At 62.2% G+C, this 57,671-nt stretch carries 50 protein-coding genes and 1 pseudogene (2 of these 51 only partly in view); 27 read left to right on the plus strand and 24 right to left on the minus strand.

Features of this window, described 5'->3' with window-relative positions:
- Positions 1 to 246: the 3' portion of a porin gene (locus NCS03_RS25155; protein WP_008347714.1), read on the plus strand. Its footprint begins 891 nt before the window's first position; the window shows 246 of its 1,137 coding nt (coding positions 892-1,137); its start codon lies beyond the left edge, outside the window; the stop codon is at positions 244 to 246.
- 7 nt (positions 247 to 253) lie between these two features.
- On the opposite strand, the gene NCS03_RS25160 is transcribed toward NCS03_RS25155, so the two are convergent.
- Positions 254 to 1,282: an aldose epimerase family protein gene (locus NCS03_RS25160; protein WP_250503581.1), complete on the minus strand. Its 1,029-nt coding sequence runs from the start codon at positions 1,280 to 1,282 to the stop codon at positions 254 to 256.
- Between the two features lie 13 nt (positions 1,283 to 1,295).
- Positions 1,296 to 1,970: an HAD family hydrolase gene (locus tag NCS03_RS25165; protein WP_008347718.1), complete on the minus strand. Its 675-nt coding sequence runs from the start codon at positions 1,968 to 1,970 to the stop codon at positions 1,296 to 1,298.
- A 176-nt stretch (positions 1,971 to 2,146) separates the two neighbouring features.
- Between NCS03_RS25165 and NCS03_RS25170 the strand changes: the two genes are divergently transcribed.
- Entirely contained in the window at positions 2,147 to 3,265 is a 1,119-nt protein-coding gene (locus tag NCS03_RS25170) for a 3-deoxy-7-phosphoheptulonate synthase (protein ID WP_008347720.1), read from the plus strand.
- A 105-nt stretch (positions 3,266 to 3,370) separates the two neighbouring features.
- Here the strand turns inward: NCS03_RS25170 and NCS03_RS25175 are convergent, their stop codons facing one another.
- The gene (locus NCS03_RS25175; RefSeq protein ID WP_250530031.1) at positions 3,371 to 8,242 is read right to left on the minus strand and encodes a response regulator; all 4,872 of its coding nucleotides are present in this window, start codon (positions 8,240 to 8,242) and stop codon (positions 3,371 to 3,373) included.
- Positions 8,243 to 8,536: 294 nt separating this feature from the next.
- On the opposite strand from NCS03_RS25175, the gene NCS03_RS25180 reads away from it, so the two are divergent.
- Both NCS03_RS25180 and NCS03_RS25185 read left to right on the plus strand, forming a co-directional pair.
- Positions 8,537 to 8,791: a DUF6723 family protein gene (locus NCS03_RS25180; protein WP_008347724.1), complete on the plus strand. Its 255-nt coding sequence runs from the start codon at positions 8,537 to 8,539 to the stop codon at positions 8,789 to 8,791.
- Positions 8,792 to 9,069: 278 nt separating this feature from the next.
- Complete coding sequence (locus NCS03_RS25185; RefSeq protein ID WP_008347726.1) at positions 9,070 to 10,491, plus strand: MFS transporter; 1,422 nt, start codon at positions 9,070 to 9,072, stop codon at positions 10,489 to 10,491.
- A gap of 112 nt (positions 10,492 to 10,603) precedes the next feature.
- On the opposite strand, the gene NCS03_RS25190 is transcribed toward NCS03_RS25185, so the two are convergent.
- From NCS03_RS25190 to NCS03_RS25210, 5 genes are all read right to left on the minus strand, one after another.
- Positions 10,604 to 11,557, minus strand: coding sequence for an ABC transporter permease (locus NCS03_RS25190; protein ID WP_250530032.1), 954 nt, complete (start codon positions 11,555 to 11,557; stop codon positions 10,604 to 10,606).
- An 8-nt stretch (positions 11,558 to 11,565) separates the two neighbouring features.
- On the minus strand, positions 11,566 to 12,546 hold the full coding sequence (locus NCS03_RS25195) for an ABC transporter permease (protein WP_008347730.1): 981 nt from the start codon (positions 12,544 to 12,546) through the stop codon (positions 11,566 to 11,568).
- Positions 12,536 to 14,098, minus strand: coding sequence for a sugar ABC transporter ATP-binding protein (locus tag NCS03_RS25200; protein WP_250530033.1), 1,563 nt, complete (start codon positions 14,096 to 14,098; stop codon positions 12,536 to 12,538). Before NCS03_RS25200 ends, NCS03_RS25195 begins: the two co-directional genes overlap by 11 nt.
- A 71-nt stretch (positions 14,099 to 14,169) precedes the next feature.
- On the minus strand, positions 14,170 to 15,186 hold the full coding sequence (locus NCS03_RS25205; RefSeq protein WP_008347733.1) for an ABC transporter substrate-binding protein: 1,017 nt from the start codon (positions 15,184 to 15,186) through the stop codon (positions 14,170 to 14,172).
- A gap of 138 nt (positions 15,187 to 15,324) precedes the next feature.
- Complete coding sequence (locus NCS03_RS25210; protein WP_008347735.1) at positions 15,325 to 16,413, minus strand: LacI family DNA-binding transcriptional regulator; 1,089 nt, start codon at positions 16,411 to 16,413, stop codon at positions 15,325 to 15,327.
- 211 nt (positions 16,414 to 16,624) lie between these two features.
- Here NCS03_RS25210 and NCS03_RS25215 point away from each other — a divergent pair, with 211 nt between their 5' ends.
- Positions 16,625 to 17,425: a phytanoyl-CoA dioxygenase family protein gene (locus tag NCS03_RS25215; RefSeq protein WP_008347737.1), complete on the plus strand. Its 801-nt coding sequence runs from the start codon at positions 16,625 to 16,627 to the stop codon at positions 17,423 to 17,425.
- Entirely contained in the window at positions 17,422 to 18,354 is a 933-nt protein-coding gene (locus tag NCS03_RS25220; protein WP_250530034.1) for an aldose 1-epimerase, read from the plus strand. The genes NCS03_RS25215 and NCS03_RS25220 overlap by 4 nt, the downstream gene beginning before the upstream one ends.
- A gap of 10 nt (positions 18,355 to 18,364) precedes the next feature.
- Here the strand turns inward: NCS03_RS25220 and NCS03_RS25225 are convergent, their stop codons facing one another.
- The 3 genes from NCS03_RS25225 to NCS03_RS25235 all read right to left on the minus strand — a co-directional run bounded on the left by NCS03_RS25225 (position 18,365) and on the right by NCS03_RS25235 (position 19,622).
- Positions 18,365 to 18,664, minus strand: coding sequence for a hypothetical protein (locus NCS03_RS25225; protein WP_008347741.1), 300 nt, complete (start codon positions 18,662 to 18,664; stop codon positions 18,365 to 18,367).
- 308 nt (positions 18,665 to 18,972) lie between these two features.
- On the minus strand, positions 18,973 to 19,293 hold the full coding sequence (locus NCS03_RS25230; RefSeq protein WP_250436385.1) for a hypothetical protein: 321 nt from the start codon (positions 19,291 to 19,293) through the stop codon (positions 18,973 to 18,975).
- Between the two features lie 107 nt (positions 19,294 to 19,400).
- A complete protein-coding gene (locus tag NCS03_RS25235) occupies positions 19,401 to 19,622 on the minus strand; it encodes a hypothetical protein (RefSeq protein WP_008347744.1) in 222 nt (73 codons plus the stop codon).
- Between the two features lie 113 nt (positions 19,623 to 19,735).
- Here NCS03_RS25235 and NCS03_RS25240 point away from each other — a divergent pair, with 113 nt between their 5' ends.
- Entirely contained in the window at positions 19,736 to 20,947 is a 1,212-nt protein-coding gene (locus NCS03_RS25240; protein ID WP_008347746.1) for a putative DNA modification/repair radical SAM protein, read from the plus strand.
- The gene (locus NCS03_RS25245) at positions 20,947 to 22,368 is read left to right on the plus strand and encodes a UdgX family uracil-DNA binding protein (RefSeq protein ID WP_250530035.1); all 1,422 of its coding nucleotides are present in this window, start codon (positions 20,947 to 20,949) and stop codon (positions 22,366 to 22,368) included. The genes NCS03_RS25240 and NCS03_RS25245 overlap by 1 nt, the downstream gene beginning before the upstream one ends.
- A 5-nt stretch (positions 22,369 to 22,373) precedes the next feature.
- On the opposite strand, the gene NCS03_RS25250 is transcribed toward NCS03_RS25245, so the two are convergent.
- Positions 22,374 to 23,162 (minus strand): SDR family NAD(P)-dependent oxidoreductase, encoded by a 789-nt coding sequence (locus NCS03_RS25250; RefSeq protein ID WP_250530036.1) that lies wholly within the window; start codon positions 23,160 to 23,162, stop codon positions 22,374 to 22,376.
- Between the two features lie 258 nt (positions 23,163 to 23,420).
- On the opposite strand from NCS03_RS25250, the gene NCS03_RS25255 reads away from it, so the two are divergent.
- The 3 genes from NCS03_RS25255 (at position 23,421) to NCS03_RS25265 (ending at position 27,726) form a co-directional block, all read left to right on the plus strand.
- Positions 23,421 to 24,200, plus strand: coding sequence for a DUF4410 domain-containing protein (locus NCS03_RS25255; protein ID WP_250530037.1), 780 nt, complete (start codon positions 23,421 to 23,423; stop codon positions 24,198 to 24,200).
- Between the two features lie 78 nt (positions 24,201 to 24,278).
- The gene (cls, locus tag NCS03_RS25260; protein WP_250503588.1) at positions 24,279 to 25,550 is read left to right on the plus strand and encodes a cardiolipin synthase; all 1,272 of its coding nucleotides are present in this window, start codon (positions 24,279 to 24,281) and stop codon (positions 25,548 to 25,550) included.
- A gap of 106 nt (positions 25,551 to 25,656) precedes the next feature.
- Positions 25,657 to 27,726 carry a putative bifunctional diguanylate cyclase/phosphodiesterase gene (locus NCS03_RS25265; RefSeq protein ID WP_008347756.1) on the plus strand — a complete coding sequence of 690 codons (2,070 nt, stop codon included), beginning with the start codon at positions 25,657 to 25,659 and terminating at the stop codon, positions 27,724 to 27,726.
- A gap of 83 nt (positions 27,727 to 27,809) precedes the next feature.
- On the opposite strand, the gene NCS03_RS25270 is transcribed toward NCS03_RS25265, so the two are convergent.
- A complete protein-coding gene (locus NCS03_RS25270) occupies positions 27,810 to 29,351 on the minus strand; it encodes a DHA2 family efflux MFS transporter permease subunit (RefSeq protein WP_250530038.1) in 1,542 nt (513 codons plus the stop codon).
- 145 nt (positions 29,352 to 29,496) lie between these two features.
- On the opposite strand from NCS03_RS25270, the gene NCS03_RS25275 reads away from it, so the two are divergent.
- Both NCS03_RS25275 and NCS03_RS25280 read left to right on the plus strand, forming a co-directional pair.
- Positions 29,497 to 29,940: a MarR family winged helix-turn-helix transcriptional regulator gene (locus NCS03_RS25275; RefSeq protein ID WP_175980620.1), complete on the plus strand. Its 444-nt coding sequence runs from the start codon at positions 29,497 to 29,499 to the stop codon at positions 29,938 to 29,940.
- 87 nt (positions 29,941 to 30,027) lie between these two features.
- The gene (locus NCS03_RS25280; protein ID WP_008347763.1) at positions 30,028 to 30,315 is read left to right on the plus strand and encodes a DUF4148 domain-containing protein; all 288 of its coding nucleotides are present in this window, start codon (positions 30,028 to 30,030) and stop codon (positions 30,313 to 30,315) included.
- A gap of 45 nt (positions 30,316 to 30,360) precedes the next feature.
- Here NCS03_RS25280 and NCS03_RS25285 read toward each other — a convergent pair whose 3' ends face one another.
- Positions 30,361 to 30,543, minus strand: a complete 183-nt coding sequence (locus NCS03_RS25285; protein ID WP_175980622.1) for a hypothetical protein — start codon at positions 30,541 to 30,543, stop codon at positions 30,361 to 30,363.
- Here NCS03_RS25285 and NCS03_RS25290 point away from each other — a divergent pair.
- Entirely contained in the window at positions 30,542 to 32,449 is a 1,908-nt protein-coding gene (locus NCS03_RS25290) for a M60 family metallopeptidase (RefSeq protein ID WP_250530039.1), read from the plus strand. The two genes, NCS03_RS25285 and NCS03_RS25290, sit on opposite strands and share 2 nt — an antisense overlap.
- 77 nt (positions 32,450 to 32,526) lie before the next feature.
- Here the strand turns inward: NCS03_RS25290 and NCS03_RS25295 are convergent, their stop codons facing one another.
- Both NCS03_RS25295 and NCS03_RS25300 read right to left on the minus strand, forming a co-directional pair.
- Positions 32,527 to 33,396, minus strand: a complete 870-nt coding sequence (locus NCS03_RS25295) for an EAL domain-containing protein (RefSeq protein ID WP_008347768.1) — start codon at positions 33,394 to 33,396, stop codon at positions 32,527 to 32,529.
- A 455-nt stretch (positions 33,397 to 33,851) separates the two neighbouring features.
- Entirely contained in the window at positions 33,852 to 34,973 is a 1,122-nt protein-coding gene (locus tag NCS03_RS25300) for an ABC transporter ATP-binding protein (RefSeq protein WP_250457200.1), read from the minus strand.
- A 190-nt stretch (positions 34,974 to 35,163) separates the two neighbouring features.
- On the opposite strand from NCS03_RS25300, the gene NCS03_RS25305 reads away from it, so the two are divergent.
- Genes NCS03_RS25305 through NCS03_RS25330 form a run of 6 tightly spaced genes read left to right on the plus strand, consistent with a single transcriptional unit; the run spans position 35,164 to position 41,239 of the window.
- Positions 35,164 to 36,534: an ABC transporter substrate-binding protein gene (locus NCS03_RS25305; RefSeq protein ID WP_008347772.1), complete on the plus strand. Its 1,371-nt coding sequence runs from the start codon at positions 35,164 to 35,166 to the stop codon at positions 36,532 to 36,534.
- A 28-nt stretch (positions 36,535 to 36,562) separates the two neighbouring features.
- Entirely contained in the window at positions 36,563 to 37,492 is a 930-nt protein-coding gene (locus NCS03_RS25310) for a carbohydrate ABC transporter permease (protein ID WP_235366216.1), read from the plus strand.
- Positions 37,493 to 37,503: 11 nt separating this feature from the next.
- Entirely contained in the window at positions 37,504 to 38,355 is an 852-nt protein-coding gene (locus tag NCS03_RS25315; protein ID WP_008347776.1) for a carbohydrate ABC transporter permease, read from the plus strand.
- A 34-nt stretch (positions 38,356 to 38,389) separates the two neighbouring features.
- Positions 38,390 to 39,370 (plus strand): sugar-binding transcriptional regulator, encoded by a 981-nt coding sequence (locus tag NCS03_RS25320; RefSeq protein WP_250530040.1) that lies wholly within the window; start codon positions 38,390 to 38,392, stop codon positions 39,368 to 39,370.
- 10 nt (positions 39,371 to 39,380) lie between these two features.
- Positions 39,381 to 40,127, plus strand: coding sequence for an SDR family oxidoreductase (locus NCS03_RS25325; protein WP_008347780.1), 747 nt, complete (start codon positions 39,381 to 39,383; stop codon positions 40,125 to 40,127).
- A 41-nt stretch (positions 40,128 to 40,168) separates the two neighbouring features.
- A complete protein-coding gene (locus NCS03_RS25330) occupies positions 40,169 to 41,239 on the plus strand; it encodes an alcohol dehydrogenase catalytic domain-containing protein (protein ID WP_175980628.1) in 1,071 nt (356 codons plus the stop codon).
- 120 nt (positions 41,240 to 41,359) lie between these two features.
- On the opposite strand, the gene NCS03_RS25335 is transcribed toward NCS03_RS25330, so the two are convergent.
- Positions 41,360 to 42,484 (minus strand): VIT1/CCC1 transporter family protein, encoded by a 1,125-nt coding sequence (locus tag NCS03_RS25335; RefSeq protein ID WP_008347784.1) that lies wholly within the window; start codon positions 42,482 to 42,484, stop codon positions 41,360 to 41,362.
- A gap of 768 nt (positions 42,485 to 43,252) precedes the next feature.
- Between NCS03_RS25335 and NCS03_RS25340 the strand changes: the two genes are divergently transcribed.
- Genes NCS03_RS25340 through NCS03_RS25350 form a run of 3 tightly spaced genes read left to right on the plus strand, consistent with a single transcriptional unit; the run spans position 43,253 to position 47,214 of the window.
- The gene (locus NCS03_RS25340; protein ID WP_008347788.1) at positions 43,253 to 43,708 is read left to right on the plus strand and encodes a (2Fe-2S)-binding protein; all 456 of its coding nucleotides are present in this window, start codon (positions 43,253 to 43,255) and stop codon (positions 43,706 to 43,708) included.
- A gap of 1 nt (position 43,709) precedes the next feature.
- The gene (locus NCS03_RS25345; protein ID WP_250530041.1) at positions 43,710 to 45,944 is read left to right on the plus strand and encodes a xanthine dehydrogenase family protein molybdopterin-binding subunit; all 2,235 of its coding nucleotides are present in this window, start codon (positions 43,710 to 43,712) and stop codon (positions 45,942 to 45,944) included.
- 10 nt (positions 45,945 to 45,954) lie between these two features.
- The gene (locus tag NCS03_RS25350) at positions 45,955 to 47,214 is read left to right on the plus strand and encodes a c-type cytochrome (RefSeq protein WP_008347792.1); all 1,260 of its coding nucleotides are present in this window, start codon (positions 45,955 to 45,957) and stop codon (positions 47,212 to 47,214) included.
- A gap of 9 nt (positions 47,215 to 47,223) precedes the next feature.
- On the opposite strand, the gene NCS03_RS25355 is transcribed toward NCS03_RS25350, so the two are convergent.
- Positions 47,224 to 47,493, minus strand: coding sequence for a DUF1488 family protein (locus tag NCS03_RS25355; RefSeq protein WP_008347794.1), 270 nt, complete (start codon positions 47,491 to 47,493; stop codon positions 47,224 to 47,226).
- Between the two features lie 459 nt (positions 47,494 to 47,952).
- Here NCS03_RS25355 and NCS03_RS25360 point away from each other — a divergent pair, with 459 nt between their 5' ends.
- Positions 47,953 to 48,393 carry a DUF3331 domain-containing protein gene (locus NCS03_RS25360; RefSeq protein ID WP_008347795.1) on the plus strand — a complete coding sequence of 147 codons (441 nt, stop codon included), beginning with the start codon at positions 47,953 to 47,955 and terminating at the stop codon, positions 48,391 to 48,393.
- Between the two features lie 296 nt (positions 48,394 to 48,689).
- Positions 48,690 to 49,091 (plus strand): H-NS histone family protein, encoded by a 402-nt coding sequence (locus tag NCS03_RS25365; RefSeq protein WP_250530042.1) that lies wholly within the window; start codon positions 48,690 to 48,692, stop codon positions 49,089 to 49,091.
- Positions 49,092 to 49,105: 14 nt separating this feature from the next.
- Here NCS03_RS25365 and NCS03_RS25370 read toward each other — a convergent pair whose 3' ends face one another.
- The 6 genes and pseudogenes from NCS03_RS25370 to NCS03_RS25395 form a co-directional block, all read right to left on the minus strand.
- A complete protein-coding gene (locus tag NCS03_RS25370) occupies positions 49,106 to 50,578 on the minus strand; it encodes an amidase (protein WP_250436403.1) in 1,473 nt (490 codons plus the stop codon).
- A gap of 26 nt (positions 50,579 to 50,604) precedes the next feature.
- Entirely contained in the window at positions 50,605 to 51,540 is a 936-nt protein-coding gene (locus NCS03_RS25375) for an LLM class oxidoreductase (protein ID WP_250530043.1), read from the minus strand.
- A gap of 128 nt (positions 51,541 to 51,668) precedes the next feature.
- On the minus strand, positions 51,669 to 53,150 hold the full coding sequence (gene mctP / locus NCS03_RS25380; protein WP_008347801.1) for a monocarboxylate uptake permease MctP: 1,482 nt from the start codon (positions 53,148 to 53,150) through the stop codon (positions 51,669 to 51,671).
- A complete protein-coding gene (locus tag NCS03_RS25385; RefSeq protein ID WP_309780095.1) occupies positions 53,147 to 53,347 on the minus strand; it encodes a DUF3311 domain-containing protein in 201 nt (66 codons plus the stop codon). The genes mctP and NCS03_RS25385 overlap by 4 nt, the downstream gene beginning before the upstream one ends.
- Before the next feature lie 269 nt (positions 53,348 to 53,616).
- Positions 53,617 to 54,345 (minus strand): annotated as a pseudogene (gene mnmC2, locus NCS03_RS25390) (tRNA (5-methylaminomethyl-2-thiouridine)(34)-methyltransferase MnmC2); the annotation flags it as partial.
- Between the two features lie 3 nt (positions 54,346 to 54,348).
- Entirely contained in the window at positions 54,349 to 55,056 is a 708-nt protein-coding gene (locus tag NCS03_RS25395) for a YceH family protein (RefSeq protein ID WP_250457206.1), read from the minus strand.
- Between the two features lie 433 nt (positions 55,057 to 55,489).
- On the opposite strand from NCS03_RS25395, the gene NCS03_RS25400 reads away from it, so the two are divergent.
- The gene (locus NCS03_RS25400; RefSeq protein ID WP_008347805.1) at positions 55,490 to 56,962 is read left to right on the plus strand and encodes a circularly permuted type 2 ATP-grasp protein; all 1,473 of its coding nucleotides are present in this window, start codon (positions 55,490 to 55,492) and stop codon (positions 56,960 to 56,962) included.
- 60 nt (positions 56,963 to 57,022) lie between these two features.
- Positions 57,023 to 57,671 carry the 5' portion of an alpha-E domain-containing protein gene (locus NCS03_RS25405; protein ID WP_250436408.1) on the plus strand. Its footprint extends 347 nt past the window's final position, so 649 of the gene's 996 nt are visible here — the first part of the coding sequence; the start codon lies at positions 57,023 to 57,025; the stop codon falls past the right edge of the window.

A 57,671-nucleotide genomic window follows, 5' to 3' on the forward strand; every position in this document is an offset into this window, starting at 1 on the left:
ACGCCGGCGCTGTTGCTCACGGGCGCGTTCTACTACGACCACATGAAGAACGCGGCCATCGGCGGCGGCGCGACGGGCAGCGGCAATCGCTATACGGGTGTCGCGCTGGCGGAGTACGCGCTGTCGAAGCGCACGGAAGTCTACGGCACCGTGGACTTCAACAAGGTGACGGGCGCGGCGGATGTCGAACTGCCGGGCCGCTCGAATCAGACCGGCGTGTCGATCGGCTTGCGCAACATCTTCTGATGACGCTTCAGCGCACGCGCAATGTATAGCGCGTGCGCTGACGATACACGTCGCCGGGCCGCAAGACAGCGCGCTCGCTGTCTTGCATGTTGATCTCGTTGGGAAAGCCGCCCGCTTCGAGACACAAGCCCGCCTGCTTGCGATAACGCGAACCGCCGCGCGCGGGCACATCTTCCAGATAATTCCCCGAGTAGAACTGCAAGCCGCGCGCATCGGTCGACACGCTCAGTTCGCGTCCGCTCGATGGATCGAACAGCACAGCGACCGTGCGCGGTTCGTTCGCTTGGTCGCTCAACACGTAGCAATGATCGAAGCCGCCCGCGATCGCGAGTTGCGGATGAACCGCATCGAGACGCGTACCGATCGATGCAGGCGCGCGCAAATCGAACGCGCTGTCCCCGACGCTTTCGCGCGCGATTGGAATCGAGGTCGCATCGATTGCGAAGTACGTATCCGATGCAATCGATATCTCATGGTCGCGAATGCTCGCGCCGTCGTTCAAATTGAAGTACGCGTGATTGGTCAGGTTGATGGGCGTCGGCGCATCGGTGCGAGCTTCGTAATCGATCGATAACGTGCCGTCGTCATCGAGCGCATAGCGCACGGTCACATCCACATTGCCGGGAAAGCCAGAAGCGCCCGCAGGCGATTGCAGCGTCATGACGAGCGCGCCGTTCGCCGCCTGCACACGCCACATCTGCCGATGAAACCCCGCCGAGCCGCCATGCAGAAGATTCGCGCCTTCGTTGCGCTCCGCCTGATGCGCGATGCCATCGAGCACGAAGCGCGCATCGCGGATGCGATTCGCCCAGCGCCCGATGATCGCGCCCATGAACGCGCTGCCGTTGCGGTAATCGTCGGGCATGTCGTGACCGAGCAGGACATTGGCGAGATGTCCATCGCGATCGGGCGCGAGCCATGAAACGAGCGTCGCGCCGAGGTCGCTGATATCGACAGACATGCCCGATGCATTGCGCAACGTGTAGAGATTCGCGTCGCCCCAGGGGCGAACGTCGATGGAAGAAGAGGTCGTCATGCGCGAGATCATCTCATGGCCGCGCCGCGACTTCATCGAGATGCAGCAGTAAGTCCGCTGGATCTTCATACACGCGCAACGCGCCGGAGCGCTCGAGTTCATCGCTGCCATAACCGCCCGATAGCAAGCCGACGCCGAGCGAGCGGCAACGGCGCGCGGCCAGCATGTCCCAGATGCTGTCGCCGACGACGACCGTATGCTCGATCGGCACGTTCAGACGCTCGGCGGCGGCGAGGAACAGATCCGGATCGGGCTTTGCGTACTTCACCATGTCGCGCGTAACGACCACTTGCTTCGACGGATCGACGCCCAATGCTTCGAGATTGACCTGCGCGGTTTCCATGCGCCCGCTCGTCGCGATGGCCCAGCGCGTGCCGGCGTTCGTCAACGCTTGCAGCAATTCGCGCGCGCCGGGCAGCGGACACACCTGCGCGCGCAGCCGCTTGTACGCCTCCGCATGCAACTGACGCAGCCGCTCGACGCGATCCGCGCTGATCTCGCCGTGCGTCTCGCGCAGTAACTGATTGGTGAAGAGTCCGCCGCTCATGCCGATCTTGCGGTGAATGCGCCACACCGACAACTCGATGCCCTCGGCGTCGAGCGCTTCTTTCCACGCGAGCACATGTTGATAGACGCTGTCGACGAGCGTGCCGTCGAGGTCGAATAGAAATGATGTTTCGATGCGCATGGTCTGCTCCCTTTGATCGAGTTCGGGCGTGTCGTATCGCTTCATCATACGCACGATCGGGCGAACAGGCTGTTCCAGGTGCGATAATGCATGTTTGCGCCGCGAGCCGGTTATATCGCGGAATCGCCGCATGAAGCCCTTGGATTTTGCATCAATTACGCATCACGGAGCCTATCTTGACCCGCATCGACAATCCCTCCCGCGATCAGGAGGCAGGCGTGGCCGACTCCACGCAAGACACGACCCGCATCGACGATACGCGCATCGGCGCGGTGCGTCCGCTGATCTCGCCCGCGTTGCTGCTCGATGAACTGCCGGTCACGCCCGGCGTGCAGACCCTCGTCGAGGAAAGCCGCGCGGCCATTGCGAATATTCTGCATGGCCGCGATGACAGGCTCGTCGTCGTCATCGGTCCGTGTTCCATCCACGATCACGATCAGGCGATGGAATACGCAGAGCGTCTGAAGAAAGTGGCGTACGAACTTCGTAACGATCTCTTCATCGTGATGCGCGTGTACTTCGAAAAGCCGCGCACGACGGTAGGCTGGAAGGGCTATATCAACGATCCGCGTCTCGATGGCAGCTTCCGCATCAACGAAGGACTGCGCCGCGCGCGCGAACTGCTTCTCGACATCAGCGGCCTCGGTCTGCCCACCGCGACCGAGTTCCTCGATCTGCTCAGCCCGCAATACATCGCCGATCTCATCGCGTGGGGCGCGATCGGCGCGCGCACGACGGAGAGCCAGAGTCATCGTCAGCTTGCGTCGGGGCTTTCTTGTCCAATCGGCTTCAAGAACGGCACCGATGGCGGCGTGCAGGTTGCCGCCGACGCAATCGTCGCGGCGCGCGCGAGCCACGCGTTCATGGGCATGACGAAGATGGGCATGGCGGCGATCTTCGAGACGCGCGGAAACGACGACTGCCACGTCATTCTGCGCGGCGGCAAGAAGGGGCCGAACTACGACGCCGAAAGCGTCGCGGCGGCGTGCGGCGCGCTCTCCAAGCTCGGCCAGCGCGAACAGGTGATGATCGATTGCTCGCACGCCAACTCGAACAAGTCGCATCTGCGTCAGGTCGATGTCGCGCAGGACATCGCGCGGCAACTGGAGGCGGGCGAACGGCGCATTACCGGCGTGATGATCGAGAGTCATCTGGAAGAGGGCCGTCAGGATCAGAAGCCGGGCGTGCCGCTCAAGCACGGCGTATCGATCACCGATGCATGCCTTGGCTGGACGCAAAGCGAACCTGTGCTCGAACTGCTCGCTCAAGCAGTGAGAAAACGCCGCGCGGGGTGATGACAAAAACCGTGGGCGCGGCAAGGGAAGCGTTTCCGTTCGCCGCATTCACGGCGACGACGGGCGATGCATCGGAGTTCGATGATCGCGTGATGTGACAAGCCCCTACCGCGCCACCGCCGCATTCAGCGCATTGAGCAACGCCAGCGGATCGAATGGCTTCTTCAACTGAATCGACTTCGGCAATGCGCGACGCTCGTCCTCGCTGAGCGCGAGGTCGTAGCCCGTCACGAACACGACGCCCAGTCCCGGCGTTTTGCGGCACGCCGCGATAGCCAGTTCCACGCCGGACTGCCCGGCAAGATCCACATCCGCCAGCAGCAATTCGAAGCGATGCTCGCGCATGAGCGCCAGCGCTTCATCGACGCTGCCCGCTTCCGTCAGATCCAGCCCGAAGGTGCGCAGCAATTCGGCGGTGCTATCGCGCACGAGTTCGTTGTCTTCGACGAACAGCACGCGCATTCGCGAGAGCGCATCGTTTTGCGCGACGCTCGGCACGCTGACATCGGCGCTGGCAGGCGCGCCCGCCGATGCCCTCATGCGTTGTCCCAGCACCTGCCGCACCTTGCGCGCCAAAGCCTCATGCGTATAAGGCTTGCTCAGCAGATCGATGCCTTCGTCGAGCCGCCCCGCATGCACGATCGCGTTGTCCGTATAGCCCGACGTGAACAGCACCGCGATACCCGGCACGCGTTCACGCGCCTTGCGCGCCATTTCGTTGCTGCGCAGCGGGCCGGGCATCACGACATCGGTGAAGAGCAGATCGACGGGCACGCCGCTTTCGACGATCGCCAGCGCGCTCTGCGCGTCCTTTGCCCGCAATACGCGATAGCCCAGATCCGCGAGCATCTCGACGACGGTCGCGCGCACTTCCTCATCGTCCTCGACGACGAGAATGGTCTCGCTGCCGCCCTTGGCCGGACCGGCATCGATGGTCGTTTCGATATCCTCTTCCTCGCGCGCGCGCGGCAGATAGATACGCACCGTCGTACCGTGCCCTTGCTCGCTGTACACCTTCACGTGGCCGCCGGACTGCTTGACGAAGCCGTACACCATCGAAAGGCCGAGGCCCGTGCCTTGTCCTTCGCGCTTGGTCGTGAAGAACGGTTCGAACGCGCGTTCCTGCACTTCGGGCGACATCCCCGAACCGGTGTCGGTCACGGCGACCATCACGTACTGGCCGGGCGCGACGTCGGCGTTGCGCATCGCGTAGGTTTCGTCGAGCGATGCATTGCCGGCTTCGATCGTGAGCTTGCCGTGACCGTTCATCGCGTCGCGTGCGTTGATCGCGAGATTGAGCAGCGCGTTCTCGACCTGGAATGGATCGACGAGCGTATTCCACAATCCGCCCGACACGATGGTTTCGATCTCGATGCCATCGCCGAGCGCACGGCGGAACATGTCGTCGAGGCCGCGCACGAAGCGGCCCAGATTCACGACCTTCGGCGCGAGCGGCTGGCGTCGGCCGAACGCGAGCAATTGCGACGCGAGATTCGCGCCGCGCGCGACGCCCGCGAGCGCGCTTCGCACGCGCTGCTCGGGCTTGTCCTGTCCGGCGACGTCTTTCGCGAGCAATTGCAGATTGCCGCCGATCACCTGCAGCAGATTGTTGAAGTCGTGCGCGACGCCGCCCGTCAGCTTGCCGATGGCTTCCATCTTTTGCGCCATGCGCAGCGCTTCTTCGGCGTGGCGCAGCGCGTCGGCGGTTTCGCGGTCGGATGTGACGTCGCGGCCCACGCCATGAATGCGCCGCGTGGCCGGATCGAGCGATACGGTCCACGCGATCCAGCGCCAGCCGCCGTCCGAACGGTTCATCCGGCATTCGTAGCGCACCGGCAAGCCGTTCGCGCGCAGCTTGCCGAGTTCCTCGGCGGCGGCGGGCGCGTCGTCGGGATGAAGGAGGTCCATCACCGTGTGCGAATGCAGGCGCTGCGAGTCGAAGCCGAGCACCGTCGTCCATGAAGGACTCACGCGCAGCAGCGCGCCCTCGAAGCTCGCGACGAAGAACAGATCTTCGCTCAACTCCCACAAACGATCGCGATCCGCGACGGCATCCGCGACGCGGCGCTCCAGCGTTTCGTTCAGATCGCGCAGCGCGTCCTGCGCCTTCGTGCGCTGGGCGATCTCGTCCTGCGCGGCCTGAAAGAGCCGTGCATTGTCGATGGCGATCGCCGCTTGCGACGCGATGCCCGTCAGAATGCGCTCCGAGCGCTCCGTGAAGACGCCCGGCTCGGGATGCCCGAAGAACAGCCCGCCGAGCACTTCGCCCGTGCGCGAGAGGACCGGCGCGGCGAGATAGCTGCACACGGCGAGATGGCCCTTCGGCATGCCGTGATGCGGCGCGTTGTGTCCATAGCGCGGATCTTTCGTGATGTCGTCCGAGCGCACGATGCCTTCGCCCGCGAACGTCGGACCGAATACGGCCGTGTTGCGCGGCATCGGAAATTTGGCGAACGTATCCTTCGGCACGCCCGACAGGGTGTAGAGCGTGTAGCTGCCGCCCTTGTCGTCGAGCACGTTGTAGAAGAACGAGCCGAAGGCGGCGCCGGTCAGCTCCGTCGCGGCATCGACGACGACCTGCACCGCGCGGCTCAGATCGAGTTCGCCCGCGACCGCCGTGCCGACGCGATTGAGAATCTCCAGCGTGCGCGATTCGTCGCGCAGCTTCTGTTCGGTCGCGCGACGCAGCCGCGCGAGCCGCAGATTGCTCGCCACGCGCGCGAGCAGTTCGCGTGCGGAAAAGGGCTTGGTCAGATAGTCGTCCGCGCCCGCTTCGAGGCCGTCGACGCGCGCTTCCTCGCCCGCGCGCGCCGAGAGCAGCACGACAGGCGTTTCGCGCAGCGCTTCGTCTTCGCGCAGCGCGCGCACGAGCGCGAAGCCGTCGAGGCGCGGCATCATCACGTCGGAGACGATGACTTCCGGTCGCACGTCGCGCGCGATCGCGAGCGCGGCTTCGCCGTCGGCGGCGACGTTCACGTCGTGGCCCGCCGCGATCAGCATGCGGCGCATGTAGTCGCGCAGATCGGCGTTGTCGTCGACGATCAGCACGCGGCCCGGCAACGCATTGGCGAGCGCCGGGTCGTCGGCCGCGTCCGCGCCGAGCGGCGCGTCTTCCTCGCTTTCGACGACCGGCGGCTCTCCGTCCGGCATCCAGCGCATGGCGGCATCGACATACGAGCGCGCGCGGATGCTCGCTTCGGCATGGGGCGCGGCTTGCGCATCGAACGCCGATTCGCGCGACGAGGGCAGCGTGACGGTGAAGCACGCGCCTTCGCCGAGCGTGCTTTGCACGCGGATCATGCCGCCGTGCAGCTTGACGAGCTCGTGCACCATCGCAAGGCCGATGCCGCTGCCTTCCACCGAGCGGCCCGCCGCGCCCGTCACGCGATGGAAGCGCTCGAACACGCGCGTGAGCTCCTCTTCGGGAATGCCGATGCCGGTATCGCGCACGCTCATTTCGATGCTGCGATCGGCGTTCGCGTGCAGCGAGATGCGGATGGCGCCATCGAACGTGAACTTGAACGCGTTCGACAGCAGGTTCATCACGATCTTTTCCCACATGTCGCGGTCGATGTCCGCGATCACCGGCGCCTGCGCGATATCGATCTCGAGGCGCAGGCCGGCCGTTTCGATCGCCGAGCGAAACAGCGACGCGAGCTCGGCGGTGAATACGGCGATATCGGTCGGCTGACGATGCATCTCGATGCGCCCGGCCTCGATGCGCGAGAAATCCAGCAGCGCGTTGACGAGCTTCAGGAGCCGCAGGCCATTGCGATGCATGATCTCGACGAGCCGCAAATCCTCGCGGCCTACGCGTCCGGGACTGGCCAGCAGTTCTTCGAGCGGGCCGAGCATCAGCGTGAGCGGTGTCCTGAACTCGTGGCTGATGTTGGAGAAGAACGTGGTTTTCGCGCGGTCGATTTCGGCGAGCGCTTCGGCGCGGCGGCGCTCTTCCTCGTACGCGTGCGCATAGCCGATCGCCGCGCCGATCTGGCCCGCGACCAGATTCATGAACGCGCGATAGGCGTCGTCGAAAAGCCGATAGGGGTTCAACGCCGCGATCAGCACGCCCGCGCGGCCCGTCTCGCCCGAAGGCGCGATGGGCGCGAGCACCGCGCTCGAAGGCGCGACGTTCCACGCGCCGGTCGGCAACGGCGCATCGACGAGGCGTTCGAGGTTCGTCACCACGCGCGCCTGGCCGTCGCGCAGCACGCTTTGAAACGGCCACAGCTCCGCGTGCGACGCATGCAGCGTTGCGGGCGCGGCCGCATGGCCCGGCGCGATGCCGCACGCTCCGGCGAGCGTCGCCATGTCGCCGCCCGGCTCGGCGATGTAGAGCAGCGCGAAGGGCATGTCGCGCGATGCGCCTTCGAGCGCGTTCATCGACAGTTCGCATGCCTCGCGCCACGAGCGCGCATCCGCCGCCGATGCGGCCAGCTCGCGCAGCACGTTAAGTTGACGTTCGCCGAGGACGCGCTGCGTGTCGTCGCTGTTCGCGCAGATGATGCCGCCCGCGCCGCCGCGGTCATCGGGAATCGGGCTATAGGAGAACGTGTAATACGTTTCCTCGGGAAAGCCGTTGCGCTCCATGATGAGGAGCTTCTGTTCGACGAATGTCCCTTCGATGCCCGCGAGCGCCGTGTCGAGCAGCGGGCCGATATCGTTCCAGATTTCGCGCCACACGACCGAGGTCGGCTGGCCGAGCGCATGCGGATGCTTGCCGCCGATGATCGACTTGTACGCGTCGTTGTAGAAGAAAAGCAGGTCCGACCCCCAGCCGACCCAGATCGGCTGGCGCGACGTCAGCATGATGCGGATGCCCGTCTTGAGACTTTGCGGCCAGTTTTCGGGCGAGCCGAGCGCGGTCTGCGTCCAGTCGAAACCGCGGATAAGCGCGCCCATTTCGCCGCCGCCCAGGAGGAAGCTCGGGTCGAGCCCGTTCATCCTCGTATCCGCGATCAGGTTTTCGGCTTTCATCGACGCTTGATCTCCTCGCCCGGCCTCTCGATGGGGCGATGCAGGTTTGTCAGGGACGCTGCCCGTCGTAGGGTTCGAATCGTTCATGTGCGCTTCCGGACGCGGGTGCGAACGATACCGGATTCTCGCACGGAAAACCCATTTTCTTGCAATGGCCGCACGCGCGTCAGCCCCGTCCTGCAAGGCGTTCGGGACAGTGCGGCACGGGATTTGCTGGACGTGTCGCTCAAATCGATAACGTGCGCGTGACCGTCAGGCGCCAGCATCACATCAAGCGAAACCATGTCCAGACCGATGCCTAAAGCCCCCTCGACATCAGGCGCAGGCGCGCACGAAGACTTCGATATCTACGCGTCGTATGTGGTGAATGCGACGGGCCTGCACATCGGCACGCTGAAGGTCGTGAGAAAGCGCGACAAGCGCGTGCTCTATCCGTTCGATGGCTGCGAGACCATCGGCCCGTTCGAATCGAGCGAGGACGCGCGGCGGGCGGCCGAAGCGCTCGGCCACCGCATCGTCGCCGCGGATCTCGCCAATCCCGAGCCATGATCCGCGCTCGCGCATTGTCCTATGACATGCGCTTTCGACGCAGGCGGAACGTCTCATCCCCGTGAGCGCGTCGAGGCTGCGAGCCGCGCGGTAAGAAGCCCCGGCGATTCCATAGACGATCGGCAAGAATGGCCCGCGCGCTCGGGAAAACCCCAGCGCCGTCATCGTCCTAGGACATGCCAGGCAAGCGGCATGCGTCTGTATCTTGATCTCAAGGCGGTGCATGGCGCGCGAACTCGAGCGCAGCACCGGGTCCATGACGCATCCGGAAGACGACTATGAGTGACGTGCAACCATCCACGAGGCAGGGTCAACACGCGGCGCCCGATGAGACGCCCTCGCGCGCGCCGATTCGACGCGCCATGGCCGCCTCGGCAATAGGCAATGCGACCGAGTGGTTCGACTACGGCATCTACAGCTACGGCCTGACCTACATTTCGGCCGCGCTCTTTCCCGGCAGTACCGCGCAAGCCACGCTCTTCGCCCTCGCCACGTTTGCGATTTCGTTTCTCGTGCGTCCGCTCGGCGGCCTCTTCTGGGGACCGCTCGGCGATCGTCTCGGCCGCAAGCATGTGCTCGCGCTGACCATCATCATCATGTCGATGGCGACGCTGCTCGTCGGCTTGCTGCCTTCATATGGAAGCATCGGCATATGGGCGCCCGTGGCGCTCGTCGCGTTGCGCATGATCCAGGGCTTCTCGACGGGCGGCGAGTATGGCGGCGCGGCCACGTTCATGGCCGAATACGCGCCCGATCACAAGCGCGGCTTTTGCGGCAGCTTTCTCGAATTCGGCACGCTCGCGGGCTTTTCGCTCGGCGCGTTCCTGATGCTCGGCTGCTCGGTGCTGCTCGGCAACGACGCGATGCACGCGTGGGGATGGCGCCTGCCGTTTCTCGTCGCGGCGCCGCTCGGTCTCATCGGACTGTATCTGCGCTCGAAGATGGAGGACACGCCGGTGTTTCGCGAATGCGCCGAAGCGGCGGAGCGAGAGCATCAGACGGGTGTGTCGTTGGGCGAACTGTTCGCGAGCTACTGGAAGCCGCTCTTGCAGCTCGGCGGGCTCGTCGTGGCGCTCAACGTCGTGAACTACGTGCTGCTCGCCTATATGCCGACGTTCATGAAGAAGGAGCTCGGCATGAGCGACAACCTCTCGCTGCTGCTGCCGCTCATCGGCATGCTGTCGATGATGGTGCTGCTGCCGTTCGCGGGCGCGCTGTCGGATCGTATCGGACGCAAGAAGGTGTGGTGGCTTTCGCTCGTCGGCATCTTCGTCGCGGCCGTGCCGATGTTCTCGCTGATGACCCATGGCATTGCCGGCGCGCTGATCGGGCTTGCGGTGCTGGGGCTGCTGTATGTGCCGCAACTCGCGAGCATCTCCGCGATGTTTCCGGCGATGTTCCCGACGCAGGCGCGGTATGCGGGGATGGCGATCGCCTATAACGTGTCGACGTCGATCTTCGGCGGCACCGCGCCGATGGTCACCGATTGGCTGATCGGACGCACAGGCAGCACGCTGGTGCCGGCGTATTACATGATGGGGGCTTGTGCGGTTGGCGCGGTTGCGTTGGTGTTCGTTACCGAGACGGTCGGGTGTTCGCTGCGCGGGCGGGGGATTCCTGGGGCCGGGACTGGTGCTGGTGCCGGGACGCAGCGGGACGATATGGCGCATGACGTGTTGCCCGAGCATCGGCATGCTTGATGTTTTTTTTCGCCGGATCCCGTTTTCGCGTTGGACCATTAGCGCAGGGGCAACGCTAATAAACCGAAAGCAAAACGGGATCCGGCGAAATCCACCGTAGAGAAAGCAAACCTCAGTGCGCCACTTTCACCTTATCGTTCCCACTCAAAACCCGCGCCTGCAGCAAGATCACGAGCAGTAGAAACGCACCGCGAATCACCGACTGCCAGTAGGCGGAAAGCGAAATGAACCCGAGCCCGTTCTCGAAGTTGAGCAGATTGAACACGAGCCCGAGCAACGCGACGCCCGCGACGGTCATCGCGATGGACCCATCGCCGCCGGTCAGTCGCGTGCCACCGAGGACGACCGCGGAAATCGCGAACAGCTCCCATCCGACGCCTTCATTCGGCTGTCCGGCGCCGAACTGCGCGGCCAGAATCGCACCGGCGATGCCCGCAAGCAAGCCGCTCAGCGCATACACCATGACGAGCGTGCGGTCCACGTTCAGGCCCATCAGCCGCGACGCTTCCTCACTTCCGCCGATGGCGAGCGCATGCCGCCCGAAGCGCGAACTGCGCAGCGCGATCCATCCGGCAAACGCGGTCAGCGCCGACACGATGCCCGGTATCGGCAAGCCGAACAGATCGCCCTGACCGAATGCGGCGAAGTTCGAATCCGATGAAATGCCGACCGCGTCGTTATGCCCGAGCAGCAACGCAAGCCCATGCGCGCCGAGACTCGTCGCGAGCGTGACGATGAACGGCAGGATCCGCATATGCGTGATGACGAGCCCGTTGAGCACGCCCACCGCGAGGCCTGCGAGCGAGCCGGCAAGCACCGCGGCCAGCCCGCCATGCGGGCTCGCCAGCGCCGACACCACGCTCGCGAGCGCGGCCACCGCGCCGACGGACAGATCGATGCCGCCCGTGATGATGACGAACGCCATGCCGATCGAGATCAGCAGGAACATCGAGTTGTATCGCCAGAACGACGTGATGTTGTACGCGTCCGCGAAATGTTCGTAACGCATGACGCCGAGCACAAGCAGCGCCGCGAGCGCGATGAGAATCGGCAAGTTCCTTTTCATGTCGACGTTCAACCTCGCTTGCGTTGCACGTACACCGCGACGATGATGATCGCGGCCTTCAGCACCAGCGCGGCGGCATCCGGAATGCCGTGCGCGAGCAGCGTATAACGCAGCAACTGGATGATGAGCGCGCCGATCAGCGTGCCCGTGATATACGCCTTGCCGCCCGTCAACGCGGTGCCGCCGACCGCGACCGCCGCGATCGCATCGAGCTCCACGCCGAGACCGACGACATTCGCATCCGACGACGAATTCACCGAGATCGAAATCAGCCCGGCTAGCCCGGCGAGCGCCGCGCATACGGTGTACGCGATCATCTTCACGCGCGCGGTCGGAATGCCCGAGAGATACGCGGCGTCCTCATTGCCGCCCGTCACGAGCAGGAACTTGCCGAACAGCGTCTTGCGCACGATCCACGTAAAGAGTGCGACGAGCACGAGCATCAGGAGAATCTGGAACGGCACGCCCGCGATCTTGCCGAGCGCGATCCATTGAAACGCGGGATTCGTGAACGCCTGAAGGCTCCCATCGGTGACGACTTGCGCGATGCCGCGGCCCGCGATGAAGAGCACGAGCGTCGCGACGATCGGCTGCACGTTCAGTCGCGTCACGAGAAAGCCGTTGAAGACGCCGCATAACGCGGCGGCGACGATCGGCAGCGTGAACGCAAGCACGATGCCGAGCGGCCCGTCGATGTTCATGAAGAGCATCGGCGCGAGCGCACCGGCTATCGCCATCGACGCGCCCACGGACAGGTCGATGCCGCCCGTCGCGACGACGAGCGTCATGCCGATGCCGACGATCACGATCGTCACCACTTGCGTGAGATTCACGTTGAACGTCTGCAGCGAAACGAAGTGCTGCGTGAAGATCAGATTGAAGACGATCATCGCGAGCAGCACGGCGACTTCGCGCTGAATCGCCACGCCACGCTTCTTCTTTGCCGATGCCTGCACGATCGGCGCGGCCCGTTGCGTATCATCGATCATGTTTCGCTTCCTCTACCGCCTCGGCGAGCGTCGACTCCGCGCCCGCGCCATACGCGATCGCATCCATGATCGACGCCTCGTTCATCTGCGCGCCGTCTAGTTGCGCGACCGTTTCGCCGTCGCGGATCACGACTGCGCGATCCGCCACTGCCGTGAGTTCTTCCAGTTCCGATGCGGACAGCAGCACCGCCATGCCGGCATCGCGCAATTCGCGCACGATCTTCGCGACGTCGGCTTTCGCGCCCACGTCGATGCCGCGCGTGGGCTCGTCGAGCAGCAAGAGGCGAGGGTGCGTCGCGAGCCAGCGCGCGAGCAGCACCTTCTGCTGATTGCCGCCGGAAAGTTCGCGTATCGGCTGATCGGGCGAGCGTAGCTTGATGCCGAGCGATTCGATGAAGCCATCGACGATCTCGCGCTGCTTCGCGACATCGACGACGCCGCGTTTCGTCAGCGCAGGCAGGCAGACGAGCGTGAGGTTGTCGCGCACGGAAAGCTCCGGCACGATGCCTTCGGCCTTGCGATCTTCCGTCAGATACGCGACGCCGCGCGCGATCGCATCTTTCGGCGATTTGAACGATGCTGGCTCGCCGTTTATATCGAGCGTTCCTTTCGCCGGGCGATCCGCGCCGAAGAGCAGGCGCATCGTTTCCGTGCGGCCCGAGCCGAGCAGGCCCGCGAGGCCGACCGCTTCGCCCGCGTGAACATCGAGCGATACGTCCGTGACCTTCGCGCCCGCCGCGAGCCCTTGCGCCGCGAGCGCGACCGGACCGCGCTTCGCGAGATTCGCTTCCTTCACCGCGCTGTCTTCATGCACGACGGCGGCGAGCGTGCGGCCGAGCATCGTCGTGACGAGCTTCAGCTTGTCCATCTGCTGCATCGTGTTTTCAGCGACGGTCTGGCCGTCGCGCATCACCGTGACGCGATCGCACAGCGCATAGAGTTCATCGAGCCGATGCGAGACGAAGATGACCGCGCGCCCGTCGTCGCGCAAGCGGCGCACGACGGTGAAGAGCAGCTCGACTTCGCGCTCGTCGAGCGAGGACGTCGATTCATCCATGATGACCATCTTCGCATCCGACGACACCGCGCGCGCGAGCGCGACCATCTGCTGAATCGCGGTGGAATAGTCGCGCACGGGCTTTCTCACATCGATACGCAATCCGAACCATTCGAGCAATTCGCTCGCACGCCGTTGCACTATCTTCCAGTCGATGAGACCGAAACGGCGCGGCTCGCGCCCGAGAAAGATGTTTTCCGCGACGGAGCGGAAAGGCACGAGATTGATCTCCTGATAGATCGTGCTGATGCCCGCTTCGCGCGCTTCCTTCGGCGTGCGGAAATCGACTTCGCGGCCATCGAAGCGAATCGTGCCCGCGCTCTTGCGATACGCGCCCGTGAGAATCTTGATGAGCGTGGACTTGCCCGCGCCGTTCTGGCCGATGAGCGCGTGCACTTCGCCCGCTGCGACGGTCAGGCGCGCGCGCTTCAACGCAGCGACGCCGCCGAACGCGATATCGATGTCCTGCATGTCGAGAAGGGGAGTCTGAGCCATGCGTGATATCCGTCGAAATGAAAAAGCGAGCGCCTCCGATCAGACGCCCGCAAGTCACACACACACTTCGCTCAGTACCCGTACTGCATGCTTGCGTCGACGTTGCTCTTGTCGTAGAAGCGATCCGAGACCTTCACCCACGGCGGCACCGTTTCGCCCTTCGCGTACTTCTGCGCGACGTCGCATGCGAGCGGTCCGAAGAACGGGCTGGATTGCACGCTCGCGCCGAGCTCGCCCGCCTTGATCGCTTCGAGGCCGCCCTTGGTGCCGTCGATCGTCACGAGAACGATATCCTTGCCCGGCTGCTTGCCCGCCGCCTTGATCGCCGCGATCGCGCCGAGCGCCATTTCGTCGTTGTGCGCGTAGACCGCGGTCACGTCGGGATGCGCCTGCAAGAGCGTCTCCATCACCTGACGGCCCTTGTCGCGCGCGAAGTCGCCGCTTTGCGACGCAACGATCTTCATGCCGGGATTCTTCGCGATGACATCGTCGAAGCCTTTCTTGCGATCGTTCGCGGCGGACGCGCCCGTCGAGCCTTCCAGCTCGATGATGGTCGCCTTGCCGTTGGTCGCCTTCACGAGCCAGTCGGCGGCGCGCTGACCCTGATCGATGAAGTCCGAGCCGATGAACGTGATGTAGTCCTTGCCCGCCTTCGCCATCGACTGATCGATGTTGCGGTCGACCAAAATCACGGGAATGCCCGCTTTCTTCGCCTGCATCACGACCGGCACGAGCGGCTTTTCCTCGCGCGGCGGGAAGACGAGCAGATCGACGTGCTGCGCGATCATGCTCTGGATGTCCGAGACCTGCTTCGCCGCGGAACTGTTGGCGTCGGTCATGACCATCTGCCAGCCGCATTTCGCCGCGATGTCCTTGAAGCTCTTCGTCTCCGCGAGACGCCACGGATTATTGCTCTCGGTCTGCGCAAAGCCGACCTTCAACGGCTTCTTGTTCGGGATCTTCGGCAGGCCGTCGTCGGCGGCGTGGGCGGCGGTGAAGCCGGCCGCGAGCGTGAGTGCGGTCAGGGCGGTCAGTGCGGCAGCGAGCGGGCGCAGGCCCAGGCGCGATTTCTTATCTAACGACAGCATGTCTTCCTCCATTGAATGGTTAGGCTTTTTCTAATGACGCCGATGCTTGGTGTTGCCCGGTCTGCCTGCTGCGAGAGTCAAACTGCGTACTGCGTTCCGTGCGAATGCGGCGATTGCTTCAGCGCATTTCATTAACGATCAATCGCTAATATTATTAATGGCCAACTGTTTCGCCTCGGTGTTTTCCGCGACGGAGCCGCGCTCGATCAGCGGTCCGTCCAGCTTCACGGTGCGACGCCGAACGGGTGCGCCCGCGGCCCGGTTCTCTTCTTCCTGCAGCAGCGTCTCGACTGCCCAGCGCCCTAGCTCATAGTTCGGCAGCACGACGGTCGAAAGCGGCGGATGCGTATGCCGCGCGATTTCCTGATCGTCGTAGCCGAGCACGGATACATCGTCGGGCACGCGCAGTCCGAGCTGCTTCAACGCCTCGATCGCGCCGAGCGCCATCAGGTCGTTCGCGCAAAAGATCGCGGTCGGCGGATTCGGCTCGCGCATTAGCGAGAGCGTCTGTTCGAAGCCGGTGTCGGGACTCCAGTCCCCTTCGCGCACCAGTTCCGGCGCGAACGGCAGATCGGCTGTGGCGAGCGCGGTCCGATAGCCCTTCAGACGATCGCGCGCCGCGTCCTGCCACGGCTCGCCGTTGATATAGCCAATGCGCTTGTGCCCCGCGGCCAGCAGATGATCCGTCGCGGTGTGCCCGCCCGCCACTTCCGCCGGCACCACCGAAGACACGCTCGCATCGCTCGTGTAGCAGTTGAGCAGCACGGTCGGCACCTTGGCGAGCACGGCCGGCAGCGTGACGCGGCGGGTATAGACCGTCGCGTAGATCACGCCGAGCACGTTCGGATTGCCGAGCGTCGCGTCGAGCACGCGCGCCTCGATCTCCGCATTGCCGTGCGTCGAATAGACGGCGAGCATGCGCCCGTTGGCGAAGGCCGCGTCCCGCGCGCCGTCGATGCTCACGACCGGATGCGGGCTCGTCGAAATCTCGTCGGCGAGATAGACGATCAGATTGCGCTCGCGCTGGCTATCGAGCGCGGCGACCGGTTCGCGCTGCGTCATGCGATAGCCGAGATCTTGCGCGGCGCGCAGCACCTTGTCGCGCGTGGTGTCGGAGAACTTCGCGCCGCTTGCGTTGTTCAGCACGAGCGAGACCGTCGATTGCGAGACTCCGGTGAGCTTCGCGATGTCGGTCATCGTCGGGCGGCGTTGCGTAGATTTTTTCATTGTGCGTGCCGCGCCGGGCGGCTGAACTCTGCGCGAAACCTGTCTCGCGGGCCGGAGAAACTTGCCACTAATATTAGTGATGAACGACGCGGAAAGCACGTTTTTATTGGTCATTTCTGCTCAGGGTTTTCACTGGTTATTACTAATAATATTGACGAGCGGATTACACGCATGCGATTCTGTTTTCGCACTCGCAACGAGGAGAAAGTGCATGGGCAAGTACGACGAGAGCGCGCGAGACGCGCTCGCCGAAGCGTTCGAACGAGACGGCTTCGTGCTGCTGCGCGATCATTTCCCGCGCGCGACGATCGACGCATGGCGCGATGCGTTCGCGCCGCTTCTGCAACCGCACGTCGATGCAGCGCGCGAGGCGTCGGCGAGCGGCAATCGCGGACCGGGCCGCTATTACGTCACGCTGCCGTTCGAAGGCGAGTTCGCTGACCCGTCAGTCTTTTGCGATGAAGACATCGTCGGGATCGTCGAACGCGTGGCCGGGCGCGATCCGGTGATGTGCCAGCTCGCCACCGACACCCCGGTGCTCGGCTCCGAGTTCCAGGACTGGCATCGCGATACGCCGCCGCTCTTCGACGATGCGCCGGAAACGCCTTCGTTTCAGCTAGCGGTGAATTTCCCGCTCGTCGATGTCGATGACCGCAACGGTCCGCTCGAAACGACGCGTGGCACGCATCGCATGTCGCGCGATGAGGCGCTGGCCGGTCTCGAAGCAGGGCGCTTCCCCGCCGAGCGCGTGCCGATGAAAGTCGGCGACGTGATGATTCGCGATGTGCGCGGCCTGCATCGCGGTACGCCGAATCTCATCGGCGAGCCGCGTCCGATGGTCGTGATCGGCTACAGCCGCGCGTGGTATTTCCGGCCCGAGGTGCATATCGACGTGCCGCGCGACGTCTTCGCCGCGTTGCCTCCGCGCGCGCGGCGGCTGCTGCGCTTCAATCCTCAGGTGGAAACGACGGCGCGCACCTTCGACGAAAGCTATCGGCAGTTTGCATATTGAGCGCCGCGCCGTCCGATCCGCTCGTCGAACTGCGTCATGGCGCGCGGCGCGTGCTGCTTGCGCCGCACGTGGGCGGATCGATCGCGGCCTTCGACGAAACGCGCGACGGACGTACGATCGACTGGTTGCGTCCTGCGACGCCCGCCGCGCTGGCCGCACGCGATCCGCTCGGCATGGCGAGCTTTCCGCTCCTGCCGTACTGCAATCGCATCCGCGATGCGCGCTTCGTGTTCGACGGTGCGCTCATCGATCTTTCCGGCGACGGCAACGCCTTTGCGCACGCGCTGCACGGCAACGCGTGGCGCTTGCCGTGGCGTGTCGGCGATGTGTCGGACGCCCGCGCGCGTCTGCATTTTTTGCACGAACCCTCGCGCGATGCCGCGCGTCACTGGCCGTTCGCATACGAGGCGACGCAGGACATCGCGCTCGATGACCACACGCTAAGCGTGACGCTCTCCGCGCGCAACCTGTCCGATCGGCCGATGCCGTTCGGCATGGGACATCACCCGTACTATCCGCGCACGCGCAATACGCGCGTTCACGCACGCGTCGCGTCGATGTGGCACAGCACGCCCGATCTGCTGCCCACGCATGCGGGCGCGCATCCGTGCGTCGATGCGATGGCGTCGCAAGAAGGCATGTCCGCCGATGCCTTCGATCTCGACAACAACTTCGCCGGTTGGTCGCGCACGGCGACGATCGCGTGGCCCGACGAACGCCGCGCGGTCACGCTCAGCGCGCAAGCGCCGTTCGATGCCCTGGTGGTGTATGCACCGAAGTCGCATCCCGATTTGCTCTGCGTTGAGCCGGTGAGCAACGTGGCGGACTGGGTCAATCTCGATGTCGACCGCGCCGCGAAGGGCGGCGCGGTGCTGGAACCGGGCGAGTCGGTCAGCGCGACATTCGCCTGGACGACTCACACGGAATAAGGCGTCGCGCCTACTGACCGAAGAAAACGTTGCAGTTCGCCGGGCTGCAGTCGCTATCGCGATGTCCGCTCGCGGAGGCGGGCTTCATGCCGCCATACGCGGAGTCGCCGCCGGAGGCTTGTTGCGGCGTCGCGGCGGTTTGCGTCTGAGATTCATCGGGCATGGCCTGCGACATGTACATCGGGCGCATCGTCTGGACGAGTTGCTGCGCATCGGCGGGCATGCCTTGCGCGTGCGCGACACCGATTCCTGACACGACCGCGCATGCTGCCATCATCGCGAGAAATTTCGGGTTGATCTTTGCCTTCATGTTCCAGCTCCTTGAAACGAATGCACAAGCAGCCGGGAACGCGAGTCTCGGACTCCTTGCCGCTTTGCCGATGGACGGATGAATGGATCGAGCGCGGGCTCGCTTCGTCCGACGCGACAAATGACGACGCACCGGGCGCGACGAATGGCGCTCGGGGATTACCTTACGGCGATGGGAAGGCGCGAGAAATCCCTATCTGGCAGGGATACCTTGGTGGGGATAGGCGTGCGGGTTTAAAGAAGAAGCACGAAAAACGCGCCCGGACTTGCGAAAGTCCGGGCGCGCCGAAACGTGGAAACTCAATACGTTTATTCCGACTTGCCGGAGGTGCCGCCCGACATGTTCGATCCCGAGCTGCCCTTCTTGTGCATCTTGCTGCTGCCCTTGGACGAATCCATCGTGTTCGAGCCCGATGCGCCCGACGTCGAGCCGGTTACACCGTTGCTGTTCGGCGTGCCCATTCCGGTGCCGCCCTGACCGGCCCCGTTGCCGCCCGCCGTGCCGCCACCCGCGCCTGCGCCACCCGCGCCGCCGCCGCCGGCACCGCCGCCCGCGCCTTGCGCGAATGCCGCGCCCGACAAGCCCAGAATCATGGCCGACACAATCAAACTTCTCTTGGCGTTCTTCATGGTTTCCTCCCGTTGATCAATGATCTCGATGCGCGCCGCCTTGCGCAAAGCTGCGGCGTCGCCGATTACATTGCGCAATCACCGTGCCGCGGGAAGAAATCGAATTGTCATGCAGTCGCCTCGTCACACCACTCGATGGCCCACGCCCGCGCGCAATGGACGGCATCCGACTCGCTCGCGAACGCATCCAGCTCGCCGGATTCGAATACTTCCGCATGCGCGGTGCGCTCGTCCGCCGGACGCGTGATGCGTGCGTGCGCGTAGTAGCTGCCGTCTTCGTCGTGATGGGCGGTGCAGTCGATGTGAAACGTCTTGTAGTCGAATCGCATGAAAGGCTCCGAAAGGGATTGCGAGGGCAGGCGCGAAGCGTGCGATGCCGTGATTACCTTTGACTCCGCGCCTCTCGTGAGGTACTGTATAAACATACAGTATCATAATCAAGATGGATCTCTCCGAAAAGCTCGAAATTCTCGCCGACGCCGCCAAATACGACGCGTCGTGTGCGAGCGGCGGCGCGCCCAAACGCGAGTCGCGCGGCATCGATGGCCTCGGCGCGAGCACCGGCTCCGGCATCTGCCACAGCTTCACGCCCGACGGGCGCTGCGTCTCGCTGCTCAAGATTTTGCTGACGAACTTTTGTCTGTACGACTGCCGGTACTGCATCAATCGCCGGTCCAGTAACGTGCCGCGTGCGCGCTTCACGCCGGAAGAAGTTGTTACGCTCACGCTGGATTTCTACCGTCGCAATTACATCGACGGGTTGTTTCTCAGTTCCGGAGTGATTCGTTCGTCGAACTACACGATGGAGCAGCTCGTCCTCGTCGCGAAATTGCTGCGTGAGAAGCACGGATTTCGCGGCTACATCCATCTGAAGACGATTCCCGATGCCGATCCCGAACTCATCGCGCAAGCGGGACGCTATGCCGACCGTCTGAGCGTGAACATCGAATTGCCGACGGAAATCAGCCTCGAGCGGCTCGCGCCGGAAAAGAGCGGCCGCACGATCAAGCTGGCGATGGGCAACATCCGCGTCGCGCGCGAGGAATCGGAAGCGGAGCCGCGCGCGCCGAAGTTCGCGCCGGCGGGGCAGAGCACGCAGATGATCGTCGGCGCCGATGAAACCGACGACCGCACGATCCTCGGCACCGCCGAAACGCTGTACGGCTCTTATCAGCTAAAGCGCGTGTATTACTCGGCGTTCAGCCCGATTCCTGACAGCCCCTCGGGCGTGCCGTCGAAAGCGCCGCCGCTCTTGCGCGAGCATCGGCTGTATCAGGCGGATTTTCTGATGCGCGGCTACGGTTTCGCCGCCGCCGAACTGCTCGGCGATGCCGGCAATCTTCCGCTCGATGTCGATCCGAAACTCGCGTGGGCGCTTGCGCATCGCGAGCGCTTTCCCGTCGATCTGAACGCCGCGCCCGCGCGCATGATCGCGCGCGTGCCGGGCATCGGCATGCGCAACGCGAAGCGCATCGTGGAGTTGCGGCGCGAGCGGCGCGTGCGCTATCACGATCTCGTGCGGCTGCGCTGCGGCATGGACAAGGTGAAGCCGTTCGTCGTCACGGCGGATTACCGGCCGCCGCTCGACGAAGCGCCTTCGGACAGTCTGCGGCGCGCGCTCGCGACCGGCCCGGTGCAGCTCTCGCTGATCTGATGCACGTCATCGCCATCGACGACGAATTCGACGGCTGGCGCGTCGCCGCGCTCGATGCGCTCGCGCAAAAGCTCCCGCCCGAATCGATCGATTGGCGTACGGCTCAGGCGGAGCCGGCGTTGTTCAACGAGTCGGCGCGATCGGCGAAAGCGGCGAAGGCAGCGGATGCGCCGCCTATCCGCGTGTCGCGCGAACTCGCATCGCTGCTGAAAGACGCCGCGCATTTTCGCGACGCGCGCCGCTGGAGCTTTTTATATCGCGTGCTGTGGCGCTGGGCGCAGGGCGACCGCTCGGTGGCATCGCCCGCCGATGAAGACGGCGCGCGCCTCTACAAGATGGCGAAGGCGGTGCGCCGCGCGCAGCACGACATGATCGCGTATGTGCGCTTCCGGCAGCGCGACGCGTCGCTCGGCGCGCCGGAATTCGTCGCGTGGTACGAGCCGGATCACGACGTGCTCGCGTGGGGCGCGGAGCATTTCGCCGCGCGCATGGGACGCTCGACATGGCTCATCGCAACGCCCGACGGCGCCGCGATGTTCGAAGGCGAGCGCCTGCAACTGGAGCGCGGCCGCGCGCTGGCGTCGGATCATGCGGCGGTCTTGCCGGATGCCGCCGAAGCGCTCTGGATGACCTACTACCGCAGCATCTTCAATCCGGCGCGACTGAACGAATCCGCGCTCGAACAGCATATGCCGGTGCGTTTCTGGAAAGGGCTGCCGGAAGGCGCACTGATCCCGAAGCTCGTCAGCGATGCGCGGGGCGGCGCGCGTCGCGTCGCGCAGGCGCAAAACGTCGGCGCGCTCGGCGGCAAGGCGGTTCAGGTCGATGCGCTCGCAGCGCAGCCGGAGCGGGACGCGCCCACATCGCTCGATACTTGCCGCCGCTGCGATCTGTGGCGCAACGCGACGCAGGCAGTGCACGGCGCCGGTCCGTCCGATGCGCGCATCATGCTGCTCGGCGAACAGCCCGGCGATCAGGAGGATCTGAAGGGCGAGCCGTTCGTCGGACCGGCCGGGCAACTGCTTCAGGACGCGATGCAGCGTGCCGGCGTCGTGCGCGAGCACGTCTATCTGACCAATGCGGTGAAGCACTTCAAATGGGAGCCGCGCGGCAAGCGCCGTCTGCACAAGACGCCCGCGCAGCAGGAGGTCGAAGCCTGTTCGTACTGGCTCGAACAGGAACTGCATGACGTCGGCGCGAAGGTGATCGTCACGCTCGGCGCGACCGCGTTGGCCGCGCTTTTCGGACGGCGCGCGACGCTTTCGGCGCATGTCGGGCGCGTCGTGCCGTATCGGGACAAGCTGGTCGTCGCGACGTATCACCCGTCCTACGCGCTGCGCCAGAACGACGAAGCCGCGCGCGAAAAAACCGTCGCGGCTATCGTTGCGGCGCTGGAGCTGGCGTCGTCGTTGAAGGCCTAGCGCGCTCAGAACGCCGCGCGCACGACGCCGCCATCCGCGCGCAACGCCGCGCCGTTCGTCGCCGATGAAAGCTCCGAGCACACGTACGCCACCATGCTGCCGATTTCCTCGGGCGTGATGAAGCGCTTGAGAATCGACGTGGGCCGCGCTTCTTCGAAGAACTGCTTCTCGAATTCGTCGAAGCTCTTGCCGCCCGACAGTTTCTCGACGAACTCGGTGACGCCTTCGGAACTCGTCGGCCCCGGCAGCACCGAATTGACGGTCACGCCGGTGCCCGCGCAGGTTTCCGCGAGGCCGCGCGCGAGCGAAATCTGCGCCGATTTGGTCACGCCGTAATGAATCATCTCGACGGGAATCTGAATGCCGCTCTCGCTGCTGATGAACACGACGCGGCCCCAGTTCTTCTCCTTCATCTTCGGCAGATACGCGCGCGACAGGCGCACGCCCGACATCACGTTGGTGTTGAAAAAGCGCAGCCATTCGTCGTCGGGAATCTCTTCGAACGGCTTCGGATCGAAGATGCCCATGTTGTTCACGAGAATATCGACGTGCGGAAAGCGCTTCACGAGCGCGTCGACCTGCGCTGCGTCGGAGACGTCGCCGGCGAAGCCTTCGCCCTGCGCGTTGGGCACGAGTTCGCGCAGTTTCGCCAGCGCCGCATCGACAGACGCCTGCGAACGGCCGTTGATGATCACGCGCGCGCCTTCACGCGCGAGCGCCACGGCAATGGCATGTCCGATGCCCTTCGTCGATCCGGATACCAGCGCGAGCTTGTTGCCGATCTTGAGATCCATATCTGCTCCTTCGATTGGGTTGGCGGAATGCGCCGGCGATTTCGCCACGACGCGTTCCGGGATGTTAGCCATAAGCGCAGTACGTTGCTGAAGCCGCGTCCGGCAAGCCTTTGCCGCCCGTGAAACCCCGCGACATAAATGCTCGATGGCTTCCGCCGCGGTCATCGTCCATAGTTGCGTCCAGCGTGAAACGAAGCAGATGCAGCAGCGAGAACCGAGCGGTGTCACGCATCCACGAATCCACACAGGAGGTGCAACATGTCCAGCCCGATCAACTTGTTCAAGAAAGTGCGCGGCGCGGCGCTCGCCGGTTTCGTCGTCGGCACGGCGCTGCTTGCGGGATGCGCGAGCAATCCGGCGCAGGCATCGAATCAGTACGGGCAGTACGTGCAGACCGTCGCGGCTGCGCCCGCCGTGCGCCCCGACACGATCTACGTCTACGCATTCGCCAGCGACGCGAACGACGTCAAGCTCGACAATCACGGCCTGATTTCGAAGCTCGGCTCGGCGATGTCCGGCGATTCGCAAGCGCGGAAGCAGACGCAAGACGCCATCGCGGCGCGCGAGGAAGTCGCGAACGAAATCGTCGCCAAACTGCAATCGATGGGTCTGCCCGCGATCCGCGCCGACGTGCCGCCGCCGCAAGATCGGAGCGTGCTCGTCGTCGAAGGAAGCATCAATACGATCGATGCGGGCAATCGCCGCCGCCGCATGGTGATCGGCCTCGGCGCGGGCGAAAGCAAGGTCGGCGCGACGGTGCAGCTCGTCCTCAAGCCCGCGAACGGCGTGCCGCAACTGCTCGAACAATTCGACGCGAAAGCCGACAGCGGCCACGCGCCGGGCGTCGCGGAAATGGCGGGCGTCGGCGCGGCGGCGGGGCACGTCGCGACATCGCTCGCGGTGTCGGGCGGGCTGCACGCGGTGTCGGAGACGAAGCACGCGGATGTGTCGTCCGATGAAAAGCGCCTCGGCGACACCATCGCCAAGCAGATCGCCAAGCTCGGCCAGGAGCAGGGCTGGATGCCGGCGAAGAGCTAAGGGAAGCGGCGGCCGTTGCGCGGTCCGGAACGTGCTTGCACTAGAATCCGGACGAATGTTCGCTTCGCGAGGCCGCGCATGCCGACGATTGCCCTGATTGTCCTGACCGTTGTCGTGACGCTCGTCGTCGTGCTGGTGATCGCGAATCTGACGAGCGGCGAAAAGAAGATCGAGCACAGGATCGAACGGCTGTACGCGAGCGACGACCCGCAGTTTCTCCGTTCGATGGGCTTGCTGCTCGGTCCGCCCGTGGTCGGCGGCAACCGCTTCGAGGTGCTCGTGAACGGCGACGAGATTTTCCCGTCGATGCTCGAAGGCATTCGCGCGGCGCGAGAGACGATCACCTTCGAGACCTTCATCTACTGGTCGGGCGCGATCGGCGAGCAAATCGCGCAGGCGCTCTCCGACAAGGCTCGCGCGGGCGTATCGGTGCATGTGCTGCTCGACTGGGTCGGCACGTCGAAGATGGACAAGCGCTATCTGCGCATGCTGCGCGACGCGGGCGCGGAAGTGATCCAGTATCACAAGCCGCACTGGACCGGGCTCGGCCGCATGAACGACCGCACGCACCGCAAGCTGCTCGTAATCGACGGGCGCATCGGCTTCACGGGCGGCGTCGGCATTGCCGAGGAATGGACCGGACACGCGCAGGACGAGAAGCACTGGCGCGACACGCATTTTCGCGTCGAAGGCCCGGCCGTCGGGCAGATGCAGGCCGTGTTCATGGACAACTGGATCAAGACGACGGGCAACGTGCTGCACGGCCCGCGCTATTTCCCGGACATCGACGATGCGGGCGACGGCTTCGCGCACATGTTCAGCAGCTCGCCGTCCGGCGGCAGCGACGACATGCAGCTGATGTACCTCATGGCGATCACCGCGGCGACGCGTTCCATCCACTTGTCGAGCGCGTACTTCGTGCCGGACAAGCTGACGATCAACGCGATCGTCGAGGCGGCGCGGCGCGGCGTGCGGGTTCGCATCATCACGCCGGGCAAGCGCATCGACACGCATACGGTGCGCGAGGCATCGCGCGCGTGCTGGGGCGACCTGCTCGCGGCGGGCGTCGAAATGTTCGAATATCAGCCGACGATGTTCCACTGCAAGCTGATCGTCGTCGATGAGTATCTGGTGTCGGTCGGCTCGACGAATTTCGACAGCCGCTCCTTCAAGCTGAACGACGAAGCCAATCTGAACATCTACGACCGCGACTTCGCGCGCCAGCAAACGGCGATTTTCGATGACGACGTCGCCCGCGCGAAACGCATCACGCTCGAAGACTGGCGCCGCCGTTCGCTCACCGAGAAGCTGCTGGAGCGCGTGGCCGCGCTGCTCGATCCGCAGCTTTGACTTTCGCGCATTCCGTGTTGCGAATATTTCTCATCTTGGCCTAAAGATCGCCTGACGAAAGCCGATAAGACGCTCACGCAAACGGGTCTCTCGGTCTACGGCAATCATGCACGGCACCTATAACTTTTGGCTGGTCGCGGCATCGCTCGTAGTCGCCACGCTCGCTTCCTTTACTGCGCTCGATATCTCGGGCCGCATCGCATCGCTTGCGCAGTCGCGCACGCGGCACGTCTGGCTCGCGGGCGGTGCGGCGTCGATGGGCATCGGCATCTGGTCGATGCATTTCATCGGCGTACTCGCGTTCGAATTGCCTATCCCGCTCGGCTATGACCTGAAGATCACCGCCGGGTCGCTCGGCATCGCGGTGCTCGTGTCGTTCTTCGCGCTGCTCGTCATTACGAGCAGGCGTTTGACGATGAAGCGCCTCGTCGCGAGCAGTCTCTTGATGGGCGCGGGCATCGCGGCGATGCACTACACGGGCGATGCCGCGATGCGGATGCAGCCCGCGATCACGTACGATCCGCTGCTGTTCGCGGCGTCGATCGTGATTGCGGTGGTCGCATCGGGGGCGGCGTTGTGGATCGCCCATACGCTCTCGGATGCGAACCAGACGAACGTGCTCGCCAAGCGACTCGGGTCGGCGCTGGTGATGGGCCTCGCGATCACCGGCATGCACTACACGGGCAACGCGGCGGCGGAGTTTCTGCCGGGCTCGATCTGCGGCGCGGCCAACGACATCGACTCGCGCTGGCTCGCGACGACTGTCGTGCTATTCACGCTGACCATTCTGATTATCACGCTCGTGCTGTCGCGCTTCGATGCGCGCACGGCGCTGCTTGCAGGTTCGGTGTCGCGGCTGAACGGGCAGATCGTACGCATGGCGACCTTCGATACGCTGACGGACCTGCCGAACCGCCGCACGATGAACGAGCGCATCGATCGCGCGATTCGAAACGCGCGGCACAGCGACAGCCGTTTCGCGATTCTCTTCATGGACCTGGATGGCTTCAAGACGATCAACGACTCGTTGGGCCATACGGTCGGCGACGAAGTGCTGAAGGCATTCGCGCGACGTCTGCAGGAATGCGTGCGCGGCGGCGACACGGTGGCGCGTCTGGGCGGCGACGAGTTCGTCGTGATGCTCGAACACCTGCACGCGCCGACGGATGCCGAGAAGATGGCCGAACGCATCCTCGATACGATGAAAAAGGGACTCGTCGTCGGGAGTCATCCGTTGCAGGTGATGCCGAGCATCGGCATTGCGCTCTTTTCGCAGGATGGCGACAGCGTCGAATCGCTGCTCAAGCACGCGGACGTCGCGATGTACGAAGCGAAGCGCGGCGGGCGCAGCACCTATCGCTTCTTCGAGGCGAGCATGAACGAGGCGGCGGTGCGGACGTTGCAGATTCAGCAGGCGTTGCACGAGGCGCTGAATGGCGGCCATTTCTATCTTCTGTTTCAGCCGAAGTTCCGAGGCAAAAGCGGCGAGCTGGCGGGCGCGGAAGCGTTGATCCGGCTGGATCATCCGGAGATCGGCACGTTGACGCCGCTCGAGTTCATCCCGATCGCGGAGCGTTCCGGACAGATCGTGCAGATCGGATACTGGGTCGTGCGCGAAACGTGCCGGCACATGTCGCGTTGGCGCGCGGAAGGGCGTCCGCCGGTGAAGGTGGCGATCAACCTGTCGCCGCGGCAGATGCACGAGGCGGATCTTGTCGCGAACATCATGACGATCGTGCGCGAGGAAGGCGTCGAGAGCGAGCAGATCATGTTCGAGATCACCGAGTCGGTGGCGATGCAGGACGCGCCGCGCACCATCGAGATGATTCGCGCGTTTCAGGAGAACGGTTTCGAGATCGCAATCGACGATTTCGGCACCGGATATTCGAGCCTCGCGTATTTGCAGCGGTTTCGGGCGAAGCAGTTGAAGATCGATCGGTTCTTTACGAACGGGCTGGATGAGAACGGGCAGGAGGGGCGCGCGATCGTATCGGCGATTATTGCGCTCGCGCATTCGCTCGATATGGATGTCGTGGCGGAAGGCGTCGAGACCGGGTCGCAGCTCGATCGCTTGCAGGACATGATGTGCGATGAGATGCAGGGGTTTTTGCTGGCGATGCCTTTGTCGGCGGATGCGTTTGGGGGGATGCTGGAGAAGGCTGCTGTCGGTGTTTGATTTTTGGTCGTGGAATCCTGTGAAATCAGGATTTCACGAAACGAGCCCAAAGGAAAGCCACACAAAAGACGCAAACACGAACCTCAATCCATCGCCGCATGCGACACCGACTCCTCCGCCGCGGTCTTCTTCGCCGGCCGGATCAGCAGCAGCAACGGCACCACCAACAACGTCGCGACAAACATCAGCTTGAAGTCGTTGAGATAAGCAATCATCGAAGCCTGCTGCGTGATCGTTTGATTGAGCATCGCCATGTCCGTCATCGAGCCGCCGGACAGCATCGGCTGCATCGCCGGATTGAACGGCGTCACTTGCGCGGCGAGGTCCGCGTGGGCGACCTGCGTGTTGCGCGTCATCAGCGTCTGCACGATCGAAATACCGATACTGCTGCCGATATTGCGCATCAGGCTGTAAGTCGCGGTGCCATCCGCGCGCAACTCGGGCGTGAGCGTCGAAAACGTCAGCGCCGACAGCGGCACGAACACGAGTCCCAGCCCGAAGCCCTGAATCACGCCCGGCGAAACGATATCCGATGCCGACAGCACGATCGTGTAATGCATCATCTGCCAGAGCGCGAACGCCGAAATCAGAAATCCCGACAGCAGCAGCACACGCGCATCGATGTGCTTCAGCAGGCGTCCGGCGACGAGCATCGCGATCATCGTGCCCGCGCCGCTCGGCGCCGTGACGAGGCCTGTCGTCGCGACCGGATAGTTCATCAGGTTCTGCAACATCGGCGGCAACAGCGCGCGCGTCGCGTACATCACCGCGCCGATCACGAAGATGAAGCACGTTCCGGTCGCGAAGTTGCGGTCCTTCAGCAACTGATATTTGAAGAACGAGCGCGACCCGGCCGTCGCCGTATGCGCGATGAAGAACACGAAACTCAGCGCCGCGAGAATCGCCTCGATGCGGATTTCCATCGATCCGAACCAGTCGAGTTGTTCGCCGCGATCGAGCATCGCCTGGAACGCGCCGATCGCAAGGCCGAGCGTCGCGAAGCCGAACGCGTCGAACTTCACCGCGCGGCGCGCGATCTGCGCGGGCAGAAACGTCACTACGCCGAAGAGCGCGAACGCACCGATCGGCACGTTGATGAAAAAGACCCAGCGCCAGTTGTAGCTGTCCGTGAGCCAGCCACCGAGCGTCGGACCGAGAATCGGACCGACCATCACCCCCATGCCCCAGACGGCCATCGCCTGGCCCTGTTTCTCGCGCGGATTGATGTCGAGCAGGATCGATTGCGACAGCGGCACGAGCGACGCCCCGAACACGCCCTGCAACAGCCGCGACGCGACGATCTGCGTGAGCGTCTCCGACAGCCCGCAAAACGCCGACGCGACGGTGAAACCCGCAATCGAAATACACAGCAGCTTCTTCACGCTCAACTGGTCCGAGAGCCAGCCAGTGAGCGGCGTAGCGATCGCGGCGGCGACGATATACGAGGTCAGCACCCAGGTGATTTCGTCCTGGGACGCCGACAGCGTGCCCTGCATATGCGGCAGCGCGACGTTCGCGATGGTGCTGTCGAGCGTCTGGATCAGCGTGGCGAGCATGATCGAGACAGTCAGCATGCCGCGGTTCAATGGCGCTGCGGCGCGTTCCGTGGGGACTTCGAGGGACATGGACGTGGCCGCAAGGCGGCGGCTTTTGTAAGTACGATGATGATAAGCAGGCTTATTATAGAGCGGCCGCGATCTCGCGCAATGCGGTCAATTACCGGGTGTACACGAGATGCGCGCATCGAAAGGCGTTACATATAATCGCGCGATGGAAACCCAACTCGACAAACGCTTCGGCTTTCTGGTCGCGGACGTGGACCGCCTGTGCGGCAACCGCTTCGACGTGCTGGCGAAGTCATCGCTCAATCTGACGCGCGCGCAATGCCGCGTGCTCGCGTATCTCTCGCATTACGGCGAGGTCAATCAGGCGCGGCTCGCCGGGCTGCTGGAAGTCGCGCCGATTTCCGCCGGCCGTCTGCTCGATCGCATGGAAGAGGGCGGCTGGATCGAGCGCCGCCCGAATCCCGACGATCGTCGCGAGCGTCAGGTTCGCATGACCGCGAAGGCGGAGAAGGCGCTCGACCGCGCGCGGCGCGTCGGCGACGAGATCGCAGCAGAAGCGCTCGCGGGCTTCAGCCGGCAGGAAAGCGAGCAATTGATCGCGCTTCTGCAACGCGTGCGCGGCAATCTGAGCCGTATCGTCGATCGGTGATTCATCCGCGCTTGGATCGCCAATTGCTTTAACGTTGTCCGCAAGCGTCGTTGTCCAGCGCCGCCATCCATCCGGAGAAGATCGATCATGAACAAACGCACCGCACCGTTGGCCGTCCTCGCGCTGTCCGTCGCCGCTTTCGTCTCGATGCCCATCGCGCAGGCGCAAGACACGGCCGCATCCACGCCGAAGCAGATCAAGAAAGCCCAGCGAAAGGAAGCGCGCGCGAAGAAGAACGCCGAGCTGAAGCAACTCGAACAGAACGGCTACAACCCCGCTGGCGAGCAGACCAACTATCCGCAGAATCTGCAAAACGCGCAGTCGAAGATCAATGCGCAGAAGGCGGGCAAGCCGGCGCCGGCATCGACGCCGTAATCGGACGCTTGTTCCGGGACGACGCGGAAAACGCCATCCGCTTCATTAAGGCAGTCGATACGACGAGATCGCGTTGATCGCAAAGCGCGCGACGCATGATGCGGCAATCGCGTGATGTCCGCGCTCGACGCCGACGGCGGGATACGGCAGTATCTCGGCATCAGGCGCAAGTTCCAGATATGCGACGAAGAGCCGGAATACGGCCGATGTATCGGGGAGGCCACGCATGCGATGGCGGTCATGGCTGTTGATCTTCGCCCTGTGCGACGCACACGCGGCATCGCGCTACTACGCGCCCGTGACGTTTTATCCGCGCGACGCGGTGCGGGTATCGCGTTTCGCATCGAAGACCGGGGCGATGCAGGTGCCTTACGGCGCAGGCGCGAAAATCGAGGAAGGCGACTTCTATATCGTTTCGAATGCAACTTTCAAGGCGCTGACCGCGCAAGTGCAACGCGATGGCACGATCGCGCTCGTGCAGTCCGAGTGGACGCCCGAACGCGCCGCGAGCCAGATCTGGACCATCGACAAGGAAGGCAGCGGCTTTCGTCTTTACTCGAAGCTATATGGACGTTACGTGACGCTCGGCGCGCGTGTCGAACTCGAAGCGCCATCGGGCGATGCGCGGCAGAACTGGAGCATCGAAGCCGATGCGAACGTCGTGACCATCGCGGCCACCGGCACGAAGACGGGACTCGTCGTCGGGCATCATGCGTTGCGCGACGGTGCGTCCGTCGAAGTCAATGCGCAGGCCGGACAGTGGCGTCTGTACAAGACCGGAAGCGATGGCGGCGATCATGCGTATCGCACGCTCGATGCTTCGGCGCGCTCGACTTACGACAACATCGGCAGGCGCTATCACTTGAGCGCGTATGCACCCGATGCGATCGAGGCCGAACGGCTCGGCGGTTTTCGCTGGACTGACTATCATCCGTCGGGGCTGTATGTGTCGAAGGGCGAAACCGTCGTGATCGATGTGAACGGTCTCGCCGACGATGGTCCCGATGGCCTCATCGTCATGGTCGGCAACAAGAACGGCTTCTATCGGCGGCAAGCCGCGGGCGATCCGCAAACGATCCTCGCGACCGAAGGACGCAACGCGTTCGTCGCATCGCGCGATGGCTTGCTCTACTTCGAATACATCGACAGCGGATACAACGAGCGGCCACGTACGTCGATCGATGTCATCGTGCGCGAAGGCGGCAAGCCGGTGCCGTTCTATGTCGAAGGTGCGACGACGCCCGCCGAATGGCGCGCGATGCTGCAGCGTCATGCGGATGCGCCGCTCGTCGAGATGGTCGGCAAGCGCACGATGTTCACCGTCGCGCGCGCCATGTACGACAAGTCGGGCGCAGCGGATCCGGCCGCATTGCTCGATTATGTCGAGCGCATCATGGGCTATCACGACGAACTGTCCGGACTCGATGGCACGGAAGCACTCGATGCGCCGTCGCCGTTGCGCGTGCATTTCGTGCAGGACGCGATTTCGACCCACGCCGAGTTGCAGAACACGTATCTCTACGCGACGTACTACATGATCGGCCTGCCGCTCAATAGCGCGGCCGAGACCTTGCTCAAGCCCGCGAAAGCCGACGAATGGGGCGTATGGCACGAGATGGGACACATGTATCAGCAATGGGACTGGACATGGCCGGGCGTGACGGAGACGACGGTGAACGTCTATTCGCTGCATGCGCTGGAACGCCTCGGCACGCCGATGCCTTCGCCGCTGCTGCAAGTCGTCGACGCGCGCGGCAAGAAGAATCGCATCGATCTCGCGGCGCAGTATTTCGCGCAGCCGTCACGCAATTTTCTCGACGATGCGTCGTTTCCGATGCCATCGGAAGCGCTCTGGATCAGGCTCGTCATGTACGAGCAGTTGCGCCGCGCACTCGGCAACGGCTTCTATGCGCGGCTGCACAAGCTGTATCGGCGGCATCCGCTGACGGAGGATGAAGGCGGCGACCAGAACGAAGTGCAACGCTTCGTGCTGCGTGCGTGCATGGCGGCCAATCTCGATCTGACGGATTTCTTCGAGCGATGGGGACTGCCGGTCGATGCTGGCACGCGTGCGGCGATTGCCGGGCTGAAGCTGAGCGCGCCGAAGACCGATTTGACGCGCACGCGGATTTAAGGCAAAAAAACGCCGACGCATGCACGCGTCGGCGAAGTCCTGGCTTTTACGAGGGCTGCCAGAAACGCTTCAGTTCCTCATGCTGCATCCGCGAGCCGAATGGTCTGCTGTTCTTTGCGCCGCGTCCCCGGCCGGCCGATGAGCGCGCCCGGCACATTACCGATGCCGAACGCGGGTCGCGCGAGAAAGAAACCCTGCGCGAGCACGTGCGGCCACTGCGCAATCCATTGCGCCTGCGCGGCCGTTTCCACACCTTCGACGACGATCGCCACCTTCAGCCGCGTAAGAAGCGTGAGCACCGACGAAAAGACCAGACACGCGTTCGGGCAGCGCGGCGCTTCGGCGAGCAGTTCCTTCGCGATCTTGACGGTGCCGAAGTCGATCGGTCCGAGCGCGGCGAGACATGAATAGCCGGTGCCGAAATCGTCCATCGCGACGCTCACGCCCTTGTTCTTGAGACGCCGCACGACCTTGCGCATCGCCGGCATGCGCGCGAGATCCTCGCTTTCCAGCAGTTCGAGTTCGATGCAATCGGGCGTGATGTCGTGCGCGCGGCAAATCGATTCCATCCGCTCGGCGAAGCCCGGCAACGCCGCGACCGATGGCGGGACGTTCACGGCGACCGAATAGTGTGCGCCGCCACTTTCGCGCCACTCGCCAATTTCGGACGCGACCGCGTCCAGCACGAACCATGTCAGTTCGCGCATGATGTCGGCGTCCTTGAACGCCTCGCTGAATGCGCCTGGCAGCAATACGCCGTATTCCGGATGACGCCAGCGAATGAGCGCTTCCATTTGCGCGAGTTCGCCGCCGTGGACTCGGTAGATTCCCTGATAGGCGATGCAGAATTCTCCGGCCTTGAGGCCTTCGAGTATGCGATGCCTGAATGCATGATCTGACTCCGGCGCGGCTTTCGCGACAGGCGAGCCGTGTGTCGTTCTTTTCATGCTCTAGCCATCCCTCCCAGTTGGTCGTGGAAGCGGTTGCACGAGTCGTGCCAGAAACTATGATCGCGCGTCGTCCAATCCAAGTAAATTCGGTGAGCCCCTTGGAGACAACGTTTGCCTCCTTAAGGGGAGCGTTTGCGCTTGCGTGTGGACGCATCGTTCAGCCATCCCGAGTCACGTAACGCAACCGTAACGCGTGATGGTCTGTGTGGGCTGGCGCACATAACGCAAGCACATATTGCGCTGCATCTGCATGGCGTTTTGCAGTTTTGTATATAGCGATTCCGGAACATTTGTAATCCCGACTAGTGCCGGCGCCGGGAAAATGATCGCTGCGAACGGCGGGCGCGCACCAAAAATGGGACACGCGGCGCTTCCGCACAGGCGACCGCCGGTCGATGAGCATGGGTATGCCGCTGTCTTCGCTTACGACAGTCTTTCGGCGACGTCGACCGTCAGGCGGTCGCGGTTTCGGCGACAGGGCGCATGCGTTCCAGCGCGCTGCCATCCTCGCGGAACAGATGCACATGGCGAATGCTGAAGCCCGCGTTCAGGCGCTGTCCTTCGACGGCCGTCGATTCGCCCGAGCCTTTCACCTGAATCACGAGTTCGTTCGGCAAACGGACATGCAGCAGCGTCTCGCCGCCGAGATGCTCGATCACCATGACTTCGCCTGCAAGGCCGCTGTCGATATCGCCGCCGCCCGATTCGACGAAATGCTCGGGCCGGATGCCAAGCGTAAGCGTCTCGCCCGCGTGCACGGACGAAGCCGCGAACGGCAGCGTCAACGACTCGCCGCCCGGCAATTCGATGGTGACGCCCATAGCATCCACGCGCATCACGCGCACATCCATGAAGTTCATTTTCGGCGAGCCGATGAAACCCGCGACGAAGCGATTGTGCGGCGTGCGATACAGCTCCAGCGGCGAGCCGATCTGTTCGACGCGTCCATGATTCAGCACGACGATGCGATCGGCCATCGTCATCGCTTCGGTCTGATCGTGGGTGACGTAGATCATCGTCGCATTGAGCTGCTTGTGCAGCTTGATGAGTTCGAGGCGCATCTGCACGCGCAATGCGGCGTCGAGATTGGAGAGCGGCTCGTCGAAGAGAAAGACTTTCGGCTCGCGTACGATGGACCGGCCGATCGCCACGCGCTGACGCTGCCCGCCCGACAGCGCGCGCGGACGCCGTTCGAGCAACTGGCCGATCTGCAAGATCTCGGCCGCGCGATGCACGCGTTCCTTGATCTGCGCTTCGGGCAACTTGAGCATGCGCAAACCGAACGCGATGTTCTCGTACACCGACATGTGCGGATAAAGCGCATACGACTGAAACACCATCGCGACGCCGCGTTGCGAAGGCTCGAGTTCGGTGACGTCCTCGCCGCCAATCAGTACTTGCCCTGAGTCGCAGCGTTCGAGTCCGGCGATGGTGCGAAGCAAGGTCGACTTTCCGCATCCCGAAGGACCGACGAAAACCATGAACTCGCGATCGGTCACTTCTATGTCGACGCCCTTCAGCACGTCGACGCCAGCGAATGCCTTGCGGATCTGCTGCAAATGAACTGCGCTCATGCGTTGTCTCCCGTTTGCTGCTGCGGCAGCGCAGCATCCGATGCGTCGTCGAATTTTTTCTTGACAAGCTGTTCGCGCCAAAATATACAATTGTAAAACCGAAATTACAAGTGAAACGACGCGCACCAGGGATCACGAACGAACGCACCAGAGAAGCCGTATCCGCTCGAAAAATACCAAGGAGACAGGCATGAAGAAGCGCTTCATTCCGGCCATGCAAGCCGGTCCGATCAAACACGCGGCGGCAGTCGCGCTCCTCACGGCGAGCGCGGCGTTCGCAACATCGAACGCGCAGGCCTGGACTCTGAAGGAAGCGGCGCAGCCGTATTCGGGCACCACGATCAAGGCCATCTTTCTCGATCGTCCCGGCTACAAGGCCGCGCAGCAACTCATTCCGCAGTTCGAAAAGGAAACGGGCATCAAGGTGCGCTGGGAAGTGATTCCCTATGAGAATACGCGCGAAAAGGAAGTGCTCAACTTCGTCGGCGGCGGCGACCAGGACATCGTGCTCGTGGACGTCGTGTGGATCGGCGAATTCGCGAGCAACAAGTGGCTCGTGCCGATCAAGAAGTTCACCGACGATCCGAAGCTCGCGGATCCGAATCTCAACCTGAAGGGCTTCTTTCCGATCCTGCTCGATTCGTTCGGCTCCTGGGACAAGGTCACCTACGGCCTGCCGTTCGATAACTACTCGGGCCTGATGTTCTACAACAAGTGCATGTTGAAGGACGCGGGCTTCGACGAGCCGCCGAAGACCTGGGACGACTTGCTCAACACCTACGCGCCGAAGCTCACGAAGGGCGACAAGTTCGCGTTCGCGCTGCAATCGCGGCGAGGCGAAACGCAGTCGGCCGATAGCTTCATGCGCGTGCTATGGCCGAACGGCGGGTCGCTTCTCGATGCGAAGTTCAAGTCGAATCTGATGTCGCCGCAATCGCAGGCGGGCCTCGAATATCGGCAGAAGCTGATGAAGTACATGCCGCCGGGCATCGTCGACTTCGATCACGCCGAAGCGGTCAACGCGCTTGCGCAAGGACAGGTCGCGATGATTACCGAATGGTCCGCGTTCTATCCGACGCTCACCGATCCGAGCAAGTCGAAGATCGGCAACTGTCTCGCGATCACGACCGAACCGAAGGGACCGGCCGGACTTAAGCCCGCGCTCGGCGGCTTCTCGCTTGCAGTGAACGCGAAGTCGAATGCGAAGAAGCAGGCCGCGTCGTGGCTCTTCATTCAATGGATCACGTCCGAAGCCATGGCGAAGCCTTATCTCGAAGCGGGCGGCGTGCCGGCGCGCATGGCGATCTATGAGGACAAGGCCGTGCAGGACAAGTATCCGTTCGTGAAGCCGATGGTCGAATCGTGGCAGGGCGGCGTGCCGGATTATCGTCCGCGCTTCCCGGAGTGGCCGGCGATTTCAGAAGTTATCGGCGAATGGGGCAGCAAGATGATGCTCGGCCAGGTGACGGTGAAGGAGGGCGCGCAGACCATCGGTCAGAAGACCGAGGACATCCTGAAGAAAGCGGGCTATTACGACGGCAAGAAGCCTTTGCTGAAGTAATTCTGTTCACGGGACCGGAGGCGATCGAATGGCATCACCTGTAATGCATGCGCGCGGACCGCGCAAGCCCGCGCGCTACTTCGGCGTCCTGCCGCGTTCGCCCGCCTTCTGGTTCCTGATACCCGCGATCGCGGCGCTCGCGATCATCGGCATCTATCCGCTGCTGCTTGCGCTCTATAACTCGTTTCATCAATACAAGCTCGCGGACCTGGCCTCGGGCACGCCGTTCGTCGGCGTCGATAACTACATCGCGACGCTGACCGATCCGACCTTCTGGGAAGCGCTCGGACGCACGGCATTGTTCCTGTGCGTGACCTTGCCGATCGAAGTCGCGCTCGGGCTCTTTGCAGCGCTGCTGTTGCATCGCACGGAGCTGCCGTGGATGCGCGCGGCGGCGCGCGTGAGTCTCGTCATTCCGATGGCGACGACGTATGCGGTGGTCGGGCTCATCGGCCGCCTGATATTCAATCGGCAGTTCGGCGTGGCGAACTATCTGACGGGTCTCATCGGCATTCCGCCGCAGGACTGGCTTGCGGACCCGACGCTCGCGTTCGTCTCCGTGATGATCATGGATATCTGGCAATGGACGCCCTTCTGCGCGCTGATCCTGCTCGCCGGGCTTTCGATGGTGCCGAAGGAAGCCGAAGAAGCAGCGCGCCTCGAAACGCCGAAGTGGAGCATGATTTTGTGGCACCTGCAGCGTCCGTATCTTCTTCCGGGTCTCACTGCGATTCTGATTCTTCGTTCCGCCGATATGCTGAAGATGTTCGACGCCGTCTTCACGATGACGCGCGGCGGGCCCGGCGCCGCGACGGAATTCATCAGCGTCTATATCCAGCGCGTCGGCTTTCGTCTCTTCGATCAGGGCATGGCTTCCGCACAGGCGATCATCCTGCTCATTCTGACGATCGTGCTGTCGCGTCTCTATATTCGCTTCGTGTATCGGGAGGCCGCGTGAGTTCGATAGGCATGCAAGGCACGCAACGCGCAAAGCGCGCACGCGCGGCAAGAAAACGCGCTACTGTATGGCACTTTCTGGGCCTCGTCGTAGTGTTCATGTCGTCGGTGTTTCCGTTCTACTGGATGGTCACGACGAGCCTCAAGAGTCAGGCCGATGCGCTCGCGTACCCGCCGAAATGGCTGTTCTCGCCGACGTTTCATCACTACTCGGCGGCACTGTTCGAACATGACGTCGCGAGTAGTCTGCTGAACTCGCTCATCATCGCGAGCAGCACGACCGTCCTCGCTATCCTGCTTGGCACGCCAGCCGCTTATGCGCTCGCGCGCTACGAATTTCGCGGCAAGGAAGACCTCTGGTTCTGGTTCATCTCGAACCGCATGGTGAGCCCCGTCGTGCTCGCGGTGCCGTTCTTTCTGATCGCGACGAAGCTCGATCTCGTCGATACGCATATCGTGCTGATCCTGCTGTATCTGACGTTCTCGCTGCCCATCGTCGTATGGATCTGCACGGACCAGTTCCGCAACATTCCCGTCGAGCTCGACGAAGCCGCGCGTCTCGATGGCGCATCGCCGTGGCGCGTGTTCTGGCGCATCAATCTGCCGCTCGCGATGCCGGGCATCGTCGTATCGGCGATCTTCGCGTTCATCTTCTCGTGGAACGATCTGCTCTATGCGCTCGTGCTCACGCGCAGCGACGCGATTACCTCGCCGGTTGCGGCGACGAGCTACATGAGCGGTTATGAATTGCCCTGGGGCGAGATCATGGCGACGGGCACGCTGATCGTGCTGCCCATGGTCGTGTTCGCGCTGGCCGTGTCCGGGCGATTGGTGCAAGGGCTCACGATGGGCGCGGTGAAATAAAATCGCGCGGCCTTTCATTGAACAACAGGACAACATGAGCAAGAGCGCACCGCCCATCGCCATCGCGGAAGCGGACGATTCCATCGATTCGGAAGAAGAACTGCAGGCGCGCGTCGCGTGGCATTACTACGTCGGCAATCTGACGCAGCAGGAAATTGCGCAGCGGATCGGAAGCAATCGCGTGCGCGTGAACCGGCTGCTTGCGGCGAGCCGCGAGTCCGGCCTCGTGCAGATCACGATCAATAGCAAGATCGTGCCATGCGTCGCGCTGGAAGAAGCGCTCGCGAAACGCTTCGGCCTCGAATGCGCGGTGGTCGTGCCGAGCGGCGCGAACAACGAGGCGAACAATGCGGCGCTCGGCATCGGCGCGGCGTCGTACTTCGCGAGGCAGATAGTTGCAGGGCAAACTATCGGCCTCGGCTGGGGCCGCACGATCCGCGCCGTGTTGCGCGCGCTGCCGAAGCGCACGTACGGCGCGGTGTCGGCGGTGTCGCTGCAGGGCGGGCTGTCGCATTGCCCGAGTATCAATACGTTCGATATCGTGTCGGACTTCGCGAACATCTGCCGCGCCGACAGTTATCTGTTCGCCGCGCCGATCTACGTGAGCAGCCAGAAAGCGCGCGACGTGATCCTGCAGGAAGAAACCGTGCGCGAGACCTATGAACTCGCGCGCAGTGCCGATCTCGCCTTGCTGACGTGCGGCGATCTGACGGAATCGCTCGTCGTGACATACGGCATCGACAATCCGGAGCAATTGCGCACGTTGCAGAAGGCGGGCGCGGTCGGCGACATGCTCGGCCACTTCATGGATGAAGACGGGGAGCTGATCGATCATCCGTTGAATCGACGCACCGTTGCGATCACGCTGGACGACCTGCGCAAGATCAAACGCGTGATTCTCGTGAGCGGCGGCAAGAAGAAATTTCATGTCACGCGCGCGGCATTGCGCGGGCGTTATCCATCCGTGCTCGTGACCGACGAGGACACCGCAAGACGCCTGTGCGACGAGCCCTGAAGACGACACCATGACGACCATCGACAGAAATCGCGAATTCGCGGGCAAGACCGTGCTCGTCACGGGGGCGGGCAAGGGCATCGGTCATGCAACGGTTCATCTGCTGATCGAGCGTGGCGCGCGTGTCATTGCATTGAGCCGCAGCGCAGCCGATCTCGATCTGCTGAAGAAGGAGACGGGTTGCGAGATCATTGCCGCCGATCTCGCCGATGCCGACGCCGCACGCGAAGCGGCGCGCGCCGTTCAGCCCGTCGATCTGCTCGTGAACAACGCGGGCATCGCGGTGTTGGAGCCGTTTCTCGATACGACCGTCGAAGCCTTCGATCTGACGATGAACGTCAACGTGCGCGCAGCGATGATCGTCGCGCAAGAGTGCGCGAAGAACATGATCGCGCGTGGCGCGGGCGGTTCGATCGTGAACGTATCGAGCCTGTCGGCGAATGTGGGCTTCGCGCTGCACGCGTCGTATTGCGCATCGAAAGGCGGACTCGACGCGATGACGCGCGTCATGGCCAACGAGCTCGGCCCGCACGGCATACGCGTGAACGCGGTGCTCCCGACCGTCACGATGACCCCGATGGGTGAAAGAGCGTGGAGCGATCCCGCCAAATCCGAACCGATGCTTGCGCGCATTCCGATGAACCGCTTCGTGGAGCCGGTGGAAGTCGCGCGCACGATTGCCTATCTGCTTTCCGACGATTCGAGCATGGTCAGCGGCGTGAGCCTGTTGGTCGATGGCGGATTTCAGGCGCGCTGAGATTAGCTTCGCGATTCAATCAACGACACCGGAGACTTGTAATGGCCGATTCACAGATGACCGCGATCGTATGCCGCGCGCCGAAAGACTATCGCGTCGAACGCGTGCAACGCCCGAGCGCGGCGAGAAACGAACTCGTGATCCGCATTGCGGCATGCGGCATTTGCGCGAGCGATTGCAAATGCTGGTCGGGCGCGAAGATGTTCTGGGGCGGCCCGAATCCGTGGGTCAAGGCGCCGGTCATTCCGGGACACGAGTTCTTCGGTTATGTCGAAGAACTGGGCGAGGGCGCGGAAGAACATTTTGGCGTGAAGAAGGGCGATCGCGTGATTGCCGAGCAAATCGTGCCTTGTGCGAAATGCCGCTATTGCAAGTCGGGCGAGTACTGGATGTGCGAAGTGCATAACATCTTCGGCTTCCAGCGCGAAGTCGCCGATGGCGGCATGGCCGAATACATGCGCTTTCCGCCGACGGCGATCGTGCATAAGATTCCGGACGGCATTTCACTGGAAGATGCGGCGATCATCGAGCCGCTTGCGTGCGCGATCCATACGGTAAATCGCGGCGATATCCAGTTGAGCGATGTCGTTGTGATCGCGGGCGCGGGGCCACTCGGTCTGATGATGACGCAAGTCGCGCATCTGAAGACGCCGAAGAAGCTCGTCGTGATCGATCTCGTCGAAGAGCGGCTCGCGTTGGCGCGCGAGTACGGCGCGGACATCACGATCAACCCGAAGACCGACGATGCGCTCGAAACGATTCGCTCGATCACCGATCGCTATGGCTGCGACGTATATATCGAAACGACCGGCGTTCCTGCGGGCGTTACGCAAGGACTGGAGCTGATTCGCAAGCTCGGCCGCTTCGTCGAGTTCTCCGTGTTCGGCGCGGATACAACCGTCGACTGGTCGATCATCGGGGATCGCAAGGAGCTCGACGTGCGCGGCGCGCATCTCGGACCGTATTGCTATCCGATCGCGATCGATCTGCTCGCGCGCGGACTCGTCACGTCGAAGGGCATCGTCACGCATGGCTTCACGCTCGACGAGTGGGACGAAGCCATCAGGATCGCGAATTCGCTCGATTCGATCAAGGTGCTGCTCAAGCCGTAACGACTGCCGGCGTGCGCGTCGCGATTCCGATGCATGCGCTCGCGCCGGAGACGTTCGGGTCGGTCAGGATCTGATGATGTGAAAACCATGCGCCATGCGTTGCATTGCATGGCGCATCGTTCACGAAAGCGACACGCCCAGCAACTTGCCGATTCCATATGTGCAAGCGGCCGCGATCATTCCGATCAACGCTTGTCGCACAGCGGAAAACAGCGCGCCGCGTCCATTGAACAGCGACGTGAACACGCCGATGCCCGCAAGCCCGAGTCCGCTCAAAACGATGCATTGCACGATGCCTTCCGTACCGCTTGCCCAAAGAAAGGCGATGGCCGGAATGATCGCGCCCACGGCGAACAACGTGAACGATGCGAGCGCGGCCGTCCAGGGATTGCCGCCCAATTCGCGCGGATCGAGGCCGAGTTCTTCGCGCGTCAGCGTGTCGAGCGCCTTGTCCTTGTCGCGCATGATTTGCGCGGCGACGCGTTTCGCTTCGGCTGCATCGATGCCCTTTGCCTGATAGATGAGCGCGAGCTCATGCCGCTCCGCGTCGGGCATATGATCGAGCTCGTCCTTCTCCCGCGCGATTTGCGTGCGCGCGAGTTCGCGCGCATTCGTGACAGAGAGCCATTCGCCGAGCGCCATCGATGCCGCGCCCGCGATGAGTCCCGCGAACGCCGTGAGCAGGACCGTTTTGCTATCGCTGCCTGCACCCGCGACGCCCATGATGAGGCAAAAGTTCGACACGAGGCCATCGTTCGCGCCGAGCACTGCGGCACGTAAATCGTTGCCCGATGCGACGCCGCGATGCCACGACTCGGCCGCTGCGATCGCACCGCCTTTACTCAGCCCTTTGCTGCGACTCGCGACTTCCTGCACGATATCCGCGTGATGCCGCTCTTCCGCCGACATCTGCGCGGCATCGGGTTGGCCGGCATATTTATCGCGATCGGCCATTTCGTTTGCGGCGACCGAGCGCAACACGAAGTCCGGCCCGAACGCGCGTGCGAGCGTACGCATGATCCGCGTTTTTGCGCTGATGCGATGCGTTCGAACGGACACGCCATTCGCGCGCAATTTCGCGGCCCATATGTCCGCATGACGGCGCTCCGCTTCGGCCAGCTCGGCATAGACGCGCCGCTTGTCGTCCTGCTTTTCCGCTCGTGCGAGCGTGTCGTAGAGCGCGGCGCTGTCGAGTTCGTCCGCGAGATTGGAGGTAAAGCGCTTGAGTTCTGTCTGGGACGCCATGACGTCACCTTTTTCGTTCGTCTCGTTGATTCAAGAGTAAAGACGAACGACATGTCGCGTTGCTAATAGCCCTACGATGCGCGCTGAGTGAGAATTGAATCGCGTCTCATCGTCGTCATTGTTTAGATGGGGCTTGATTGAATCTCGAATGGAGCGACGTGCGAATCTTTCTCGCGAATGCGCGAAGCGGTACGTTCGGCGCGGCAGCGAGGAGCGTGTTTCGCCTAAAGCGAAGATCGTTTTCGGCAGCAACAATCGCGATGCGCAGCAACGATGTGCGCATCGGGTGCCGGCTATGCGGTATTGGCGTGTCCGTCAGGCGATGCCGATGCGCGCCTCAAGCGCTTCGATGTCGGTGTAGCGCCAGCCGGAAGAGACGTATGGTTGGTTATCACCGCGATCTCAGGCGAGTCGCGCGCTTGCGAGCTTTATTGAACGAAACGATGCCGACGCTAGGCGAAGGTATCAATCGGTATCAATCGATTAGCGATGCAACTAACTGTCCTTTGCACTTATCCACTTCGAATCCGAGCCCAGGCCAGCAAAAGAATCGAATGAGCGAGCAGTCGGAGTTTTAGGCAATCAAAGAACTACTTCAAGGCCGCGCACCAAATCGATGCGTATTAGCGAAGCTATCCGCAAGCGCTACACGATCCAAGCTCGATTTTTAAAGCGGCGCTACAATCCCGATGCCTAAAACCGACTGGCGCCCCACACAGTCGGCTATTTGCGATATCCGCTGAAACCACTCAAAAAGCCGGAGCGCTCATGACCACGCTTTCCATTAACGGCCAGAATCATTCGGTCGATGCGCCACCCGACATGCCGCTTCTCTGGGTATTGCGCGACATCGTAGGACTCACAGGAACCAAATTCGGCTGCGGCATTGCGCAATGCGGTGCGTGTACCGTTCACCTCGATGGCGTCGCGGTTCGTTCATGCGTTTTACCGATTGCCGCCGTTGGCGATCGCAAGGTGACGACGATCGAAGGCATCGGCGAAACACCCGCCGGCAAGAAAGTGCAAGCGGCCTGGCGTTCGCTCGATGTCGTGCAATGCGGGTACTGTCAGTCTGGACAAGTCATGTCCGCCGCGGCATTGCTCGCGACAGTCTCCGATCCCAACGACTCCGATATCGATGCCGCGATGGCGGGCAACATCTGCCGCTGCGGCACTTATCACCGCATTCGCGCCGCCATCAAGCAGGCCGCAAAGGAGGCGTGACATGTCGCAAGGATTGATCGAGGCGGGGCGTCATGCGGCTCGCGCGGGATTGTCGCGTCGCACGTTTCTGAAGTTCGGCGTGACCGCCGGCGTCGCTGCAAGCGGCGGATTGCTGATCGGCTTCAGCTTGCCGGCCGCGAGCCAGGATCAGGGCAAAGGCAAGTCGGTTATCGGAGGCGATGGCGTCGAGTCCGCGCAAGAAGGCGTATTCGCACCGAACGCGTTCGTGCAGATCGACAAGAGCGGCAAGGTCGTGCTCATCATGCCGAAGGTCGAAATGGGACAAGGCGTCTATACCGCGTTGCCCATGTTGATAGCCGAGGAGCTCGAAGTGCCGCTCGATAGCGTCACGATCGATCATGCGCCGCCGAACGAAAAACTTTTCACGGACCCGCTGTTGGGCGGTCAATTGACAGGCGGTTCGACGTCCGTGCGCTATGCGTGGGAGCCGTTACGCAAAGCGGGCGCGGCCGCACGCATGATGCTCGTCGCGGCGGCGGCGCAGGAATGGAAATGCGATCCATCGTCTTGCCAGGCGCAAGGCGGCAAGGTTATGCATGCATCGGGAGAACGTAGCGCGAGTTATGGCGAGCTCGCCGAAGCGGCCGCGAAATTGCCCGTTCCGCAAGACATCAAATTAAAGGATCCGAATAACTTCAAGATCGTCGGCACGCCGGCGAAAAGGCTCGATTCGCCAGAGAAGGTCGATGGCACTGCAATGTTCGGTCTCGATGTGCGCTTACCCGACATGGTGTATGCAGAGATCGTGAATTGCCCCGTGTTCGGCGGAACGCTCGCATCCGTCGACGACAGCAAAGCGAAGAAGATTCCCGGCGTGCGTCAGATCGTAAAGTTCGACAATGGCGTCGCGGTGATCGGCGATCATACGTGGGCCGCCAAACGCGGCGCGGCTGCCTTGCAGATTCAATGGAACGAAGGCGCGAGCGCCAACGTATCGACGAAGCAGATCGTCGACGACATGGCCAATGCATCGCAGCGCACGGGCGCGGTGGCGCGTAAGGAAGGGAATGTCGACAATGCGTTTTCCAATGCGAAGACGCGCGTCGATGCGGTGTACGTTCAGCCGTTTCTCGCGCATGCGACGATGGAGCCGATCAACTGCACGGTGCACGTGCGCCCGGATGGTTGCGATATTTGGCTTGGCACGCAAGTGCCCACGCGTATCCGCGATGCCGGAATGAAAGCGACTGGATTGCCTGCGGAAAAGATTCATGTGCATAACCATTTGCTCGGCGGCGGCTTCGGCAGGCGGCTCGAATTCGACATGGCCACGCAGGCGCTCAAGATCGGCAAGGCGCTCGGCGTTCCGGTCAAAGTAACGTGGTCGCGCGAGGAAGACATTCAGCACGACATGTATCGGCCGTGCTATTACGACAAGTTATCTGCGGGACTCGATGCCAACGGCAAGCCGGTTGCATGGACGCATCGCATCGTCGGGTCGTCTGTGCTTGCGCGTTTTGCGCCGCCGGCAGTAAAGGATGGTGTCGATCCCGATGCCGTCGAAGTGGCATCCGATCTTCCGTACGACTTGCCCAATCAGCTCGTCGACTATGTGCGGCTCGAACCGCATGACGTGCCCACCGCATTCTGGCGCGGCGTGGGACCGACGCGTGGCACGTTCGTCGTGGAAAGCTTTATCGACGAATTGGCCGTGCAGGCGAAAGTCGACCCCGTCAAGTATCGGCGAGATCTGCTTGGCAAGTCGCCGCGCGCACGCAACGTGCTCGATGTCGCGACGCAGGCGGCGGGCTGGGGACAGCAATCCATGCCGCAGGGACAAGGGCGCGGCGTTTCGGTGATGCACGCATTCGGCAGTTTCTTCGCCATCGTCGCGGATGTCGCTGTCGACAAAGACGGCGAGGTGAAGGTGAATCGCATCGTGTGCGCCGTCGATTGCGGCATGGTCGTCAATCCCAATACGGTCGAAGCGCAAGTGCAAGGCGGCATCATATTCGGCATTACCGCCGCGCTCTATAGCGAAATCACGATCAAGGACGGACGCGTCGAACAAAGCAATTTCACCGACTATCGAATGCTGCGCATTCACGAAACGCCGCCGGTGGAGGTGCATATCGTCAAAAGCACGGAAGCTCCTGGCGGCATCGGCGAACCAGGCACAGCGGCGCTTGCGCCGGCTATCACGAATGCGATCCATGCCGCAACGGGCAAGCGATTGAGGCGCTTGCCCGTAGGCGATCAATTGCGTAGCGCCTGAGGAGCCCGTCATGAAGAACGCATTCAAGCCTCTCTTTGCGATGCTGTTTGCATTGGCGTCCTCGGCTCATGCAGCCGACGATGCACTCGTCACGCGTGGCGCCTATCTCGCGCGAGCAGGCGATTGCGTCGCTTGTCACTCGACTCAAAAAGGCAAGCCGCTCGCAGGCGGTTTGCCGATGATGACGCCGTTGGGCGCGATCTATACGACCAATATCACGCCCGATCCGGACACGGGAATCGGCCGCTACACGGAAGAGGACTTTGCGCGCGCCTTGCGCGAAGGCGTTGCGAAGGATGGGCATAACCTTTATCCGGCGATGCCTTACCCTTCTTATGCAAAGATAAACGACGAGGACATGCATGCGCTTTACGCGTATTTCATGCATGGCGTCACACCCGTCAAGCAGGCCAATCGTGAGCCGGACATGAAATGGCCGCTCAATATGCGCTGGCCGCTTAAGCTATGGAACGCGGTCTTTCTGGAAAAGGGCGTTTATCAGAACAAATCCGGAAAGGATGTCGCGTGGAATCGTGGCGCTTATCTCATTCAGGGACTCGGACATTGCGGCTCATGCCACACGCCGCGGGGCATCGCATTTCAGGAAAAAGGACTCGACGAAAGCAATAGCGCCTATTTGACGGGCGGCTTGCTCGATAACTGGTTCGCTTCCAACCTGACGGGCGAGCACAATACCGGCCTCGGGCGCTGGTCGGAGCAGGACATTGCCAGCTTTCTCAAGACGGGCGCGAACGCGCACGCGTCTGCATTCGGCTCGATGACGAGCGTCGTCAACAACAGCACGCAGATGTTGAGTGACGACGATCTTGCCGCGATGGCGCGCTATTTGAAGTCGTTGCCGGCGTCGGGGGGCAATGGTGGACCGCGCTATTCATATGATCCCAAAGCGACGAAAGTGTCCTTGTCGCGTCCGGCCGCATCGGATTCGGGAGCGCGGGTCTATACCGCCTATTGCTTGCATTGTCATGGTGCGGACGGCCGTGGCTTCGCACCCATGCTTGCGCCGCTCGCGGGCAATCCAAACGTTCTGGAAAAGGACGCATCGTCGCTGATCAACGTGACGCTGAACGGCACCGGCGATCTGGTTATCGGCGGCGTGCCCGCGCCTTACCCGATGCCGCGCTATGCACCCGTGCTGAACGATCAGCAGATCGCGGACGTACTCACTTTCATCCGGGGCGCGTGGAACAACGGCACGCCGGCTGTGCAGGCATCGGACGTGACGAAGATGCGCAAGGCGACGCAGTGACTGTATGGGTCAGGAAGAAAAATCGATGACATCCAGGTGAATCGAACTGGATGGATGCGCGAGGAATTTGCGATGCACACGAGCACTGATGCGCTCATAACCATCGCTCAGGGCTTTTAGCAAGCGCTCGTCGCTTGCTCCTGTCGGTGCCCAGAAGCACTGTTCCAACGCCTTGCGCGTGATGTTGCATTGAATGGCCTGCTCGCGAGAGAACGCGACGAAGCTGACGGAGGCGCGGTCCGCCGAAATAGTGGCATGGATCAGGAGCTTGCTCGTCATGGTTCGGCAGGAGAGATACGTTTCGCTGAATTTTATTGTGTCAGAATTTGGTGAACTCGCGAATCCTCGAATGAGCGCGAAACGTGCGCAAACGGCCAGAAGCAGGCGTTTTTCGCTTCAAGGCGGTTCCAACGCGGGGACAAACTTCATATGAATGAATCGAACGTTCGTATTCGGCGGTCACCGACGTTAAAGATTTGCGGAGTAGTCTGAGGTGCAACCTGCGGGATTCGACGCCGCGCGAGATCCCATACCGGCAAGACTGGCGCGGTTGTCCATGAATGTCCATGAAAAATGAAAAGAAAAGCATGCTCAGGTGTACTACTCTAGGAACGATCATCCGAAGCGGCGCGGCACACCGCATCAGCAAGCGGGTCGTGCGGCGCATTCCCGGAACTTCACCGGCAACGTCTACGCGGCTTCTGTTGCGGCGGGCGTTGTCGCCAGCAGGAGCGGAACATGAAGCATCCATCGTTGATGGATCCCTGGAGCCGTACCCTGGCAATGCTCGACAGCCTTCCGAACCGCCCTTCGGAAGCGAACGAGAAGCTCTCACTGATGACACGACCGCTCGTACGGAATGTCCAAGGCAAGACCGCATGCATCGGATCCACCGACGGGCATTGCGTCAATATTCGCGTGCTGGAGCGCTTGAGCGAATCGACGCTCTCGCTATCCTGGCACGATCCCACGTCGTTCAATTACTCGGAGCAGGTCTGGGCCCTTTGCACTGCCCGCAAGCGCGGAACGTGCGCCCTGAGCGGTCAGGCGATCAGGCGCGGACAGCCTGTTTATAGGCCGAGGCGTGTCGGCAGTTCGGTCCCGCTCAATAGCGGCGCAATGATTCTGGCGCTTGCGCTCACTCCGGCTGAACAGGAAGCGAGCCTCGTTTCCGAGTGATCGGCTTTCGTCCGCGAGACGCGTGCGCGAAGCACGCGTCTGTGGCCACGCGCGACCTGCCTTGATGATTCAAAGGGATGCGTTATCGCGTATCGTCTGATGAGCGGACGATGACCAAGCTCGTTCAAGTTCAGGTGTATCTGCGAGCGCGCTAACGACATCTGCGTTTTTCTTGCAAGAGCGCTTGGCTTGGGCGTTATCCATATAAGATCTGCAAAGGATGGCAATCGTGCGTCGCGCGGACGCATTACATTGCTCATTCCATTCGCCGCTTGCAGAAATCCATGGGAGGAGTTATGGCCACATTGGCACAGTTGGAAAGCCAGATTCAGAAATTGCAGCGTCGCGCGGATGTATTGCGGGAAAGAAAGTCGATCGAGGTCATCGCCAAAATTCGGGCAATGATGGACGAGTTCGGCTTGACCATTGCCGATCTCGCCAAGGCCGGTTCAGGCACGCGAAAAACACGCGGCCGTCCTGCGGGTTCTGGCCAATCGGCCGTTTCCAGAAAAGGAGCGACCAAGTCCAAGTTGCCGCCGAAATATCGCGACCCGGAATCGGGCGCCACCTGGGGCGGACATGCTCGTCCGCCCGCCTGGATCAAGGATGCGCCTGACCGCAGCGTGTATCTGATCAATGGTGCTGCCAGCAAGAACGGCGCGCGCAAAAGAAAGAGTGCACGCAACGCCGCTGCCTAAAGGTAAGGGAAGGCTTAGGCGAGCAAGGGACTGCGCACGCGGGAAAAACCGCTTGCCCGATCATAAGCAAGCCCGATCTGCAATACGCCAAGATCGCCTTGCGTCGGTCCAATGATTTGCAATCCGGCCGGCAAGCCGCCGGCACCCAGTCCGGCTGGCGCGCTTAGCGCGGGCAGCGATGCCATCGTCGCTGGAACGACGGTCTCCATCCAGCGATGATAGGTATCCATCTCGCGGCCGTCGATAACATGCGGCCAGTCCAAGTCCGCATCAAACGGAAAGACCTGCGCCGAAGGCAACACGAGATAGTCGAAACGATCGAATAGCGCATTGATTGCCTGATACCAGGCCGTCCGATCGCGAATTGCACGGGACGCATCTTCTCCCGATAACTTCAGACCTCGTTCAATCTCCCATACCGCTTCCGGTTTGAGCAACTTTCTCTTGGCGGCGTCGCGATAAAGCGGCGCATTGGTGCCGGAGAAGGTAAGGCTGCGCAAATCGATCCAGGCTTTCCATAGACAGTCGAGATCAAAGTCGATATCGGCAGCCTCCACGATGCAGCCCGCCGTTTCGAAGTGACGCAGCGCCGATAAATACGTCTCCATCAAACCCGCTTCCATCGGCAGATGTCCGTTCAGGTCGCCGAGCCAGCCAATACGCGTGCCGCGCACATCGCGCTCGAGCGCGTTCGCGAAGTCGGCGGGCTTGTCGTTTCTGCGTGAAAGAGGCGCGCGGACGTCGAAGCCGGCCTGTACCGACAACAATAGTCCCAGATCGGGAATGGTTCGCGCGATCGGCCCGGCGACGCTGAATTGCTGGAAGAAGACGTCGTCGCTTGGCGCATACGGCACGCATCCTGGCGTCGTGCGAAAGCCGAAGACGTTATTGAATGCAGCGGGCGTGCGCAGTGAGCCCATCATGTCGGTGCCGTCCGCGAAGGGCAGCATGTGCAACGCGACGGAAACCGCCGCGCCGCCGCTGCTTCCGCCCCCCGAACGCGATTGGTCGAAGGCGTTGCGCGTGGTCCCGTACACCGGGTTATAGGTATGTCCGCCCAAGCCGAATTCCGGCGAATTAGTGCGGCCAATGAATATTGCGCCCGCGTTGCGCATGCGCTCGAAGATGACGGCGTCCATCTTCGAAAGTTCGCCTGCATAGAGAGGAGAGCCTTTCGTCGTGACCATTCCCGCGACGGGAAGGATATCTTTGGGCGCTAGTGGAAAGCCATGCAGAGGTCCAAGGCTCTCTCCGCGGGATAGCTGTGCATCGCGCTCGGCGGCGAGAGAGCGTAGTGCATCGCGATCCTGCATCGCAACGATCGCATTCACGACAGGATTGAAGCGATCGATTTGCGCTAGATAGGCGTTCATCACTTCGACGCACGAGACGTCGCGCGCATGAATTGCTCGAGTCAGCGCGATAGCTTCGAGCGAAACAATATCCTTATCGGGCGTTGAGACGGACTTTGCGTCGAGTGCGGTCATGGCTATGTCGTGAATGGCAGACGGATTCAGCAATGAAACTCGGGAAGAACATGTGCGGCGACTTCTTCGATGATATCGCGCGCGGCTCGTCGTTCCGATGTGATGTTGAGCGTCACATGATGCGTTCCGTTCTCGCGCATCTCGCGCAAGAGCGTAACGAGCGCGCGACGTCCCGTGCGATAGCCGAGCGATATGTCGACAGCGGGTTCGTTCGCATCTTCGCTGAGATCGAGCCGCATTGCGACGCCGAATGCACGAAAAGCGCCGGACGTCGCGCGATCGACCGCAGCACGCCACATGCTATATCGCCCGCGCTGAGCTTGCGGCTCGCGATGATAAGTCATCCAGCCAAGCGAATGACGCGCAATCCAGTCGACGCTCTGGCCGCCCGAACCGACGGCGAGCATTGGAATGGAAGTGTTATGGCGAGGCAAAAGATAGAAGTCGGGCGCGCCTCCAGGTGCATGATCGGGGATCACGCGCGAGGGCACGGTGACGGCAGCGGCGAGCGTTTCCCAATGTTGCCTGTACAGATCGCGCCGTGTATCCGGATCGCGGCCGAACGCGGCGTATTCCGGTGGACGATCGCCTGAACCGACGCCCAGTATGAAGCGTTGCCGAGACAGGGCGTCGACGGAGATTGCGCCTTTGGCGACATGAAGGGGATGTCTGAGCGTCAACACGATTGCGCCGCTGATGAGCGCAATGCGTTCCGTGTTCGATGCCAGCGCGCCGAGCAGCACCCAAGGGTCGAGATGTCCGACCGGATCGGGATACTCGATACTATTGAGCGGCACGTCGCGGACCCAGAGCGCACGAAAGCCGAGCCGGTCGGCCAGCCGCGCCAGCGATAGCTGTTCGCTGTAGTCGACGACGCTATCGTTATCGCGCGTGATCGGCAGCGTGATGCCGATAGAGAGCTTGTCTTGCGCGAAAACCGAGTTCGCGATCGAAGACGACATTGGAGTGTTTTCGCTAGCGTTCATGACACGCGTTGCGTCGAGGAAAGGGTCCGACGCTGATGGTATCACTGCCTTGATAAACGATGCCCGGCGCGATAAAGCACCAGGCATCGTTGAAACGCGAGTCTTTAAGCAGCGGGCACTAGGCTGCGCCGAGTGACGATCGATACGACATACGTGACGATGACATTCACGACGAGTGCAATCAGGCCGATATAGACCGGCCACGAAGCATCACCGAGATGGACGACATAAACCGGCTTGAGGCCTTGCGAGATCGCGAGGCCGGTGCCCAGCACGATACCGAACAGCCAACCCAGAAATAGGCCGGGCGTGGTCAATCGGCGCGTATAGAGCGTGAACACGATGGCCGGGAATATCTGCAGAATCCATACGCCGCCGAGCAACTGCAGGTCGATCGCATACTGTGTCGGCAGGAACACGATGAATAGCAACGCGCCGAATTTCACGACGAGCGATACGAGCTTCGCCGTCGATGCTTCAGCCGTGGATGACATGTCAGGCGATACGAGTGGACGCCACAAGTTACGGGTGAACAGATTCGCTGCGCCGATCGACATGATCGCCGCCGGCACGAGTGCGCTGATCGCGATAGCCGCAGCCGCGAAGCCCACGAACCACGAGGGAAACAGCGTGCCGAACAACGCCGGCACGACATCCGATGCCGACTTCACATGCACGCCCGCCGCGATCGCCATATAGCCCAGCAGCGCGATCAAGCCCAGAAGCAGCGTATAGGCTGGCAGGAAGATGGCGTTCTTGCGCACCGTCATCGCGGATGAAGACGAGAGCACGGCCGTCATCGTATGCGGATACATGAATGCGGCAAGCGCGGAGCCGAGCGCGAGCGATGCATAAGCCGTGAATTGTCCCGGCTTGAGAATGATGCCCGTCGGGCCACCTTTCGCCTTGAAGTATTGATCGGCCGAATCGAATACATGCGCGTAACCGCCCAGCTTCAAAGGAATCAGCCATACCGCCGCGATCACGACGATATAGATCATGATGTCCTTCACGAAGGCGATCATCGCGGGGGCGCGCAGGCCGCTCGTATAGGTATAAAGCGCAAGAATCACGAATGCGATGATGAGCGGCAGTTCGCCCGTCACGCCGAGGCCCTTGATGACAACTTGCATGCCGACGAGCTGAAGCGCGATATAGGGCATCGTTGCGACGATGCCCGTGATCGCCACCGCAGCAGGAAACCATTTGCCGCCGTATTCGCCCTGCACGTAATCTGCGCCCGTGATGTGATTTTTCGCATGGGCGATCTTCCACAGCTTGGGCATCACCGCAAACACGAACGGATAGACGATGATCGTATAGGGCAGTGCAAAGAAGCCATACGCGCCGACCGAATACACAAGTGCCGGGACGGCAATCACGGTATAGGCCGTATAGAAATCGCCGCCGACGAGAAACCAAGAAATCAATACGCCGAACTGGCGGCCGCCGAGGCCCCATTCGTGAAGCTGTGTGAGATCGCCTCGCTTCCAGCGTGCGGCGAAGAAGCCGACGACGGTCACGAGCACGAAGAATGCGATGAAGATGGTCATCGCGACCGGATCGACTGGCGTGAGATCGTTCATTTCAGGCCCCTGTGCACGATGTAAAGCAGGAGCGAAGTGAGCGGCACCCACAAGAACTGATACCAATAGAAAAACGGAAAGCCCGCGAAGGACGGCCGTGTGTCGTTATAGAACGGCAGCCAAAGCAGTGCGACGTAGGGTATCAAAAGCGCAACCCAAAGCCATGGGCCACGGGGCGCATCGTTATCGGATTCCAAAGCTATTCTCCTCGTGAATCGGCGCTGATAAGAACTTGCCGGCGCGCGGCCTCCGCGAATGTTCTGCCGATGCGAGTGAGCGCCGCGCCGCGAACGGCTGCGCATTATCCAACTAATTCACTTTTATTGCCGGATGCCTAAGAGACGGAAAGGGCTTGTGCCAATCGATGCTTACGCAAGGCTTTCCGCGTCTGCCGAATTCGACGAATCGCCGATAGCTTTGGTCATTTCATGCCTTCAAAAAGCGCGATCCATGCTTACGAAGTTATGACGCGCGGAGAACTCGCTCGCATGCCGGCGAGCATCGCGCGCTTGCCGCCGAAGCCTGCAAGCTTGCGATATTCGAATCCGCTTTCGATGAGTGCGCGTTTGACAATGCCCGCGCTGGTGAACGTGGCGAAGGTTGCGTCGTCTTTTGCCATGCGCGCCAGCGAAGCGAATATGGCGGGCGTCCACATGTCCGGATTCTTGGCTGGCGCAAAGCCGTCGAGATAGATGGCGTCCGCTGCAACGCCATGATCGGCCAGGCGTGGCAAGAAGTCGGCGGCGTCGCCATAGCCAAGCGTCAACCTGACCGCGCCGGCAACGAACGTTCGCCGATGCACGCCGCCTTCGAGCAGAGGCCATGCGCGAATGAGCGCGTCGGCCAGCGGCGCGATAGCGGCATCGTCGATGATCGCCGCGTGCGCCGCGCGTAGATCGTCTGCGCGGAATGGATGCTTTTCTATCGATACGTATTCGAGCGTCGGCGGCCGATGTGCATCGTCGAGCCACGCGGCCCACGTCGCAAGGAAATTGATGCCCATGCCAAAGCCGGTCTCGAGCACCGTGAAGCGATGCTTGCCGCGCCAGCGCGCGGGCAAGTCATTACCATCGAGAAAGACATGGCGCGCCTGAGCCAGCGCGCCCGCCGCGCTGTGATAGATGTCGTCGTGACGCGGCGAATACGGGGTTCCGTCACGGAACACGAGCGATGCCGGAATCAGCGGCGCTTCCATCGTTCAGGCATCGGGCGACGATTGATCGAGCGTGATGCCCAGTTCGCTTGCCATTTGCTGAACCATTGCGCGCAATTGCGTGACTTCATGAGCAAGGCGCTTTTGCTCGGACTTCAACGCTTCGAATTCGGAAAGGGAATAAGATTCGCCGCCTTGAGTTTCGCGCGAAGGCATATCGCTCAAGCTTACTTCGCCGCAAAGCAGATGCATCCAGCGGCTTTCGCGCTCGCCCGGTGTGCGCGGCAGCTTCACAACACGCGGCGGATCATTCGCGGCGAGTTCATCCAGAAAGCTCTCGACCGATGATATATCCGCGAACGAATGCAGCCGCGCACTGTTCGCGCGCAACTCCGCCGCGGTTTGCGGGCCCCGCAGGAATAGCGTGGCAAGTAGCGCGACTGACTGACTCGGCACGCCGAGCACGCGGTTCACGTTATGTTCGAAGCGCGGCACACGGCTGCTGCTGCCTTCGATGACGAGACTCAGGCGTTTAAGGCCATCGATCGTCGTCAGCACTTCGTCCTCGCTTACGCTCATCACCGGGGCGCGTGCGGTCTTCTGATTGCATCCCGCGGTTAGGGAATTCAACGAAAGAGGATAGGTGTCAGGCACGGTATGCTGTTTCTCGACGAGCACGCCGAGCACGCGGGCTTCAAGCGGCGTGAGTTCGCGCAGTGCGGGACGGGGTGTTGCTTCAGAGGGCGTGTTCATAAGCGTGATTGACGTGCAGTAAGACGCCTATCATACCGGCGCCGTAGGAAGCCTCTGTCATTCGCGCACCTCGATGCAGCATGAAGTTCATCCAACGCACGTGCATTGTCCAGCAGCGATGCGCTGTTTTGGTGCAAAAGATCGCGACGACGGCGTATTCGAAGCGTGCTTTATATAAGGAGGCGAACCGCTTTAATCATTGGCATCGAAGTTGCTTTTTCTGCATCGGCACTGGGCTGCCCGCGCAATCGATGCTTCACACAGCAATGGTGTGACGGATAAGTGAGCATCGCGCTTCGAGGTCGCCTATCGACGTAGCATGCGGTCGGGTACGTCGCGTCTTTCGGGCTCTTCAAGCGTTTGCGAGTGCAACCAGGAATACGAGCAAAGGGGAATCTACGCCCCGGCATGCACTTCATTTGGAAGACCGGCTATGACGCAAGCATTCTTCAACGAGATGTTCGAGCGCAGCGATCTCGAGGCGCGCGGGTTGCCGGCGGTGGCATTTCGCGGCGTGGGTGATCCACGCACGCATTACCGCGATTTCATGGCCTGGCTTTCCGCTCAAAGCGAGCAGCAGATCGATCTCAAACGCGCCGAAGCGGATCTCAACTTCAGGCGTGTCGGCATAACCTTCGCGGTCTACGGAACGAGCGATCTGCCCGGCATCATTCCGGAGCGCACGATTCCATTCGATGTCATTCCGCGCATCTTCCCCGCCGATGAATGGCGCGCGTTGGAGCGCGGCCTGCGGCAGCGCGTGAACGCGCTCAACCGCTTCATCCACGATATCTATCATCAGCAGGACATCATTCGCGCGGGCATCATTCCCGAGGCGCAGATACTCGGCAACGCTCAATATCGTCCCGAGATGCGTGGCGTCGATGTTGCGCGCGATATTTACGCGCACATCGCGGGCATCGATATCGTGCGAGCCGGGCAGGGTGAGTTTTATGTGCTCGAAGATAACTTGCGCGTGCCATCGGGCGTTTCGTACATGCTCGAGAACCGCAAGATGATGATGCGGCTATTTCCCGATCTATTCGCGCGCAATCGCGTGGCGCCGGTGGCGCACTATCCGGACTTGCTGCTCGATACCTTGCGCGCGGCCGCGCCCGCGGCAGTCGAAAATCCGACCATCGTCGTGATGACACCGGGGATGTATAACTCGGCTTATTTCGAGCACGCGTTTCTGGCGCAGCAGATGGGTGTCGAACTCGTCGAAGGGCAGGATCTCTTTGTCGAGAACGATTATCTGTATATGCGTACGACACAAGGGCCGCAGCGCGTCGACGTGATCTATCGCCGCATCGACGATGACTTTCTCGACCCGCTCGTGTTCCGGCCGGATTCCGCGCTCGGCGTGCCGGGTCTGATCGGTGCATACCGCGCGGGTAACGTCTCGTTATGCAACGCGGTGGGGACGGGCATCGCGGACGATAAATCGATCTATCCGTATGTGCCGGACATGGTGCGCTTTTATCTCGGCGAAGAGCCGATTCTCAACAATGTGCCGACGTGGATGTGCCGCAAGCCGGATGATCTGAAGTATGTGCTCGACCATCTTCCCGAACTTGTCGTAAAGGAGACGCATGGCGCGGGCGGTTACGGCATGCTGGTCGGCCCGGCTTCGACCGCGGCGCAGATTGCCGAGTTTCGTGCTGTGCTCGAAGCGCATCCGGAGAAGTACATCGCGCAGCCGACGCTCGCACTTTCCACCTGTCCGACATATGTGGAGACAGGAATCGCGCCGCGTCACATCGATCTGCGTCCGTTCGTGCTATCGGGCACTGAAGTGCGAATGGTGCCGGGAGGCCTGACGCGGGTTGCATTGCGGGAAGGTTCGCTCGTCGTGAATTCATCGCAAGGCGGTGGCACAAAAGATACGTGGGTACTCGAGCGCTGAGGTCAGTCATAAATAAAGCGCTGCGTCACCAAAGACAACGACAAACAACCGGGATCACCCATGCTGAGCCGTACCGCGGATCATCTCTTCTGGATGGCGCGCTATACCGAACGCGCCGAAAACACCGCCCGGATGCTCGATGCGAACTATCAGCTCTCGCTTTTGCCGCAGTCCGATGAGTATGCGGAACTGGGATGGCGCGCGATGTTGTCGATATCGGAATTGAGCGGAATTTATTCAGCCGCGCATCACGGCATGAAAAGCCGCGACGTGATCGACTTCATGGCGCGCGATCTGTCGAATCCTTCGTCCATCGTCAGTTGTTTGCGTGCTGCACGCGAAAATGCGCGGGCCGTGCGCAGTTCGACCAACAGCGAGTTATGGGAATCGCTCAACACGACGTGGCTCGACTGTCAGCGCATGCTTGCCGACGGCATTCTCGAGCGCGAACCCTATACGTTCTTCGAATGGGTGAAGTTCCGCTCGCATCTTTCGCGCGGCGTGCAGCTCGGCACGCTCGTAAAGGACGATGCGTTCTATTTCATGCGTCTCGGCACTTTCATCGAACGGGCGGACAATACAGCGCGCATTCTCGACGTCAAGTTTGAAATGATGGAACAGCGCGCGGATACTTCCGCACAGCCGTTCGATTATCACCATTGGGTGGCGGTGCTCGGTTCGGTATCGGGTTTTGAGGTGTATCGCCGCG

The sequence above is a fragment of the Caballeronia sp. ATUFL_F1_KS4A genome, from assembly GCF_023630905.1.
In the GTDB taxonomy this organism is placed as follows: domain Bacteria; phylum Pseudomonadota; class Gammaproteobacteria; order Burkholderiales; family Burkholderiaceae; genus Caballeronia; species Caballeronia zhejiangensis.

Coding starts and splice junctions, on each gene's coding strand:
- NCS03_RS25285 (WP_175980622.1), bottom strand. CDS start 30,543: ATGCGTGGCCTCCCCGATACATCGGCCGTATTCCGGCTCTTCGTCGCA.
- NCS03_RS25165 (WP_008347718.1), bottom strand. CDS start 1,970: ATGCGCATCGAAACATCATTTCTATTCGACCTCGACGGCACGCTCGTC.
- NCS03_RS25210 (WP_008347735.1), bottom strand. CDS start 16,413: ATGAAAAAATCTACGCAACGCCGCCCGACGATGACCGACATCGCGAAG.
- NCS03_RS25225 (WP_008347741.1), bottom strand. CDS start 18,664: ATGAAGGCAAAGATCAACCCGAAATTTCTCGCGATGATGGCAGCATGC.
- NCS03_RS25235 (WP_008347744.1), bottom strand. CDS start 19,622: ATGCGATTCGACTACAAGACGTTTCACATCGACTGCACCGCCCATCAC.
- NCS03_RS25280 (WP_008347763.1), top strand. CDS start 30,028: ATGAACAAACGCACCGCACCGTTGGCCGTCCTCGCGCTGTCCGTCGCC.
- NCS03_RS25265 (WP_008347756.1), top strand. CDS start 25,657: ATGCACGGCACCTATAACTTTTGGCTGGTCGCGGCATCGCTCGTAGTC.
- NCS03_RS25215 (WP_008347737.1), top strand. CDS start 16,625: ATGGGCAAGTACGACGAGAGCGCGCGAGACGCGCTCGCCGAAGCGTTC.
- NCS03_RS25240 (WP_008347746.1), top strand. CDS start 19,736: ATGGATCTCTCCGAAAAGCTCGAAATTCTCGCCGACGCCGCCAAATAC.
- NCS03_RS25200 (WP_250530033.1), bottom strand. CDS start 14,098: ATGGCTCAGACTCCCCTTCTCGACATGCAGGACATCGATATCGCGTTC.
- NCS03_RS25175 (WP_250530031.1), bottom strand. CDS start 8,242: ATGAAAGCCGAAAACCTGATCGCGGATACGAGGATGAACGGGCTCGAC.
- NCS03_RS25290 (WP_250530039.1), top strand. CDS start 30,542: ATGCGATGGCGGTCATGGCTGTTGATCTTCGCCCTGTGCGACGCACAC.
- NCS03_RS25355 (WP_008347794.1), bottom strand. CDS start 47,493: ATGACGAGCAAGCTCCTGATCCATGCCACTATTTCGGCGGACCGCGCC.
- NCS03_RS25295 (WP_008347768.1), bottom strand. CDS start 33,396: ATGAAAAGAACGACACACGGCTCGCCTGTCGCGAAAGCCGCGCCGGAG.
- NCS03_RS25270 (WP_250530038.1), bottom strand. CDS start 29,351: ATGTCCCTCGAAGTCCCCACGGAACGCGCCGCAGCGCCATTGAACCGC.
- NCS03_RS25395 (WP_250457206.1), bottom strand. CDS start 55,056: ATGAACACGCCCTCTGAAGCAACACCCCGTCCCGCACTGCGCGAACTC.
- NCS03_RS25275 (WP_175980620.1), top strand. CDS start 29,497: ATGGAAACCCAACTCGACAAACGCTTCGGCTTTCTGGTCGCGGACGTG.
- NCS03_RS25375 (WP_250530043.1), bottom strand. CDS start 51,540: ATGTCGTCTTCGATCGCGAACTCGGTTTTCGCGCAAGACAAGCTCTCT.
- NCS03_RS25245 (WP_250530035.1), top strand. CDS start 20,947: ATGCACGTCATCGCCATCGACGACGAATTCGACGGCTGGCGCGTCGCC.
- NCS03_RS25315 (WP_008347776.1), top strand. CDS start 37,504: ATGCAAGGCACGCAACGCGCAAAGCGCGCACGCGCGGCAAGAAAACGC.
- NCS03_RS25250 (WP_250530036.1), bottom strand. CDS start 23,162: ATGGATCTCAAGATCGGCAACAAGCTCGCGCTGGTATCCGGATCGACG.
- NCS03_RS25185 (WP_008347726.1), top strand. CDS start 9,070: ATGAGTGACGTGCAACCATCCACGAGGCAGGGTCAACACGCGGCGCCC.
- NCS03_RS25160 (WP_250503581.1), bottom strand. CDS start 1,282: ATGACGACCTCTTCTTCCATCGACGTTCGCCCCTGGGGCGACGCGAAT.
- NCS03_RS25370 (WP_250436403.1), bottom strand. CDS start 50,578: ATGACCGCACTCGACGCAAAGTCCGTCTCAACGCCCGATAAGGATATT.
- cls (WP_250503588.1), top strand. CDS start 24,279: ATGCCGACGATTGCCCTGATTGTCCTGACCGTTGTCGTGACGCTCGTC.
- NCS03_RS25345 (WP_250530041.1), top strand. CDS start 43,710: ATGTCGCAAGGATTGATCGAGGCGGGGCGTCATGCGGCTCGCGCGGGA.
- NCS03_RS25300 (WP_250457200.1), bottom strand. CDS start 34,973: ATGAGCGCAGTTCATTTGCAGCAGATCCGCAAGGCATTCGCTGGCGTC.
- NCS03_RS25305 (WP_008347772.1), top strand. CDS start 35,164: ATGAAGAAGCGCTTCATTCCGGCCATGCAAGCCGGTCCGATCAAACAC.
- NCS03_RS25360 (WP_008347795.1), top strand. CDS start 47,953: ATGAAGCATCCATCGTTGATGGATCCCTGGAGCCGTACCCTGGCAATG.
- NCS03_RS25320 (WP_250530040.1), top strand. CDS start 38,390: ATGAGCAAGAGCGCACCGCCCATCGCCATCGCGGAAGCGGACGATTCC.
- NCS03_RS25335 (WP_008347784.1), bottom strand. CDS start 42,484: ATGGCGTCCCAGACAGAACTCAAGCGCTTTACCTCCAATCTCGCGGAC.
- NCS03_RS25230 (WP_250436385.1), bottom strand. CDS start 19,293: ATGAAGAACGCCAAGAGAAGTTTGATTGTGTCGGCCATGATTCTGGGC.
- NCS03_RS25365 (WP_250530042.1), top strand. CDS start 48,690: ATGGCCACATTGGCACAGTTGGAAAGCCAGATTCAGAAATTGCAGCGT.
- NCS03_RS25325 (WP_008347780.1), top strand. CDS start 39,381: ATGACGACCATCGACAGAAATCGCGAATTCGCGGGCAAGACCGTGCTC.
- NCS03_RS25205 (WP_008347733.1), bottom strand. CDS start 15,186: ATGCTGTCGTTAGATAAGAAATCGCGCCTGGGCCTGCGCCCGCTCGCT.
- NCS03_RS25350 (WP_008347792.1), top strand. CDS start 45,955: ATGAAGAACGCATTCAAGCCTCTCTTTGCGATGCTGTTTGCATTGGCG.
- mctP (WP_008347801.1), bottom strand. CDS start 53,150: ATGAACGATCTCACGCCAGTCGATCCGGTCGCGATGACCATCTTCATC.
- NCS03_RS25180 (WP_008347724.1), top strand. CDS start 8,537: ATGCCTAAAGCCCCCTCGACATCAGGCGCAGGCGCGCACGAAGACTTC.
- NCS03_RS25310 (WP_235366216.1), top strand. CDS start 36,563: ATGGCATCACCTGTAATGCATGCGCGCGGACCGCGCAAGCCCGCGCGC.
- NCS03_RS25255 (WP_250530037.1), top strand. CDS start 23,421: ATGTCCAGCCCGATCAACTTGTTCAAGAAAGTGCGCGGCGCGGCGCTC.
- NCS03_RS25190 (WP_250530032.1), bottom strand. CDS start 11,557: ATGAAAAGGAACTTGCCGATTCTCATCGCGCTCGCGGCGCTGCTTGTG.
- NCS03_RS25330 (WP_175980628.1), top strand. CDS start 40,169: ATGGCCGATTCACAGATGACCGCGATCGTATGCCGCGCGCCGAAAGAC.
- NCS03_RS25195 (WP_008347730.1), bottom strand. CDS start 12,546: ATGATCGATGATACGCAACGGGCCGCGCCGATCGTGCAGGCATCGGCA.
- NCS03_RS25340 (WP_008347788.1), top strand. CDS start 43,253: ATGACCACGCTTTCCATTAACGGCCAGAATCATTCGGTCGATGCGCCA.
- NCS03_RS25400 (WP_008347805.1), top strand. CDS start 55,490: ATGACGCAAGCATTCTTCAACGAGATGTTCGAGCGCAGCGATCTCGAG.